Here is a 55985-nt window from a genome sequence, read left to right as displayed (position 1 = left end):
GATTTCGGTTCATGAGCCCGCCGCGTCGGGGCGAGGTGCGAGTCGGGGTCATCTATCGCGGCGGCGAGCGTTCAAGAATCACCTGTAGCTGCAGCCTTGCGCCGGGTCAGGCCCGCCGGTTCATCATGCGCCTGAAGCGGCGATCCTCCGCCGCCTGGATGCCTGCACCGAAGTCGATCAAGGTGCGCTCAACGACCCCTTGACCTCAAAGCGCAGGTAATCGGCAAGCCGTTTGGACTCGCTGACTTCGTCATGCGGCACCAGCAGGTACTTCCAGCGCTTGGTGCCGACGTTTGCCGCGTGATCGGAAGCGTGCCTGCACCAACGCATGGCGGCAGCTGCCTTGGCCTGAACCTCCTGAGTGTCGACGTCCACCCGTGCCTTGGTCTCCACCATGAAGATGGTCGTGTCCGTCTCGGCCACGAAGTCGGGGATGTACTCCGGCTGCTCGGCGCCGAGCTTGTAGTAAATCTGGAACTGCCCCTTCGCAGGCTTGAGCCACCTCAAAGCGTCACGCTCCAGGATGATGGCGAAGCGCCGCTCGGTATCCGAGTCGAACTTCTGCAGCGGATACAGGCAACGCGCGAAGCCGCCGAAGAGCATCTGCTTGATGCGGCTGGGATCAAGCACGGTCTCCCGGAAGTGGTGGGCCGTCTGACCTGCCATGGCGGTGTAGTTGCAGGGCTTGAGTGCGGTGAAACCGCGGCTGACCTGCACCTCGTACTCGGTTGCCTCCTCCCAGAAGTGGGCCATCATCTGCGCGTGGATTTCCCGCGCGATCAGGCGGCGATCGCGATCCAGCACGCCGAGGGCCGCATCCTCGGACAGATAGCTGCGCAGGTGCCGAACCATCTGGCCCGCGAGCTCATAGAGCAGGTCGGCATGGGTGAAATAGTCGATGTCGTCGAAATCCACCAGCGCGTGGACGATGTAGTCCTCCGGGCGCTGCTCCTTCAGGCCGAGTTCGGCGGCCAGCGTGAATTGCTCGTGGGTGCGCAGCATCTGGCCGACGATTTCGCGTTCGCCCGGCTGAAGGTGAAGCTGGCTCACGTCCAGAGTAAATGGGCGAAAGCCCGTCGTGACCTCGCCGGTCGGCACCACGGCGATACGCGGAATGTCGATGGCTTGCTGCACCACGATTTCCGTGGTCTTGGCCACCACGGCCAGCAGATCGAGCGCAGGCGCCGATTCGTCCACGCCGGCCAGCAGCGAGCCCTGCAAAGGTCTCATGCGCTCCGCCACCTCCGCCAGGATCTCCTGCTGCACCTCCGGCTTCAGCAACGCGCTACGTGTGGGCGCAACATCGCGCCTGACCTCGTACTTTCCGATGACCTCCATGACCATGCGGGCGGCCTGCTTCTCCGCTGCGGTGGAGAAACTCGGTGCGGGCAATTCGGCGGTCGTGGGCGGCCCACTATCGGCACCTGATGCGCTCGTCTGCACAACGGGCGCATCCGTCAGCCCGAGACGCGCCGCAGCGACCGATTCGACCTGCACGCTGACCTTCCTGTCGGCTGCGCTGGGTGTATCAAGCACGACCTGCTGCAGGCGGATCGGCGAATCGCTACGGTTGGCCTCGTCGATGATCTCCTGAAAGCGGTCGTGGGCCACGATGTTCAGCCGATCCACGGCCGCCACGCCGGTGCGCTTGCCATAGGGCAGACGCAGACCGCGCCCGATGGACTGCTCGATCAGCGTGCGCGCATTCGCCGCGCGCAGCGGCACGATCGTGTAGAGGTTGGTCACGTCCCAGCCTTCCTTGAGCATGTTGACGTGAATCACGATCTCGGTCGGCTCGTCCACACTCTCCACGGCCAGCAGGCGCGAGATCATCTCCTCTTCCTCCGCGCCGGTGCGGCTGGAATCGACTTGGATCACCTTGTTCGCATAGCGGCCTTCGTAGAATTTTTCCGACTCGATCAATGCCTTCAACTGGGCCGCATGGGTGGTATCGCGCGCGATGACGAGCATGAAGGGCTTGACCGGCTTGACGCCGTTCTCGCGGGCGTAGGTGAGCAGTTCGACCTTGGTGGTCTCGTGCAGGCGCACGCCGTCTTCCAGCTTGGTCTTCTCCACTTCCTCCGGCGTGTGATCGCCGGCCTTGAAGTTGCGCTGGGTGACCACGGCCGGCTCCTTGACGAAGCCGTCCTCCATCGCCCGTGCCAGCGGGTAGTCCATCACCACGTTTTTGAACGGCACAGGACCACGGGGGGATTCCACGAAGGGCGTCGCCGTCAGTTCCAGGCCGAACAGCGGCTTGAGTTCGTTGATGGCGCGCACGCCGGCGCTGGCCCGGTAGCGGTGCGACTCGTCCATCAGCAGCACCAGGTCGGTCAGATTGGCCAGATGGTTGAAGTAGCTGTCGCCCAGCACCTCGCGCATGCGCTTGATGCGGGGCTCCTTGCCGCCGCGCACCTCCGAGTTGATCTTGGAGATGTTGAAGATGTTGATGCGCACGTCGTGGGCAAAGCCCATCGACTGCTCGTCCACCGCCGCGCCGGTCTGGTCGTAGTTGTCGCCGGTGATGATCAGCGGTGGCTGCTGCGCGAACTCGGCGATGCCCTTGAACACGTACTTGGCCGTGTTGCGCGTGAAGTCCGTGATGAGCTTGTTGTAGATCGTGAGATTCGGCGCCAGGACGAAGAAGTTGTGGATGCCGTGCGCCAGATGCAGGTAGGCGATGAACGCCCCCATCAACCGCGTCTTGCCCACGCCGGTGGCCAGCGCGAAGCACAGGGACGGAAACTCGCGCTCGAAGTCCTCCAGGGTGGGGAATTCCGCCTTGAGCGTGGACAGAATGGCCGCAACGTCCTGCTCGTGGCCAAGCAGATCGGGCGCGGCATCCAGCGCCTGCTTGAGCTTTGCCAGCGACTCAGCCTGTGGTGGCCGCAGCGAAAGCCGTCCCGCCACATGGTTCTGAACACGGGCGCTCATTCTGCATCTCCCTTTTTCCTGCGCAACCGTTTCGGTTTGTCGCCGTTTTTGCTATCAACCGTTCCCAATTCGCTTTCCAGTTGCTCCACCGTCGGCAAGCTGGTGGTGAGTGATTGCGGCAAATCGCGCAGCAAGCGGTATTCGGCAACGCCGATGGGCTTGTCAATACCCGATAGCGCGTACTCGGCCACTGTGCGTTTGCGGGTCTTGCACAAGAGCAGCCCGATCGTGGGCTTGTCGTCCGGCGACTTGACCTGCCTGTCCACGGCTGTGAGATAGAAGTTCAGCTGACCCGCGTGTTCGGGCTTGAACTCGGCGGCCTTGAGCTCCACCACCACATAGCACTTCAGCCGCGTGTGATAGAACAGCAAATCAATGAAGAACTCGTCGCCTTCCACCTCCAGCCGGTACTGACGGCCAACGAAGGCAAAGCCACTGCCCAGCTCCAGCAGAAAGCGGGTGACATGCCTGACCAAGCCAGTCTCGATGGCACGTTCGCGCGCTTTATTGCCAAGGCCAAGAAAGTCGAACAAATAGGGGTCTTTGAGAGTATCGTGCGCCAGTTGCGACTGTGGCGCCGGTAACCGCGCCTTGAAATTGGTGACGGCCTTGCCGTGTCGCTCCAGCAGTCGATCGCGGATATTGGCTTCCAGGGTGCTGCGCGACCAGCCGCCGGCGAGGGCCTGTTCGGCGTATTGCAGGCGCTGCGCCGGGTCCTTCAGCTTGGTCAGCAGAATCACGTTGTGGCCCCAGGGTAATTGGCTAACAGCTTGTTGCCCAATTGCGGCATCCGGCCAGGCCTGGGCTAAAGCGCGCATGAATTTCAGGTTGGCGAGGGAAAACCCCTTCATCTCCGGAAAGGCATCGCGCAGGTCGCTGGCCAGCCGGTCGAGCACCTTGTCACCCCAATTTGCGGTTCTCTGCCGTTGCAGGATCTCATTGCCGATCTGCCAATACAGCATCACCAGTTCGGCATTGGCCGCCAGCGCCGCGCGCTGGCGAGCGCTCACCACCCGCGCCTTGATGTCAGCCAACCAGTCCGCGTACTCGGGTGGGGTTGCAGTGAACTTCTTGTTCATGGCGTGCACTCCCCATCGCCAAACAGGTCGGGCACGGGTGCTGCCTTTCTCCCTCTCCCGCTCGCGGAAGAGGGTTGGGGTGAGGGGGCTTCTTCTTCAGGCGCCGCCATCGGCAGATTGGCCACGTTCAGGCTGTAGTCGTCGTGGCCCCATTCGCAGCGGGCCAGCACCATCTTCGGAATCTTCTTCAGCGTCAGGTTCGGCCAGCGCTCGGCCGCCCGGGCCGCCGTGACGCCACGGAAGGCCGCGCAGCACACCAACAGGCTCTGCTCGAAACCGACCTCGTCGGACAGGGCCTGCAACTGCTCGGCGGCCAGGTTCTGCGTGGTGACGTAGATGAAGTCGCGCTCGCTGGAATGGCCGTGCTGCCACCAGCGGGTTTCCGAAGGCGCGTAGCTGAAGCCTTCCAGCTTGGCCAGCGCCTCGGCCAGTTGCGCGGCGTTGTACTCCGGGTTGATCACCGGATTGCCCCAGCGGTCGTGGACGATCAGCGTGGGCGCGAGGCGGCAGTAGCGGAAACCGCCGCCGCCCTGCCAACCCACGGCCTTCGTGATGCCGCCCGTGTCCTCACCGTCGATGACCTTCTTCAGGCGCGGAATAATGTGCGTGTGGCAATGCTCGCCCAGCTCCACCATGATCCAGCGGCGCCCCATCTTGTGGGCGACCGCGCCGGTGGTGCCGGAACCGGCGAAGGAGTCGAGGACGAGGTCGCCAGGGTTGGATGCGATGGTAATTACGTGACTGAGCAAGCGCTCCGGCTTCGGCGTGTCAAATGGAATCTCGTTGGGGAACAGCGCCTGGATCTCTCTCTTGGCCTCTTGTGAGTGACCAACTTCCGTATGCGACCACCAGGTCCTGGGTACTAAGCCTTCTTGTACTTCTCGCAAGAAGAGCTTCACTGCCGGGTTGTTATCGCCTTTTTCACCAAATACGATCCGCCCCTCTTTGACCATCTTCCAGAATTGATCCTCCAACACCCGCCAGTGGCTGCCTTTCGGGGGACTTACTTGGCGGCCGGACGGCGTTGTTATGGTGTACATGAGCCCTTCATGCCGCTCCCCTGCAGCGAAGATTGGACCCAGTCGCCACGGCCCGCGTGGATCATTGTCAGGATTTTTGTACTTGCTGGCACTCTCTTCTCCCCGTGGCAGAAGATTTCGAACACGCTTCCAGTCTTGCCCCATCGGGGAGTACAGCAAGACGTAGTTATGTGCAGGAGAAATTGCCGCTGCGTTACTCCGGCCGTAGAAGTTCTCCCACACCAGCGACGTGACGAAGGCTGAACGCCCAAAGACCTCGTCGCATAGGACTTTCAAGTAGTGTCCTTCGTTGTCGTCAATCGTGATCCAAAGCGATCCATCCTCCGACAGCAAACGCTTGATGATCTCCAGCCGGTCTCGCATCAGCCCCAGCCAGATCGAATGCTCCAGCCCGTCGTCGTAATGCATGAAGGCGCTGCCGGTGTTGTAGGGCGGATCGATGAACATGCACTTCACCTTGCCGGTGAACTCCTGCTCCAGCGCCTTCAGCGCCAGCAGGTTGTCCCCAAAGATCAGCCGATTGTCGAAGATGTCGTTGTCCGTCACCCGATGCTTGGCGTGATATGACTTCTCCCGGTCTTCGAGCAGAATGCGCGGCTCCAGCTTGGGCCGCTTCTCCTTCCCGATCCAGGTGAGTTCGAGTTTCTGTTTGTTACTCATCTTTCAACTCGGCTTCTTCAGCGGGTGCAACCGGCGCGTTTCGCCAGCCGTGGCCCAATAGCTACCGGACTTGCCGTTCCTGGGCCAGCCGGTTTCGTGATCAATTAGCGCATCCGCCAGAGCCAGCACCTCCGCGCCGAAAGCCATGGCATCGCTATCTAGCAGGTCAAAGGACAAGGCGTTGAAGTGGCAACCCGTAACGTTCCGGACCTGGGCGATCCGCGCAAGCTCAACCAGATGAGACTCCAGCGCGCGCGGGTGATAGGTGACTGCGCCTGAAGCATCCTCATGCCGATGCTCAACCCGCAGGCTCTTGCGCAGCTTGTCGTCGATGGCGGGTAAGAGGTCACCCAGTGCGTAGGTTCCGGAAGCCTTCCTGGGAACTTTGCATTCGTAGAGCAGGGTTAGGAATTCCAGAACAGCTTCCAGAATGACGCCTGCCTTCGCGCAAATGGCCTGATGGTCAGGCGCAGCTTCGCCCAGCATGGCGCGCAGTCGCTCTACTTCGGGGATGTTTCGACTGTGGGACATGCCTTGTTGGAGGGACCAGCGTGACAACTCAACGAACTGGCACTGCCCGTTTTTCAGCCACCCCCAGCGGTACTTTTGCCGCCAAGGTCCGTAGTGCGTCGTCACGATGCAGTGGCGGAATTTGGCGACTGTGTCGTAGATCATTTCGATAATGCGTTCGACATGCGGCTCATCCACGCTGCCAAGCACGTCGTCCAGCACCAGCAGCTTGTATTCTGGCGTATCGCGCTCGGCAAGTGCTAGGAAGACGCACAGACCCAGCGTGTCGAGGTGCGAGTCACTGAAGTACGCCTGCGGCGGAGAGTCCGGGTTGCCACCGAAGTCTGCTGCGATCTCCAGTGACGCTCGCTTTCCCTCCTCCAGCGCCAAGACGATCTTATTCAGCCCTTCCCCTGGATGAATGGCCTCGTAGAGCTCGCCTACCCGGATGGAGATAGCGCTGAGGATAGCGTCAGTGAAACTCTTGCGCTCGCGTTCGATTAGTTCGAGTACCTGCTTCAGGCGAGGAACGAGTAGCTCTAGCTCTTGGGCGCGCTGCTCGTTTTCCTCTAGGATTCTAAGAGAGGTACGTAAGGCGCCGACAAACTTCTTGTCGGCGACACAGGCTTCAGCGGTGAGCGCCCACTGGCCTCGCTTGTCCTGGTGTGCAACGATCCAGCTGTCCCATTGTGCAATATCCGCGACCATCGGAAGCGCCGGCACCGGGATGTCCGTCGGCACTTCCCCGTCGGAGCAGTACGCCTCGAAAGCAGCAACGTCAGCGGCTGCTGCCATCTTCGCGTCTTCGAGTCGCTGTTGGGCAAGCTCTACAGCCCTCGTTTTTGCCAAGACGGCTTGCTTTGCTGACTCCAGCTTATTGTGCTGGTCTTGGGATTCGATACGCCTGGTAACCTCAGCTACCAAGTTTTCGGTGTTTTCGCTGCTCTCACACAGAGGGCAGACAGACGGATCTGGGTGGTTCCTGAAGTGCACCTGTGCCGCCTTCAAGATGTCCAGCACTTCCAGATAGTCGCTGGCCATTGTGCCTTCGAGCGCTGCGAGTTCCTGCTGTGCCGCGTTACGCGCAACTTCGGCATTCTTGAGCTGGCTATCCAGGTCAATCACCTTCTGTGGGTGTGAAACGACTTTATCCCACAGCGCCATCAACCGATCGACGACGGCCTTGCGCAGATCGATCTGCGTCTGGTCCCTCTGCACTTCCTGCTCAGCCCAAGCAATGGCGCTGGCGCCCGGACTCGACGCTTCCCTCCAGAACCCATCGATCGCTGCCCTATTCTCCGACACGCGGGTGCTCGCGGTGTTGTACTCGTTCTGCTTGTCGAGGATTAGCTTGCGTAGTGTGCCTTCGGACGCCTCTACTCCACCGACATCGATGAAGCGGCCAATCTCCTTGTAGCGATCAGCTGGCTTGGCCTCAATAAGCCGGAGAATCTGGGTTCGCCGCAATACGGCGACCTGAGGTCGCAGTGCCTCATTGCTCACCACCACGTCGCTCTTGCCTAGGGAAACGCTGCAGCTTCCGGAACCCGTTTCCAAAGTTACTTCGACATCGATCGCCTTCTTTCCGATCGACGGCCAGTACCTGCGCGTGGCGCCTAAGCCGCGAGTATCCAGAGAGCCTACTTCACCGTTTCCAAGCAGGTCGAAAGCATCCGCCACGGTGGACTTCCCCGTGCCATTCTCGCCATAGATGATGACGAGCTTTTTGCCCTTCTCGAACGACAAGGTGAAGGGCGTGACTGATCCTCGGAGATTCTCGATAGACAAACTAATGAGCGATGGAACAGTCATTGCGCTTCCTCCTTCGCCAATGCATTTTCCACCGCCATGAGCCAGTCTTCCGCCTTCATCGCGCCGGTCGCAAGCTTCGCTTTGTACGTCTCGACATCTCTGGTAAGAAACAATCCGTCCTCTATCAACAAAGGAGCAACTACTTCAACCAATTCTTCGGAAAGCGACGTCATCGGAACCTCACCACTTGCGTGCGTATCGATCTTTTACAACTGAAACAATGTAGGAATTCAAACCGCGGCCCTGCGCTGCCAGGGCTTTCATTCTCTCCACAACGACTTGGCCGGGGCGAACGGAGTTATAAAGGTAGTTGCGATGCCTTCCACTTTTGAAAACCACATGGATTGAATCCTCGGTTACTTCATAAGTAACGACGTTGGAATTCCCACTGAGATTGCGATACCGCGTCATTTCAGCTCCCATTCGACCGTGAACAGCGTGCGCTCTTCCACCTGCTGCTGGAGCTGCGCCTCAAGCTGGGTGATCAGATCGTTGCGCTGCGCTTCGACTTCATCCTGCCGGGCAAACAGCTCGCGGCGCAGCCTGCTGCGCTTGCCTTCCAGCTCGCGCTGCTTCTTCTGCCATGACAGCTTCTCTTCCAGTGTCGGCGAAATGGCGGCGCTGCGCCGCACTTCCTTGATCTCGCGGTCGCTTTCCTTGATCTCCTGCTCCAGGCCCAGCTTCAGGTCGTCCGCCCAAGCGTCCAGCTTTTGCACCTCCTGCTCGAAGTAGCCGAGGCTGCGCTGGTGGATGTCGCGCAGCAGGGCGGCCTTGCGGGCTTCGAGGTCTCGCTCCAGCGTCGATTTCCCCTCACCCCGGCCCTCTCCCCCAAGGGGCGAGGGGGCCATGGCCGCCGGCAGGCGCAGGAGCTTTTCGGGATCGTCTTCCGCCAACGCGACACCATTCCGGGTGCTGGCTGCAACCAACAGGTGCTGCTCCTGATTTCCCAGGGCGGTGACTTCCAGCAGTGCCAGGGTGAGCCAGCCGGTCTGGCCGCGATAGGCTTTGAGTGTGCTGATCTGGGTGCCGTGGGCGTCGTAGTCGAATAGCAGCCGGGCGTTCGGCAGGTCATGGGCTTTGGCCCGATGCACGACCCATTCCGCCAGCGGGTGGCCGAGCCGGTACAGGTGCGCCTCGCCGCTGCGCCGGGGTAGTTCGTAGCGGCCGAGCGAAACCCTGGTCAAGGCTTCGCCCTCTCCCCCGACCCCTCTCCCGCAAGCGGGAGAGGGGAGCAAATCGCCGGGCAGGTGATGGAGCACGAATCCATGCGCGTCAAAGCTTGCGCAGTCGGCCAGCTCCGCACGGGTCAAATCCATCAACATGCGCTCGTACTTGCTGCGTGCCGCGCGGCTGTCTTCGGCGCGCACGCGCAGCTTTTCTTGCACCTGTTCGTCGAAGTTCTCCAGCAGGAGTTGGCGCGTCTTGACCATCGCTTCGCTGATCTCGCCAGACAGATCGAGCTGCAATTGCTCGAAGCTGGCGCGAATTTGCGCCGGCTCGCGGCAGTTCTGGTAGATGTCGGCGATGCGCCGCTCGAAGTCCACACCCGAACCGATGGCGCCCAGCACCTCGTCGCTGGCCCCGAACACGCCCTCGAAAAGTTGGAATTTCTGATCGAGCAGTTCGTAAACGCGCTTGTCCGCTTCATTGCTGCGGTCGACGAAGTTGACCACCACCACGTCGAACTTCTGGCCGTAGCGGTGGCAGCGCCCGATGCGCTGTTCGATGCGCTGCGGATTCCACGGCAGGTCGTAGTTGATGACCAGCGAGCAGAACTGGAGGTTGATGCCCTCGGCGCCGGCCTCGGTGGCAATCATGAGCTTGCCGCGTTCCTTGAAGTGCTCGACCAGCGCCGCGCGGGTGTCGGCGGTCTTGGAGCCGGTGATGCGGTCGGTGCCCGCGTGGCGTTTCAGCCAGTCCTTGTAGGTGGCCTGCGCGCGTGCGTCGCTGTTGGTGCCGTTGAACAGCACGATGCCGTCGCCGTAGGGCGTGTCGGCCAGCAAGCCGAGGAGGTATTCCTGCGTGCGCCTGGATTCAGTGAAGATGATGGCCTTTCGGGGCGCGCCCAGTCGATCCAGCTCTGCAAACGCGCGATCCAGCGCGGTGAGCAGCGCCTTGCCCTTGGCGTTGTCCCGGATGTTGGTTGCCAGCGTTTTGAAGTGGCGCAGCTCCTCGATCTCCTGCGCGATGGCGTCACGCTCGGCGCGGCTCGCTGCCTTGGCGCCCGGCTCCTGGCCTTCCCGTTCGTCGGCGCCGCTTTCATCAAGATCGGCGTCGAGCGACTCGTAGTCCTCGTCCAGTTCTTCGGCCAGATCGGGAACCACGGCAGCCTCATCCAGCACGCCCTGGAGACGCTTGGCCATGGTCTCCAAGGCGCCGGCGATTGCGTGCGTGCTGGAGGCCAGCAGCTTCCACAGCACCAGTGAAATCAGTTGCCGCTGCCCGTCGGGCAGGGCCTTGAGGTTGGGGCGGCGCAGGTAATCGGCGACGAGCCTGGAAAGTTCCTGCTCTTCGCTCGATGGCGTGAACTCCTCGACGATGGCCCTGCGCGCCGTGTACGAAACGTAGGGCTGCACCTGTTTGCGCAGGGTGCGCTTGCAGATGGGCGACAGCCTGTCACGCAGACTGCTGACGGATTGCTCCCTGCCAGTGAACTGCGAGCGGAAGCTGTCGAGGTCGCCGAACACGCGGTCATCGATGAAGCTGACCAGTCCATAGAGTTCCAGCAATGAGTTCTGCAACGGCGTCGCGGTCAGGAGCACCTTGGAGTGAACGCGCGACAGCGCCTCCTTGAGGGTCTTGGCGATGACGTTGCTGGTTTTGTAGACGTTGCGCAGGCGATGCGCCTCGTCGAGCACGACCAAGTCCCAGTCGATGCCCTTGACGTCGTCGGCCTTGGCCTTCGCGAACTGGTAGGAACAGATGATTGGGCCGGACTCCAGCAGGAACGGGCTGCGCCGCTCTTGCTTGCGGATCGCGTTGTAGCTTTTGGCTTCGAGGATCAGCCCTTGCAGGCCGAACTTGTCCTGCAACTCCTGGTGCCACTGCTTGCGCAGGTTCGCCGGCACGATGATGAGGATCTTGCGTCGCCGTTCGGCCCAGCGTTGCGCGATGACCAAACCGGCCTCGATGGTCTTGCCCAGACCGACCTCGTCGGCCAGGATCACGCCGCGCGAAAGGGGATTGCGGCAGGCGAACAGCGCCGCCTCGACCTGATGCGGGTTCAGGTCCACCTGCGCATCGACCAGGGTAGAAGCCAGCGACTCCACCGTGTCGCCCGCCGCGCGTCGGGTCAGCAGCCAGGCGTAATACAGGCTCTGGTGCGGCGTCAGAAGCGGCTGGGTCAACGGCAATCCTCCCCTTAAGCTCTTAGCGGAGCGTGATTCGGCAGCTGGCTCGGTTCGCGCTCACTCGGCCTCCGGCTTCGTCTTGTTGATGCTTTCGGCGATCCAGCGATCCAGCTCCGAGCGGCGAAAGCGCCAGGTACCTCCAAGCTTGAACGCCGGGATCTCGCCTTTCTGGGCAAGGCGATAGACCGTCCGTTTCCCGGCTTTGAGGTAGGCCGCGACCTCCTCCAGCGTGAGGATCTCGCTCTCGACTTCAGTCATCCGGAAACCATCCGATCTGGCCTTTCGTGGCTTTCAATTACCAAGTTTAGCCATTTACACCAGGCTGCCGACGGATGTCGGCCAGCCCCGCGATCCGGGCAGCATTGCACCGTTGACTGCCTCCGCGGCCCTGCTGCACGAAATGGCAGTCGATCCGCACTCCGAGCAGCCGACGGGTGGCCTCTGGCGTCGGGCACGGCCCGCTGCGAAGGCCCTGCCGCTTCCGCTACCGAAAGGAGCGTGAGTACCGCCTGCACAGCGCCGCTATCGGACTGCTCCATGCGCGCCTTCTCGATCCGGACGACTTCGATTGGCTGGCCGGCCAATACGGGCACGCCGGCACGCTTGGCGGGCGGATCGCGCGAGCCGACCAGGCATCGGTTACACAGAAACACGGCGGCGATGCCTGCAGGGCGCCGGCGGGCCAGGCATGCGATGACACGGGCAGGGACAGGCCATCCAGGTCAGCCTGCCTAACGGCCAGGTCTGACAGTGCCATGCTCTTGCTCCTGAACATGAGTCAGGAACCAGATGCTGGTCACGTCGACCTCGCCCCTCCATCCACAATCCGTAAATCAGCCGCGCCCGCAAAAATGGACTTGTTTGTGGACTTAGAAGTCCCGGCTGTAGATGGATCGCAGTGGACCACGGCAGAACGTTCAGGAGAGGAAAAGTCCTTGTGTGGCAATGACTTGCAGACTCTCTTGGACTTCTGCACAAGTCCGCAGAATGATGCGGTGGAGCGGGTGAAGGGAATCGAACCCTCGTCAGTAGCTTGGGAAGCTACAGCTCTACCATTGAGCTACACCCGCGTCGGACAGGCGGCAGTCTATGCGCTGGCCTGCCCCGCACGCAACGCCAGGGCCGGGCGGAAATGGCCGGAGCCGGTGAGGCTGTCGCCGAAGAACGCGGTCTGCGAATAAACCAGCTCGGCGTGCACCTGCGCGGTAACGCCCGCCAGGGCGAGGACGACCGCCGCAGCCAGGCTGGACAGGCAAGGGGATGCGTGCATGTGCAGCTCCATCGTGTCGCGGAGGGTGTCAGGCACGGCGCCGTCCGTGCGGCAGCGCATTGGGACGCCGTGGGTTCATTGCGCCCCTGGACAACTCACCTGCAACGCGGCACGCGGCAAGCGGCACAGGCTTGCGCGAACGCTTCCGCTGGCCGCGAACGGGCCACCGCCGGGACGCCGGCCGGATGGTCCCCGCAGTGACCGGCGTTGAGACCAGGCGCACGGCGTGCAACCAGGCCCGATCCCTCGCCCGCCTGCTGCCTTCATGAGATCGCCAGGGCGCGCGCCGACGACGCGCCGGTGCCGCCAAGTTGGGCGATAATCCGTGCCATGCCACAACACCCCCACTCCGCCGCGTTGCTGGCAGGCCCTGCTGGAATCAACGGCCGATGACCGATCCGTTTTCCAGCCCCGGCGCCAAGGCCCCGCCCAAGCCGTTCACCGCCACCGAAGGCCGTCGCCAGATCCGCAGCTTCGTGCTGCGCCAGGGACGTTTCACCGAAGCCCAGCAGCGTGCGTTCGAGACCCAGTGGCCGCGCTTCGGCCTGGACTATCAGGGCCGGCAGCGCGATTTCGACGCGGTCTTTGGCCGCAAGGCCAGACGGGTGCTTGAAATCGGCTTCGGCAATGGGCAGGCGCTGCGCTTTGCCGCCCGCCAAGACCGGTCGCGCGACTACATCGGGATCGAGGTCCATGCGCCCGGGGTGGGCCGCCTGCTCAACGCGCTGGACCAGGACGACGCCGACCACGTGCGCCTCTACCACCACGATGCGGTGGAAGTGCTGCACAACGAAGTGGCCGAAGGGGCGCTGGACGAAGTGCGCATCTACTTCCCCGACCCCTGGCACAAGAAGCGCCACAACAAGCGTCGCCTGATCCAGCCGGCGTTTGCCCAGCTGCTGGTCTCGCGCCTGGCGCCGGACGGCCGCCTGCACGCGGCCACCGACTGGCAGGACTACGCCGAGCAGATGTGGGACGTGCTGGACGCCACGCCGGGCCTGCGCAACCGGGCCGGCGCGCGCGGCACGGTGCCGCGCCCGGACTGGCGCCCGCAGACCCACTTCGAAACCCGCGGCCAGAAACTCGGCCATGGCGTGTGGGACCTGCTGTATGACCGTTGCTGAGCAACCACGCCGAGTGCATCGCAGGTAATGGATACCGCCCTGACCCTGACCAACGACATGCGCCTGGTGCTTGGGCTGGTCGGTTTCGTGATGGTGATGTTCCTGTTCGAACGCATCCGCGCCGACGTGGTCGCGGTGGTGGTGCTGGTGGTGCTGGGCCTGACCGGGCTGGTGGCGCCGGAGGAGATCTTCGGCGGCTTTTCCGGCAACGCGGTGATCAGCATCATCGCCACCACCATCCTGGGCGCGGGCCTGGAACGCACCGGCGCGCTCAACCGGCTGGCCTCGTGGCTGCTGCGGCGCGGCCACGGGGTCGAGCAACGCCTGCTGCTGCTGACCACCGCGATCGCCGGGCTCAACTCCTCGTTCATGCAGAACCCCTCGGTGATGGCCCTGTACCTGCCGGTGACCGCGCGCCTGGCCTCGCGCACCACGCTCAACCTGCAGCGTCTGCTGCTGCCGGTCTGCGCGGCGATCGTGATGGGCGGGGCGCTGACCATGGTCGGCAACTCACCGCTGATCCTGCTCAACGACCTGCTGGTGTCGGCCAACAACAACCTGCCCTCGGGCATGGCCACGCTGGAACCGCTGCGCATGTTCGCGCCGCTGCCGATCGGCGTGGCGCTGCTGCTGGCCTCGCTGGCGTATTTCCGCTTCTACGGCGATCGCAAGCTGAAGGAAGAAGCCGTCGGCACTGCCGGCACCAGCAGCGCCATCCCGGCGCGCACCGAAAGCTATTTCGCCAATACCTACGGGATCGAGGGCGAGGTGTTCGAACTGACCGTCAGCGCCGACAGCCCATTGGTCGGCATGACCCTGGGCGAAGCCGAGGCCCTGCACGGCGCGCCGCTGATGCTGGCGCTGCAGACCGGCAACGACACCCGCCTGGCGCCGCCGGCGGACATGCGCATCTGGGTGGGCAGCGTGATCGGGGTGATGGGCAAGCGCCAGGACATCGCCGACTTCGCCCAGAACCAGTTCCTGCGCCTGTCCTCGCGCCTGCGCCACTTCGGCGACCTGTTCAATCCCAGCCGTGCCGGCATTTCCGAAGCGGTGATCCCGCCGACCTCCAGCTTCATCGGCAAGAGCGCAGCGGCGCTTTCATTGCGCAAGAAGTCCGGCATCAGCCTGCTGGCGATCAACCGCGACAAGAAAGTGATGCGTGAGGACGTGCGCAAGGTGCCGCTGCGCGCCGGTGACATGCTGGTGCTGCACAGCACCTGGCAGGATCTTGCCGCCACGGCCAAGAATGGCGATTTCGTGGTGGTCACCGACTACCCCAAGGGCGAGCAGCGCCCGCACAAGTTCAAGATCGCCATGGCAATCTTCGCCCTGACCATCATCATCGCGCTGACCTCGCGCCTGCCGGTGGCGTTGACCCTGATGACCGGGGTGGCCGGCATGCTGCTGACCGGCGTGCTGCGCATGGACGAGGCCTACGCCTCGATCAACTGGAAAACCGTGTTCCTGATGGCCGGGCTGATCCCGCTGGGCTGGGCGATGGACAGCAGCGGCGCGGCGGCGTGGGTCGCCGGCCACACCGTCGAACGCCTGCCCGAAGGCCTGCCGGTGTGGGTGCTGGAACTTGCCGTTGCCCTGCTGACCACGGCCTTCTCGCTGGTGATCAGCCACGTCGGCGCGACCATCGTGATGGTGCCCATGGCGATCAGCCTGGCGCTGGCCGCAGGCGGCAACCCGACCGCGTTCGCACTGGTCACCGCGCTGTCGGCGTCCAATAACCTGATGACCGCCTCCAACCCGGTGGTGTCGATGATCACCGGCCCGGCCAACTACAGCGCACGGCAGATGTGGCGCATCGGCGGCCCGTTGTCGCTGATCTACACCTTCGTGGTGGTGGCCATGGTCAACCTGATGTTCTGGTGGAGCAGCCGGGTCTGATCGAGCTCGGCAAGGAGCGCCCATGGCACTGACACTCAAATTGCTCGAAGGCCAGTTCGCGATCTGCCGCCTGCCTGCCGGATCGGCGTTGCCGCACTGGTTCGTGCATGGCGCGCTCTCGCATGTCAGCTGGACCGATGAGGAACTGTCCATCGTCTGCGACGAAGGCCGCGTGCCGGAGGAGGTGCAGTGCGAACGTGGCTGGCGCAGCCTGATGCTGCGTGGACCGTTCGCCTTCGAGCTGACCGGCATCCTGGCACAGGTGCTGCAGCCGCTGGCCGAGGCAAAGGTGGGCATCTTCGCGGTATCGACCTTCGACACCGACTACGTGATGGTCAAGCAGACACAGCTGGGCGCAGGCCTGGATGCGTTGCGCGCGGCCGGCCACACCATCGAGGAATAAGCGCGGCGCCAGGAACCGTAGAGCGGGTCTCGACCCGCCGCTATCCGGCAAGAGCGTGACGGCGGGTCGAGACCCGCCCTACCGGGAACGCCCGGTCGCTGCCGGTGCGCTTCTACCCCAATACCACCTGGCCATCGCGCACCTGCAGCGCCACCGCCTGCAGGCACTGCCCGCGGCATGGCCCGGACAGGCACTGTCCATCCTGTAATTCGAAGGTGGCGCCATGCGCGGCGCAGACCAGCGCACCGGTCCTGGTCAGCAGGAACTTGCCCGGCGCCCAGTCCAGTCGCCGCCCCGCATGCGGGCAGACGTTGAGCCAGCCGCGCACCTGCTGGCCCTGGCGCACCAGCAGCAGCGATTGCGCGCTGCCCTCGATCATCGCCTCGGCCTCGGCCGGGACGCCATCGGGCAGCGCCTCCAGGGCAATCACATCCATGGGATTAACAAAGGTTTCACACACTGCCGAAAGAGGCGACCATACTGCGTCACGGTTCCTACACATTCTGTCACCAGCCCGATGATCCGCACCTTCTCCTTCGACAGCCATCGCTTGCGCGCCGTGTTCGCCCCGCGCAAACCCCGCCATCGGCTGCTGCGCATTGCCGTGGGCCTGCTGGGTCTGGCCGTGCTGTGCGTGCTGGTGTTCTTCGGCGTGTTTGTCGGTGCCACGATGCTTGCCGCCGGCCTGGCCTATCGCCTGCTGTGGCCGCGCCAGCGCCCCGCCGCGCAACAGCACGTGGTGGAAGGTGAGTACCGGGTCGTGCGCAAGCAGGCGCTGCCGCTCTCGCACTGAATTGGGTGGGTGACCATTACACTCTGACATTCCCTTGTCAGCCAGGAATGTCCCCGATGTCCGATGTGATTCCAGCGCCACAGCAGGCGCGCGTGCCCGTCCGTGGTGGCGGCACCTTTCCGGTACACCGCATCTATTGCGTGGGCCGCAATTACGCCGACCACGCACGTGAGATGGGCTCGGAGGTGGCGACCTCGAAGGCCGAGCGCGGCGAGCCGACCCTGTTTGCCAAGCCGGCCGATGCGATCGTCACCGGCAATGCCGATGTGCCCTACCCGCCGGGCACCAATGACCTGCATCACGAACTGGAACTGGTGGTTGCGCTGGGCGCCGACGCACCCCCCGGCGTGCTGGCCGCGGAGGACGCCGCCGCGCTGATCTACGGCTACGCCATCGGCCTGGACCTGACCCGTCGCGACCTGCAGAACGCGGCCAGAAAGGCCGGCCAGCCCTGGGACACGGCCAAGGGTTTTGACCACTCGGCGCCGATCAGCGAACTGGTGCCCGCCGCGCAGGTGGCCGACCTGATGTCGTTGACCGTGACCCTGACCGTCAACGGCAGCGTGCGCCAGCACGCGCCGCTGACCGACATGATCTGGGACGTGCCGGACATCCTGCACGAACTGTCCAGGCTCTACGCGCTCAAGGCCGGCGACCTGGTCTTCATGGGCACCCCGGCCGGCGTGGCCGCGTTGCAGCCAGGCGATACCTTCGTCGGCAGCCTCGATGGCGTGGCCCAGGTGCGCGGCACCATCGTCGCTTGACCTGCCTCCACATGCCGCTGCGCTAGGCTGGCAGCGACTTCCCCATCCAAGAGGAAAGCCCATGGGCATGTTGAGCGAGTTCAAGACCTTCGCCATGCGCGGCAACGTGATCGACCTGGCCGTCGGTGTGGTGATCGGCACCGCGTTCGGCAAGATCGTCACCTCACTGGTCAACGACCTGATCATGCCGCCGATCGGCATGCTGGTCGGCAACGTGGATTTCTCCAGGCTGGCGATCACGTTGAAGGAGGCCTCGGTGGATGCGGCGGGCAAGGAAGTGCCCGCGGTCGTGGTGGCCTATGGCAGCTTCATCAACACGGTCATCCAGTTCATCATCGTGGCCTTCGCCATCTTCATGGTGGTGCGCACCCTCAACCGCTTCAAGAAGACGCAGGAAGCCAAGCCGGCCGCCACGCCCGAAGACGTGCTGCTGCTGCGCGAGATCCGCGATTCGCTGAAAAAACAGTCGTAACCGCCACGGCTTCACCGGTGCCATCGCCTTTGGCTAGGCGCGATGGCCCGCCCACTGCGCCAGCAGCACCGCGGTGGCCGCGGCGACGTTGAGGCTCTCGACCCGGCCGCTGCCGGGGATGGACAGGGCCAGATCGCATTGGCCAGCCAGGTCGCGGTCCATGCCCTGGCCCTCGGCGCCCAGCACGTAGACCAGGCGCTGCGGGAGCCTGGTCGCAAACAGATCTTCGCCGCCCTGCACCAGCGTGGCGGCCAGGCTGAAGCCGGCCGCGCGCAGCTGTGCGAAGGCCGTGGCACTGTCGCCGGCCTGGACCAGGGTCACCGCTTCGGCACCGCCTTCGGCCACGCGTGCGGCGGCGCCGGACAATGCCAGCGGCCAATCCTGCGGCAGCAGCAGGCCGGCCACGCCGAAGTGCGCGGCCGAGCGCAGGATCGCGCCGAAATTGTGCGGATTGCCCACCCCATCCAGCCACAGCGCCAGTGCCGGGCCAGCCGGAAGCGCACCGATCCAGTCGGCCAGCGACACCGGCGCACGCCGCAGCACCTCGGCGACCACCCCTTCGTGGTGCGCGCTGGCGGCCAGCTTGTGCAGGTCGGCTTCTTCCACCACCCGATAACCGACACGGTTGGCCACGCACCAGGCCAGGATCGGCTTGAGCGCGGGCACGCGGGCCTGGCTCAGGTACAGCTTGCGCAGCGCCTCGGGGCGCGATTCGAACAGCGCCCGCACGGCATTGAGGCCGTACAGCCGGACTTCTTCGCCACGACGCGAAGGACGCGGCGGCGCCTGCGTGTACGGACTTTCAGCGCCATCCACTGCGGCATCGCGCGGGGCGTGCTCGCCGGAAGCATGTTCACGCGGCGCACGCACGCCGGCTTGGCGACGCGGGGGAAGTTTCTGCCAGGGTCCAGCCATTGCTCAGGGCGCCTTGTTCTCGTTCCACAGCTGCGCATGTTGGATGCCCAGCTTTGCGGGGTCGAACACCGGGTCCAGCCCGGCCTTCTTCTGTTGCTCGTAATCGCGCAGCGCGATCAGGGCCGGCCGCTGCAGGATCAGGATCGCGATGATGTTCAGCCAGGCCAGCAGACCCACGCCAATGTCGCCCAAGCCCCAGGCCAGCTGCGCACTGCGCACCGAGCCGTAGGCCACTGCCGCCATCTGCGCCAGACGCAGCGCATGGATCAGCCACGGACGGTGCACCGTGCGGTTCATGTAGGCGATGTTGGTTTCGGCCATGTAGTAGTAGGCGACGATGGTGGTGAAGGCGAAGAACAGCAGCGCGATCGCCACGAAACCGGCGCCCCAGCCGGGCAGCACCGATTCCACCGCGGCCTGGGTGTAGGACGGCCCGACTTCCGTACCGGGCAGCCCGTGGTAGAGGAAGCCACCAGCCGGGTTCTCCACGTTGTACATGCCGGTGGAGAGGATCAGGAACGCGGTGGCCGAGCACACCAGCAGGGTGTCCACGTAGACCGAGAACGCCTGCACGTAACCCTGCTTGGCCGGGTGCGAGGCCTCGGCCGCGGCCGCCGCATGCGGGCCGGTGCCCTGCCCGGCCTCGTTGGAATAGATGCCGCGCTTGACCCCCCACTGCACCGCCAGGCCAAGCACCGCGCCGAAGCCGGCCTGCATGCCGAAGGCGCTCTTGACGATCAGGCTGAACACCACCGGCACCTGGCCCACGTCGGTGGCCATCACGTACAGCGCCATCAGGATGTAGCCCACCGCCATGAACGGCACCACGAACTCGGCAAAGCGCGCGATGCGCCTGACTCCGCCGAAGATGATGAAGCCCAGCGCCACCGCCACGACCAGCGCGCTCACCCAGGTCGGCACACCCCAGGCGGTGTTCATGCCCTGGGCGATGCTGTTGGCCTGCACGCCCGGCAGCAGCAGCCCCGAGGCGATCACCATGACGATGGCGAAGATCCAGGCGTACCACTTCTGGCCCATCGCCTTTTCGATGTAGTAGGCCGGGCCGCCGCGGTACTGGCCGGAAGGGTCGCGCTCCTTGTAGATCTGGCCCAGGGTGGATTCCACATACGCCGTCGAGGCCCCCAGGAAGGCCACCACCCACATCCAGAACACCGCGCCGGGGCCGCCGAAGGCGATCGCCGTGGCCACCCCGGCGATATTACCGGTGCCCACGCGCCCAGACAGCGACATGGCCAGCGCCTGGAACGAGGACACGCCCGAGGCCGAGGACTGGCCCCTGAACATCAACCGGATCATCTCGGCAAAACCGCGCACCTGCATGAAGCGGGTGCGCACCGAGAAATACAGGCCGGCACCCAGGCACAGATAAACCAGCGCCGGGCTCCAGATGACGCTGTTGAGGGTCGAGACAAGTTTTTCCACCGGCGGTGGCTCCGTAGCATTGAAAGGGGGGGACACAGGCCACACGCGCCTGTCCCCTACACCTTACCCGAACCCACCGCCGCGCCTGCGCCGCGGTGCACTCACCCCGGCGGCGCCACCCGGGCGAAGCTGCGCAGATCATGCACGCGGCCATGCTTGACCACCGCGCAGCGCAGCCTGCCTTCTTCGACGAAGCCGTTCTTGAGCAGGACCTGTGCCGAGGCCGGATTGCTGTCCAGCACCTGCGCGCTCACTCGATAGAGGCCCAGTTCAGCCATCACCCACGGCACGTACAAGGCAACCACCCGGCTCATCACGCCCTGGCCCCAGTGCGCGCGCCCGAGCCAGTAGCCCAGCTCGGCGCTGTGCCGGCGTTCACCGCGACCCACGCGCGCGGCGATGCCGCCGCAGGCCTGCGCGTCCAGTTCGATCGCCAGCACCGGATCGGCCAGATCGACCACGTGGCCGGACAGGAATCGCTCCGCGTCCTGGCGCGTGTAGGGCGAGGGAAAACGGTCGCTCAATCCGGCCGCGACCCGTTCATCGTCGGCATGGCGCAGCAGAGCCTCCAGATCATCGGGGCGCCAGCGGCGCAGGACCAGACCCTGGCCCTGCAGGCGCAGGCCGTGCCCGCGCGCCGCGCCGTGGTTGGGGTCAAGATGGGGGATGCTGTGCATGCGAAGTTGGCCTGGTGCGGGACCAGAGCGCAGTGTGCCGCAACGTGCGCGGGGCGAGATCCGGGTCAGGCTTTTGTGGCCGCCTTGGCAGGGGGGCTCTCCCGATAAAGCGCCATCGCCGCTGAAGCGGCTCCCACATCCACACCGCGCGCCGAATCAGTCCAGTCCCAGCGCTGCCAGCACCCGCGCGACCAGTTGCTCGGTCGACTCCTGGGCCGCCAGCAGGTGCAGCTCCGGTGCCTGCGGCGCTTCATAGGGCGAGTCGATGCCGGTGAAGTTGGGGATCTGGCCGGCGCGCGCCTTGGCGTACAGCCCCTTGACGTCGCGCGCCTCGGCCACGGCCAGCGGCACGTCGACGAAGACCTCGATGAACTCGCCCGGCGCGAAGCGCTCGCGCGCCATCTGCCGCTCGGCACGGAACGGGGAAATGAAGCTCACCAGCACGATCAAGCCGGCGTCGGTCATCAGCCTGGCCACTTCCACCACCCGGCGGATGTTCTCCACCCGGTCGGCGTCGGTGAACCCCAGGTCGCGGTTCAGGCCATGGCGCACGTTGTCGCCGTCGAGGATGAAGGTGTGGTAGCCCAGCGCGTGCAGGCGCTTTTCGACCAGGTTGGCGATGGTGGACTTGCCGGCGCCGGACAGGCCGGTGAACCACAGCACGCGCGGGGCCTGGCCCTTGATCCGTGCGCGCGCGGCCCTGTCCACGTCCAGGTGCTGCCAGTGCACGTTGCCGGCGCGGCGCAGGGCGAAGTCCAGCGTGCCGGCGCCGACGGTGGCATTGGTCTGGCGGTCGATCAGGATGAAGCCGCCCAGGGTGCGGTTGCGGGCGTAGGGCTCGAAGGCGATCGGCTCGTCCAGCGACAGGTTGCACACGCCCACTTCGTTGAGCGCCAGGCGCTTGGCGGCCATGGCCTGCTGGGTGTTGACGTCGATGCGGTGCTTGATCTCGCTGATGCTGGCCGACACGGTGCGCGTGCCGATCTGCAACCAGTACGGACGGCCCGGCAGCAGCGGGGCATCGTCCATCCACAGCACGTGCGCGGCGAACTGGTCGGACACTTCCGGCGGGTCGCCGGCAGCGGCAATCACATCGCCGCGGCTGATGTCGATCTCATCGTCCAGGGTGAGGGTGACGGCCTGGCCGGCGCGGGCCACTGGCACCTGGCCGTTGGCATCGCGCACGCTGGCCACAGTCGAGCGCCGCGCCGAAGGCAGCACCACCACCACATCGCCCGGGCGCACCTGGCCGGCTGCGATCGTGCCGGCGAAGCCGCGGAAATGCTGGTGCGGCCGATTGACGTACTGCACCGGCAGGCGCAGGCCGCCGGCGACATCGGCGCTGTCCAGCGGCAAGGTATCCAGGTGTTCGAGCAGGCTGGGGCCGGCATACCAGGGGGTGTTGGGCGAGCGGCTGGAGAGGTTGTCGCCTTCCAGTGCCGACAGCGGGATGCACTGCACCCGAGCGATGCCCAGCTGCGCGGCCAGCGCGCGATAGTCGCCTGCGATGCGCTCGAACACGCCCTGGTCAAAGCCGACCAGGTCCATCTTGTTCACCGCCAGCACCACCTGGCCGATGCCCAGCAGCGAGACGATGTAGCTGTGCCGGCGGGTCTGGGTCAGCAGGCCCTTGCGCGCGTCCACCAGCACCACCGCCACCTGCGCGGTGGAGGCACCGGTGGCCATGTTGCGGGTGTACTGCTCGTGGCCGGGGCAGTCGGCGACGATGTACTTGCGCCGGTCGGTATCGAAGTAGCGGTAGGCCACGTCGATGGTGATGCCCTGCTCACGCTCGGCGGCCAGGCCATCGAGCAGCAGCGCGTAATCGATGCCCGCCCCTTGCGTGCCATGACGGCGGCTGTCGCTTTCCAACGCCGCCAGCTGGTCGTCGAACAGGCGCTTGCTGTCATACAGCAACCGGCCGATCAGGGTGCTCTTGCCATCGTCCACGCTGCCGCAGGTGATCAAGCGCAGCAGCGGCTTGGCTTCGTGCTGTTTCAGGTACGCGGCGATGTCGGTGTTTACCTGCCTCTGCCCATCCATCAGAAATACCCTTCCAGCTTCTTCTGCTCCATCGACGCGCCCGGATCCTGGTCGATCACCCGGCCCTGGCGCTCGGAGGTGGTGGCCACCAGCATCTCGGCAATGATCTTCTCCAGCGTATCGGCGCTGGATTCCACCGCGCCGGTCAGCGGATAGCAGCCCAGCGTGCGAAAGCGCACTGACTTCATCATCGGCACCTCGCCGTCCTTCAGCGGCAGGCGCTCGTCGTCGACCATGATCAGCGCACCGTCGCGCTCGACCACCGGCCGCTCGGCGGCCAAATACAGCGGCACCACCGGAATCCGTTCGCGGTAGATGTAGAGCCAGATGTCCAGCTCGGTCCAGTTGCTCAAGGGGAAGGCACGCACGCTCTGGCCGCTGTGGATGCGCGCGTTGTACAGGTTCCACAGTTCCGGGCGCTGGTTCTTGGGGTCCCAGCGGTGGCGCTCGTTGCGGAACGAGAACACCCGTTCCTTGGCGCGCGATTTTTCCTCGTCGCGGCGCGCACCACCGATGGCCGCGTCGAACCTGTACTGCTCCAGCGCCTGCTTCAGGCCCTGGGTCTTCATGATGTCGGTGTGGACCGTGGCGCCGTGGGTGAACGGGCCGATGTCCTGGGCGATGCCATCCGGGTTGATGTGCACGCGCAGGTCCACGCCGGTCTCGGCGGCGCGCCGGTCGCGGAAGGCGATCATCTCGCGGAACTTCCAGCGCGTATCCACGTGCAGCAGCGGGATCGGCGGTGGCGCCGGGGCAAAGGCCTTGAGCAGCAGGTGCAGCAGCACCGAGCTGTCCTTGCCCACCGAATACAGCAGCACCGGGTTGCGGAATGCCGCGGCGACCTCGCGCAGGATGTGGATGCTTTCGGCTTCGAGCCGGTCAAGATGGGACAGGGAAACAGCAACGGTCATTGGATGGCGCACGGACGAAGGGAACCTCCGGCGGCAGGCGGGCGGCGCTTCAGCCGCGCCCTGCTGGCGGAAACGGCAGTGTGGCATCGCTTATGCATCAGCGAAATAAGCGCGCGGCATAAGCCCATAACCCCCCATCCTTTCAAGCCGCTTGGAAACAGGCCTAGCATCGCTCGCCTGCCAAACCGCCTGGAATTGCGATGTCTGCTGTACCTCCCGCGTTGTCCGTCAGCCCCTTGCCCGAGGAGCGCAAGGCGTTGCTGGCCCGGGTGGTCGACGGCCTGGACAGCGCCTCGCTGTGGTGGCTGTCCGGATTCACCGCCGGCCTGGCCCAGGCGGCCCACCCGGCCCCGCAGCTGGCCCTGCTCCAGGGTGCAGCCGCGACCGGTGCCCCGCTGGCCACGCCCGGCGAACGCGCCACGGTGCTCTACGGCAGCCAGACCGGCAATGCCAGGCGGGTCGCCGAGGGCCTGGCCTCCGAACTGGAAGCAGCCGGCCTGGCAGTGCGCCTGGTCCGCACCGACGCCTACCCCACCCGCGAACTGGCCAGCGAGCGCCTGCTGTACCTGGTGATCAGCACCCAGGGTGAGGGCGACCCGCCGGATGACGCGATCGGCTTTACCGAGTTCCTCAAGGGTCGCCGCGCACCCCGGCTCCCGGAGCTGAAATTTGCCGTACTGGGCCTGGGTGATTCGAGCTATGCCGATTTCTGCGGCATCTCCAGGCGCCTGGACGCGCGCCTGGCCGAGCTGGGTGCGACCCGCCTGTTCGCTGCCGGCGAGGCCGACCTGGACATCGACACTGTCGCCGGGCCATGGCGGACGCAGGCGCTGGAACAGGCGCGCAGGACGCTCAAGCCGGCCGCCAGCGCCGCGCCCACCGCCACGGTCACGCCGCTGCGCCCGGCCGCGGCCGCGCCGGCGTATTCCCACGCCGCGCCGTTCCAGGCCGAGGTGCTGGCCAACCAGTCGATCAGCGGGCGCGACTTCAAGGGGCCCGCGTTTGGCCAGCACGGCGCGGCCGACAAGCAGGTGCGCCACCTGGAGCTGTCGCTGCAAGGCAGCGGCCTGAGCTACCAGCCCGGTGACGCGCTGGGCTTTGTCCATCGCAATCCGGCCGCCATCGTCGAGCCGGTGCTTGAGGCGCTGGCGCTGGACGGCGATGCCCAGGTCAGCCTCCAGGGCCATTCACGCAGCCTGCGCGACTGGCTGGCCGGCCATCGCGAACTGACCAGGCTCTCGCGCCCGTTCCTGGCCGCGCACGCCGCCCAGGCCAGGGCCAGCGAACTCAACGCGCTGCTGGCCCCGGGCCGGACCAGCGACTTGTCCGCGCTGCTGGGCAGCCATCAGCTGGTGGACGTGCTGCGCCGCTGGCCGGCCGAGTGGGAGCCCGAAGGCCTGCTCGCTGCGCTGCGGCCGCTGGCTCCGCGGCTGTATTCGATCGCCTCCAGCCGCGCCCGGGTCGGCGAGGAGGTGCACCTGACCGTGGATGTCCTGCGCTACCAGGCCCACGGCGTGGACCGCCTGGGCTCGGCCAGTGGCTATCTGGCCGCACTGGCAGAAGGCGACCACGCCCCGGTGTACATCGAGGCCAACGACCGCTTCCGGCTGCCGGCCGATCCGGCGCGCGACATCATCATGGTCGGGCCGGGGACCGGCGTGGCCCCGTTCCGCGCGTTTGTCCAGGAACGCGCCGAGACCGGTGCGGCCGGCCGCAACTGGCTGTTCTTCGGCAGCCAGCACTTCAACAGCGGCTTCCTCTACCAGAGCGAATGGCAGGACGCGCTCAGGCGCGGCGAGCTCGACCGCCTGGACCTGGCGTTCTCGCGCGACCAGGCGCACAAGCTGTACGTGCAGCACCGCCTGCGCGAGCGCGGCCGCCAGGTCTATGACTGGCTGCAGTCGGGCGCGCACTTGTACGTGTGCGGCTCGATCGCGATGGGCAAGGACGTGCACGCAGCATTGCAGGACATCGTCGCCGAGCACGGCGCGCTGGATGCGCAGGACGCGCACGACTTCCTGACCGCCCTGCAGAGCGAGGGACGCTATGCGCGCGATGTTTATTGAGGTGCCGGGACCCGGGACCCGGGACCGGGGACCCGGAAAAGCCGTGTACGCCGTTGCCTTTGCTTCTCCCGGGTCCCGGGTCCCCGGTCCCCGGTCCCGCCCCCACCTTTGCGCTGGTCGTCCCCGCCCATGAGCCACTCCGTCGAAGACATCAAGGCTCACAGCCACCGCCTGCGCGGCAGCCTGCTGGAGAGCCTGGCCGATCCGCTCACCGGCGCGCTGCGCGAGGACGACCAGACCCTGATCAAGTACCACGGCAGCTACCAGCAGGACGACCGCGACCTGCGCGATGAGCGCCGTCGGCAGAAGCTGGAGCCGGCCTACCAGTTCATGATCCGCACCCGCACCCCGGGCGGGGTGATCACCCCCGAACAGTGGCTCAAGCTGGACGCCATCGCGACCGAATACGGCAACCATTCGCTGCGCATCACCACCCGCCAGGCGTTCCAGTTCCACGGGATCATCAAGCGCGAGCTGAAGGCGACGATGCAGGCGATCAACGCCGCGCTGATCGACACGCTGGCCGCCTGCGGCGACGTCAACCGCAACGTCCAGGTCGCGGCCAACCCGCTGCTGTCCGATGCCCACGCCACGCTGTACGCCGATGCGGCCGCCACCTCCGAGCACCTGCTGCCCAACACCCGCGCCTACTACGAGATCTGGCTGGACGAGGAGAAAGTCGCCGGCGCCGGGGAGGAACCCGAACCGATCTACGGCGACACCTACCTGCCGCGCAAGTTCAAGATCGGCTTTGCGCTGCCGCCGATCAACGATGTCGATGTGTTCGCCAACGACCTGGGTTTCATCGGCGTGATCGAGCACGGCCAGGTGGTCGGCTACAACGTCAGCCTGGGCGGCGGCATGGGCGCCAGCCATGGCGATGCGCAAACCTATCCGCGCGTGGCCGACGTGGTCGGCTTCATCACCCGCGAGCAGCTGCTGGAGGTGGCCACCGCGGTGGTCACCACCCAGCGCGACTTCGGCAACCGCGCGGTGCGCAAGCGTGCGCGCTTCAAGTACACCATCGACGACAAGGGCCTGGACTTCATCAAGGCGCAGATCGAACAGCGCGCCGGCGTGCAGTTCCAGCCGGCGCGGCCGTTCGCCTTCGAACACAACGGCGACCGCTACGGCTGGACCCAAGGCAGCGACGGCCGCTGGCACCTGACCCTGTCGATCTGCGCCGGGCGCATCGCCGATGTCGGCGAAGCGACCCACCCCGGATCAGGTCCGGGGCAGGCTCTGACCGGCCTGCGCGAAATCGCGCGCGTGCTGGACGGGGGCGAATTCCGCATGACCTGCAACCAGAACCTGGTGATCTCCAACGTCGGCGCCGCACAGAAATCCGTGATCGATGCGCTGGTCGCCCAGCACGGCCTGGACGCCGGCAATGCGCTGCCGTCCGCGCTGGCGCGCAAGGCCATGGCCTGCGTGGCGCTGCCGACCTGCGGCCTGGCCATGGCCGAAGCCGAGCGCTACCTGCCCGACTTCAGCAACAAACTGCAGCCGCTGCTGGAAAGGCACGCGCTGGTCGAGGCCCCGATCGTGCTGCGCATCTCCGGCTGCCCCAACGGCTGCTCGCGTCCCTACCTGGCCGAGATCGCCCTGGTCGGCAAGGCCCCGGGCCGCTACAACCTGATGCTCGGCGGCGACCATCGCGGCCAGCGCCTGAACACGCTGTACCGCGAAAACATCACCGAGGACCAGATCCTGGGCGCGCTCGATCCACTGTTCGGCCGCTACGCCGCCGAGCGTGCCGCCGACGAAGGTTTCGGCGACTTCCTGCATCGCGTCGGCGAGATCGAGCTGCCGCCCTACCCGACCCACCGCTCCATTGACGTGGAACTGCACCCATGACCGCCCTGCCCGCCAACGACGACCTCCACGAGGCCCCACCGGCCGCCATCGACCTGGAGGCAGCCAACGCCGCACTCGAAGCCATGAGCGCGCAAGCGCGGGTCGCCTGGGCGCTGGAACATGGCCCGGCCCAGGCCGCGCTGTCGTCCAGCTTCGGCGCGCAGTCGGCGGTCGCGCTGCACCTGCTGACCCAGCAGAAACCGGACATCCCGGTGGTGCTGATCGACACCGGCTACCTGTTCCCGGAGACCTACCGCTTTGCCGATGCGCTGATCGAGCGGCTCAAGCTCAACATCAGGATCTACCGCCCGCTGGTCAGCCGCGCCTGGATGGAAGCGCGCCACGGCCGGCTGTGGGAGCAGGGCGTGGTCGGCATCGAGCACTACAACAGCCTGCGCAAGGTCGAACCGATGCGCCGGGCGCTGGAAGAGCTGGAAGTGGGCACCTGGTTCACCGGGCTGCGCCGCCAGCAGGCCACCAGCCGCGCCGGCACGCCGATCGTGCAACTGCGTGAGGGGCGCTGGAAGGTCAGCCCGATCGCCGACTGGACCGACCGCGACATCTGGCAGTACATGAAGGCCCACGACCTGCCGTATCACCCGCTGTGGGAAGAAGGCTATGTCTCGATCGGCGACTTCCACACCACCCGCCGCCTGGAACCGGGCATGCGCGAGGAAGACACGCGCTTCTTCGGGCTCAAGCGCGAATGCGGGATCCACGAACAGTTGTAGCGGGCTGTCGCCCAGCATGTGGTAATCGAACTTCAGCATCGGCACGCCCGGTCGCACCTTGCCCTTTATCCTGCAGGCCAGTCCATCGGGCCAGACGCCGCTGCCACGGCCACCGCTCCTAGGCCCGGGACAGCCAGCGTGTGGCGGCGCGCTGGCTTGCTCATGCCTGCGGGCGGCCCTGGGCTGGTCTTTTGGTCTAGTGCGCTCCGGCGCGTGCTGCCGGCAGGCCATGGCGCGCGGCACAATCGGCCTGCCTGCCGAACGCGGTAGTGTTTGGCCATGCAACCCGGGACCCTGTGCATGAACACCGAACGCCGCGACTATTTCGAACACGTCCGCCAGCTGCCGCCCGCGCCGGCGGCCGGTCCGGTCAACGCCTGGATCACCTGCTGTGGCGCCCACCTGGGCCAGCAGCGCGAAGCATTGTGCTGGGTGGACCTGCAGCGCCAGGTGCGCCGCTACACCTTTGAACAGCTCGATGCCTGGTCGGCCCAGTTCGCGCACCTGCTGGTCGCGCGCGGGCTCAAGCCCGGCGATGTGGTCGCCGGCCTGCTGCCGCGCCGGCTGGAACTGCTGATCGTGATCCTGGGCACCTGGCGGGCCGGCTGTGTGTACCAGCCGCTGTTCACCGCCTTCGGGCCCAAGGCGCTCGAGCACCGCCTGTCTTCCAGCGGCGCCAGGCTGGTGGTGTGCTCGCCGGACCAGCGCCCGAAGCTGGACCAGGTCACCGCTGCGCCGCCGGTGCTCACCCTGGAGGGCGAAGGCGACCAGGACTTCTGGCAGGCGCTGGACGGCCTGCCCACCACCTTCGCGCCGGTGCCGCTGACCGGCGAAGACCCGTTCATGATCATGTTCACCTCCGGTACCGTCGGCGCCGCCAAGGGCCTGATGGTGCCGCTGCGCGGCCTGGAGGTGATGGCCACCTACATGCGCGAGGCGGTGGACCTGCGCGCGGACGACGTGTTCTGGAACATCGCCGATCCCGGCTGGGCCTACGGCCTGTACTACGGCGTGGTCGGGCCGCTGGCGCTGGGCCATTCAATCACCTTCCACGAAGGCCCGTTCACCGTGGACAGCTGCTATCGCACGATCGCCGAGCTGGGCGTGACCAACCTGGCCGGCGCACCCACCGCCTACCGCATGCTGATGGCTGCCGGCGAGGCCGCGGCCGCGCCGATAAAGGGCCAGCTGCGCGTGGTCAGCAGCGCCGGCGAGCCGCTCAATCCGGAAGTGATCCGCTGGTTCGACAAGGCTCTGGGCGTGGTGATCCATGACCACTACGGCCAGACCGAAACCGGCATGATCCTGTGCAACCACCATGGGCTGGCCCATCCGGTGCGGCTGGGCAGCGCCGGCTATCCGCTGCGCGGTTATCGGCTCGAGGTGCTGGACGAAGCCGGCCAGCCGCAGCCGGTGGGCAAGCCCGGGATGCTGGCCGTGCACATCGCCGATTCGCCGGCGCTGTTCTTCACCGGCTACCTGAAGACCGAACGCCAGCCGTTCAAGGATGGCTGGTACCTCACCGGCGACACGGTCGAGCGCAACGAGGACGGCAGCATCGCCTTCGTCGGCCGCAGCGACGATGTGATCACCTCGGCTGGCTACCGGATCGGTCCGTTCGACGTGGAAAGCTGCCTGCTGGAGCATCCCGAGGTCATCGAGGCCGCCGTGGTCGGCAAGCCCGACCCGGAACGCACGGAGGTGGTGAAGGCCTACGTGGTGCTGCGCGAAGGCGCCACCGGCAGCGACGCGCTGGCCGAGGAACTGGCGCAGTACGTGAAGAAGCGCCTGTCCGCCCACGCCTACCCGCGCGAGATCGCCTTCGTCGACGAACTGCCCAAGACCCCCAGCGGCAAGATCCAGCGGTTCCTGTTGCGCAACCAGGCCCGGGCCGAAGCCGCACGGGCGGTCCCGCCGGCGGCGTGAGGCCGCGGCGGCGTCAGGCGCCGGTTTCGGAGTCGGCCAGCGACGCTGCGACCAGCGGCAGCTTCTGCCCGCAGGACAGGCATTTGCGGTAGGGCTGGCCGTGGCGCTTGCGGCGCGGCTGCGACAGCAGGCCGCCGCAGGGGCAGCGGCCCTGTTCCACCCCACGCAGCCACAGGTACAGCCGCCAGCTGGCCAGCAGCGCCCAGACCATGCCCAGCGTGGTGCCCAGCAGGGCCAGCAGCGAGCCGGCCAGGTGTGCACCCTGCGCACCCAGCAGCCCGCGCGCATGTTCGGCCGCAAACGACAGCCCCCAGCCGGCCGCCACCAGCACCGGCGCCGGTGCGTACAGCCGCGCGATCATCACCGAAATCCGCTTCATGCCCCCGCACTCCCCGTGTGCCCGTGAAAGCCGGCCCGCCGGCCCGCTGCGGCTACATCTTCGTGCCCGGCATGTGGTGGTGATGGGAAGGCGCGGCAGTGGCATCCAGCGGCAGCACCTGGAAGTCCACCGCCTGCGGGGCGGCATGTTCGAAGTGCAGGGTCGCGCGCACCGTCTGCCCGGCCACCAGCGGCTGGCGCGGGGCGATGAACATCAGGTGCGTGCCCGAGGGCGCCAGCGCCACCCGGGCGCCGGCCGGCAGCGCCAGGCCGTCGCCGAGCATGCGCATGCGCGTCACCCCGCCCTGCACCTGGCTGCCGTGCAGTTCGACCCGGTCGGCCGCCTCGCTGCTGACCGACAGCAGCCGGTCGGCCTGGGTGCCGGTGTTGACCAGGGTCAGGTAACCGGCCGCGGTGGGCGCGTGCGGCGGGCTGGCGCGCATCCATGCCTGCTGCACCTGCACGGTGGGCGCCGGCGTGGCCGCAGGTGCGGGCAGTGTCAGTGACAGCAGCGCGGCGATGCACAAGGTCTTCAGCATGGCGTGATCCTCTTTTTCAGCGTGCAGTAGCGGATGGCGCCGGGGGTACAGCGACACGGTACACACGCCGCGGCCGTGGCGGGCTCGCGGCGCGCGGCCTCAAAAATGCACATCGGCCTTGAGCCAGAGCGTGCGGCCGGGTTCGTTGATCCGCACCGGATCGGCCGGGAAGCCGAAGTCGGCGCTGCCGGCCAGGTTGAGATGTTCGCTGTAGGCACGATCGAACAGGTTGTCCACGCCCGCGGTGACCTGCAGCGCATCGCTGGCGCGATAGCCGGCATTGAGCGCCAGCGTGGCAAAACCCGCGCTGGGTCCCAGGTCGCGGCCGACCACGTTGCCCTGGTCGATCGCCACCCGGCCCTGGCCTGCGACCGCGCGCAGCAGCAGGCCGGCCGACCAGCGCTGTCCCTGCCAGCTGGCCGTCAGGCGCGCGTCCAGCGGCGGCATCTGCGCCAGCGCGGTGCGGTCGGTGCGGTTCTGACCCCAGGCATGGGCCAGGGTGCCGCCGAGCTTCCAGCCGTCGGCGGGCCGCCAGTCCAGGCCGGCTTCGCCCCCGGCGATGCGGGCATCGACATTGCGCACGGTGGTGGTCGTGCCCACCATCCCGCCGGCGTGGTAGTCGAACAGGATGTAATCGGCGACATGGCCGGCGTAGGCCGACAGCCACGCATCGAGGCGGTCGCCGTGATGCTGCAGGCCCAGGTCCAGCTGCGTGGTCCGCTCCGGACGCACGCCTTCGAAGGCGTTGACCGCTCCGCGCGGGCCTTTGTCGGCGGAGAGCAGCTCCCAGTAGTCCGGCATGCGGCTGGCATGGCCGAGCCCTGCATACCAGGTCAGGCCGCCGGCCAGCGTGCGCTCGTGGCGCAGAAAACCGCTGCCCAGGTCCTGGCGGCGCGTGCGGAAGGCGGTCGGATTGGGTCTGGCGATCATGCCGGCGCTGGCGCGTTCGTCCTTGGCCTGCGCACGGTCGATGCGCAGCCCGCCGATCCAGCGACTGGCCGTCTGCGCGCCCAGGGTGAGCTCGGTGAAGGCGCCCAGGTTGCGCGTGCGCGCATCGACCCTCCATGGCAGGGTCGCGTACGTCCCGCGGCCGGCGGCGTTGCGCTCGCGGTGGCGGCTGTGCTGCGCGTCCAGGCCGGCGACAATGGCGATGTCGGCCCAGCGCCACTGCGCCGCGACCCGGCCGCCGGTGGTGTGCCGGTCGACATTGGACGCCATCGCCATCGGCATGGACGAACCGGGATTTGGCGTGCGCAGCGAGTAGTTGTCCATCACGTGGTCGGCATCGTTGTCGTAGGCACTGGCGCTGATCGAGTCCCATGCCCCTGGCAGGTTGTTTTTCTCCAGGCGCGCGCCGAAGCTGGTGCGGCGGAACTGCGCCCCATCCATGCTGCGCCCGGCGTAACGCGCCAGCGCATCGCCGGTGCCGGCCGAGACTTCCAGCACGGTGTCGGCATCGGGCGTCCAGCCCAGCGCGGCATCGCCGTTCCACTTGCGCCAGCGCGAGGGCACCACCATGCCGTTGCCATCGGTGTAGTCGTCCGACTCGGAGCGGTTGCCGGTGGCGCGCAGGTAGCCGATGCGCTTGCCGGCGGTGGCTTCGATGGTCTGGTCATTGCGATCGTTCGAACCGGCCAACGCGCTGGCATGGCCCTCCAGGGTCGGCACGTCGAAGTGCGGGGTGTCACGCTCGAAGCGCACCGTGCCGGCCGAGGCGCCCGGCCCCCACTGCACCGATTGCGGGCCCTTGATGATGGTCAACCGGTCGAAGGTCTCCGGCGCGATGTAGGACAGCGGGTTGTCCATCCGCGCCGGGCACGCGCCGATCAGTGTGCCCTCGTTGCTGAGCACGTTCAGGCGCGAGCCGAACATGCCGCGCAGCACCGGATCGCCGTTGCTGCCGCCATTGCGGATGGCCGCGAACCCCGGCACGGTCTTCAGGTAGTCGGCGCCATCGCTGGCCGGCACCGGCTGGCGGGGCAGGCGCGGATCGGTGACCCAGGTCAGCGGCGTGGACGGCGCGGTGGCGGTGACCACCAGCGTGTCCAGGGTCTTGGCCTGGTCGTCAGCAACGACCTCGGCCCACGCCTGGATGGAAATGACGAACACACAACAGCACAGCACCGCCCGAATGGACGGCCAGCAAGGGGATTTCATGGAGAACGCTCCGGCAAACACGCAGGGCGCACCGGCAGGCGTCAGGCGCGCGCCGGGCGGATCAGGTCGGTGGTGTCGTCAGGCGCGAAGCGGCGGGCCGCGGGCAGCGTGGGCCGGCCAGGCGATCGCCAGGCGCGGCAGGGCGCGATGGACGGGCCGCAATGCAGGCGCGGCCTGCAACAGCGGCAGCAACAGCAGTGCCAGCCCCAACGGCAGCAACCGCGCGGCCAGCAGGCAGTAATCGCAGGCCATGCCGTCGTGGTGATCGGCGGGCATGCCACCGGCATCGCCGTGTTCCATGCCGGCCATGCCCATCGCCATGCCCACCACCATGTCCGTGGCGTGGCCGGCGTGCGACATCGTAGGTCCGGCCGGACCCAGCTCGACCAGCTGCATGCCGCCGCTGGTGCACAGCGCGGCCACCTGGTGCAGCGGGCCGGCATCCTGGTGCGACTGCACCCAGCGGCTCAGCACCGGCGCCACGGCCATCAGCAGCGCACCCATCAGGGCGAGCCGGTGCATGGTCTGCAGGAAGCGATGGTGGCGCAGCACGGCGCGCAGTCTAGAGCATGGTCCAACCTGCCGCATCCGCAGCGCGCGATGTCAGTTGGTGATGGTCTGGGTCAGCGCTTCCCAGGTCGGCGGCGGCGGCCAGTCCGGCTCGCGGTTGCCATCCATCACCTGGCGCAGATCGCGCTTGTCGATCTGCGGGGCCAGCACGTTGACCAGGTCCAGCGCATAGTCGCGCAGCACCCGCTCGCGCGGCAGCACCGCCCAGGCGATGCACTCGGAGATCTCCTTCGGCGCCGGCCAGGCGCGCAGGTCCTCGTCGCCGGCGCCGAGCGCCATTTCGGCCAGCAGGCCCACGCCCATGCCGGTGCGCACGTAAGTCTTGATCAGGTCCGCGTCCAGCGCGGTCAGGGCGATGTTGAGCTCCAGCCCGGCCTGACTGAAGGCGCGCTGCAGCGATGACCCCGGGCGGGTGGAGGATTCATAGCTGATCAGCGGCGCGCCGGCCAGGGCCGCCAGAGCGGGCGCTGCGCCCTTGCGGTCCAGGGCGTGGCCGCGCGGCACCACCACCATCCGCCGCCAGCGGTACAGCGGCACCGCCAGGCCGGCGGCGGGGGTGTCGCCGGAGGTGCTGATCACGGCCATGTCGGCCTCACCCTGGCCCAACAGGTCCAGCGCGTCGCTCTCGGCGGCCTGCTGCAGGTGCACGCTGACCGCCGGATAGGCGCGCTTGATCTGCGCCACCGCGTGCGGCAGCACGAAGCGCGCCTGGGTGTGGGTGGTGGCCAGCACCAGCTGGCCCTGGCTTTCGCGGCGCTGGTTGGCGGCGTAGGTGCGGATGTTGTTGGCCTCGGCCAGCAACGCGCGGGCACGTTTGATGACTTCCACGCCGGCCGGGGTCACCGCATCCAGGCTGCGGCCCTTGCGCACGAACAGCAGGAAGCCCAGCTCGTCCTCCAGCTGCTTGAGCTGCTTGGACAGCCCCGGCTGGGTGGCGTGCACGCGCCCGGCGGCCAGGGTGATGTTGAAGTCGGCATCGGCGATGGCGACCAGATAGCGCAGCTGGGTCAGGGTCATTGGCAGAGTCGCTGGCAGGCCCGGGGCAGACTTATGGAGAAAAGGAATGTACGTCCTCCCGCACCCCGCGCTTATAACTTAGGGTTATTTGAACGCAGCGGCAAGTCATTTCCGATGGTCATAAGCGGCGCGTAGGGTCGTGACCCTCTCCTGCCGGACCGCCCCGTGAGCGCTGCCCTGTTCCCCTTGTTCGCCGACCTGCGTGGCCGTGCCGTGCGCGTGGTCGGCGGCGGCGCGGTGGCCGAACGCAAGGTCGAGGCCCTGCTGCATGCCGGCGCCCTGCCGCGCGTGGGCGCGCCGGCGCTGAGCGCGCGCCTGGCCCGGTGGGCTGACGAAGGCCGGATCAGCTGGGATGCCGGATTTTTCGTCCCGCAATGGCTGGACGGGGTCTGGCTGGTGATTGCCGCCACCGACGATGACGCAGTCAACCGCGCCGTCGCCGCCGAGGCCGACAGCCGCCGGCTGCTGGCCAACGTGGTCGATGATGCCGCGCTGTCCAGCTTCCAGGTGCCGGCCATCGTCGAACGCGGCCAGCTGCAGATCGCCATTTCCAGCGGCGGCCATGCGCCGATGGTCGCGCGCCACCTGCGGCGCCAGCTGGAAACCCTGCTGGACGATTCCTGGGGCGCGCTGGTCGGCCTGCTCGGTCGCCAGCGCGCGCGCATCCGCGCGCGGTTCCCCGAGATGGGCCAGCGCCGCCGCTTCTTCGAACAGCTGCTGGCCGGGGCGGTGCCGCGCCTGCTGCGCCAGCGCCAGGACCAGGCTGCCGAAGCCGAACTGCAGCGCGCGCTTTCGCTCGGCCCCCAGGCCGCGGCCGCCGGCACCGTCACCCTGGTCGGCGCAGGTCCCGGCGATGCCGGCCTGCTCACGCTCAACGCGCTGCGGGCGATGAACCAGGCCGACGTGATCCTGCACGACCGTCTGGTCAGCGCCGAGGTGCTGGCGATGGCCCGCCGCGACGCCACCCGCATCGAGGTCGGCAAGTCCGCCCAGGGCCACAGCACCCGCCAGCAGGACATCCACGCGCTGATGCTCGAACACGCCCGCGCCGGCAAGCGGGTGGTGCGGCTCAAGGGCGGCGACCCGTTCGTATTTGGCCGTGGCGGCGAGGAGCTGGAAATGCTCAAGGCCCACGGCATCGCCTTCGAGGTCGTGCCCGGCATCACCGCGGCGCTGGCGTGCGCGGCCTACTCGGGCATTCCGCTCACCCACCGCGACCATGCGCAGGGCCTGCGCCTGGTCACCGCGCACTGCAAGGACTCGATGGACACCCTGGACTGGCAGGCCCTGGCCCAGGAGCGCCAGACCCTGGCCGTGTACATGGGCGTGGCCTCGCTGGAAACCTTCCGCGACCAGCTCATCGCCCACGGCCGCGCCGCGCACACGCCCTTCGCGCTGGTGGAAAACGGCGCCCGACGCGAGCAGCGCGTCATCACCGGCACCCTGGCCGACCTGGCCGAAACCGCGCATTGCTTTGAAGTGCGCTCGCCGGCCCTGCTGATCGTGGGCGAAGTGGCCGCGCTGGCCCATGCGCTGCACTGGTATGGCGCCGCACCGCTGGCCGCACCCACACGCCCATCCAACGTCACCGCGCCTAACCTGTCGCGCGCCGCCTGATCCAACGCTTCGCAACGGAGACCTTGTTCGCATGGCTATCTACGACAACATCCTGGACACCATCGGCCACACCCCGGTGGTCAGGCTCAACCGCATCGCCCCTGCGCACACCACCGTGTATGCCAAGGTCGAGTCGTTCAATCCCGGCGGCTCGGTCAAGGACCGCCTGGCGCTGGCCATCATCCTGGATGCCGAGGCGCGCGGGCTGCTCAAGCCCGGCGACACCGTGGTCGAAGCGACCTCGGGCAACACCGGCGTGGCGCTGGCGATGGTCTGCGCCGCGCGCGGCTACAGGTTCGTGGCGACCATGGTGGAAACCTTCTCCATCGAACGCCGCAAGCTGATGCGCGCCTATGGCGCCAAGGTGATCCTGACCCCGGCCGCCGAGCGCGGCAGCGGGATGGTGCGCAAGGCCAGGGAACTGGCCGAGCAGCATGGCTGGTTCCTGGCCAACCAGTTCGGCAACCCGGCCAACCCGGCCTATCACCGCAACACCACCGCACCGGAGATCCTGCGCGACTTCGCCGGCAAGCGGCTGGATTTCTTCGTCACCGGCTGGGGCACCGGCGGCACTCTGACCGGTGTGGGCGAGGTGCTGAAAGTGGCGCGCCCGGAAACCAGGATCATCGCCACCGAGCCGGCGGGCGCGGCGCTGCTCAAGGGCGATGAGTGGAAGCCGCACAAGATCCAGGGCTGGACCCCGGATTTCATCCCGGAGGTCTTGAACCGCCAGGTCTACGACGAGCTGTTCACCATCGACGACACCCGCGCCATCGAGACCTCGCGCAGGCTGGCCGCCGAGGAAGGCATCTTCGTCGGCATCTCCGCCGGCGCCACCGTGGCCACCGCCCTGGACGTGGCCGAAAAGGCCGTGCCCGGCTCGGTCATCCTGGCGATGCTGCCCGACACCGGCGAGCGCTACTTCTCCACCCCGCTGTTTGCCGACATCAACGAAGGCAGCGACGACGACTGGCTGGCCGGCCTGCCGTAGGAGCCTGTCGGACTTTGGCCGGCCGGGCTGCAAATCCGGCTGTGCGGTCCATCTTTCCGTCGCTTCTTGCCCCATAGAACCACTATGGGGCGGCGAATCGCCGAAAATCTGTCCTCGCGCAGCCGAATTTTCGCCTCGACCGCCAAAGCCCGACAGCCTCCTAGGCGCGCGCTGCAACGCCCGCCGTCCAGCACACCCGGGCCGCGCACTGCGGCCCGGGTTCCGTTTTGGGGGCAAGGCCACACCGATCCAGAGCGAGCGCCCGCGCCCGGGGCAGTGCGCTGTCAGGCGTGCGCGCCTGCCGAATCGCCGGCGCCCGGCACCGGGCCCACCGACGTGTCCCAGCTGCGCAGCGCGCGCAGCTTGGGCGTCTTCTTGGACTGGTTCTCGGCCATGCGCGTGAGCAGGCGGTCCAGGGCCGCCACGGCCTCGGCGACGTAGGGGCCCTTGTTGAGCATCACGCATTCGGCACGGGCGGACATCGCCGCGTCGGTCATGTCGCCGCGGGTCGGCAGGCCCTTCTTGACCAGGCTTTCCAGCACCTGGGTCGCCCAGATCACCGGCACGTGCGCGGCCTCGCACAGCCACAGCAGTTCTTCCTGCATCTCGGCCAGGCGCTCGAAGCCGATTTCCACCGCCAGGTCGCCGCGCGCGATCATCACCCCGAAGGGCTGGTTGGAGGCGGCCTGGACGATGATCTCGGGCAGGTTGTGGACCGCCCGCTGGGTCTCGATCTTGGCGATCAGGCCGATCCGCTGCCAGTCCTGCGGCCGCCGCGCCGCCAGCTCCTGCTGCAGCAGGCGCACGTCGGCGGCGCTGTGGACGAAGGAATAGCCGATCATGTCGACCTCGCGCGCGATGAAATCCAGGCTGCGGTGATCCTGGTCGGTCAGCGCCAGCAGACCCAGGTCGGTCGAGGGAAAATTCAGGCCCTTCTGCGGTTTGAGCTTGAAGCCCTTGGGACCTGTGTGGGTGGCCTGGATGATGACGCCTTCATGCGCGCACCGCTCGACCCGGGCGGCGAGCTTGCCGTCGTCGATGAACACCGGATCGCCCACGGCCAGGCGCTGGACGATGCTGGCCGGTTCGCATTCGGCCTGCCAGGGATGGTCTGTTGGATCGGCGAATCCGCCGGCGGTGAGCAGGATCTGATCGCCCTCATGGATCCGGCCCTGGTGCCCGGCGCCCTGGACCTGCCCGGTGCGCACCTTCGGACCACCCAGGTCGGCCAGGATCCGGGCGCGGCAGCCGGTGGCCTTTTCCGCCGCGCGCAGGTTGGCGATCATCGCCGCCCAGACCGAGGGCCCGTCGTGGGCGCAATTGATCCGCACCACGTTGGTCCCGTTGCGCAGCAGGGTGGCCAGCAGGGCCGGATCGTCGGCCGCTTCGGTCGGCAGGGTCACCATGATCCGCGCCGTCCGCGTGCCTTGCGCCACCGGGCCGAACAGTTCCTCCATGTTGGCGCGCAGCAGGCGCTCGCCGCGGAAGAAGGCGTGCGGCCTCGGGTAATGCTTGTGCGGGCCCCCGGCCAGGGCCGACAGGGCGCCGATCACCGCGTCGAGGTTGGCCAGCACCCGCCCTTCCGAGCGGCCCAGCGAGGACAGTCCGTAGGGCATCAGGTCGGTCTGCAGGGCGCGCAGGTCGCGTCGCCGCAGCGCCAGGTACTGGGCGAAGTTCAAGGCGCTGACCCGGAACCTGCGCCGGCCGTGGCCGATGTCCCAGCGCTGCCACAGCGTGCGTCCCTCGGCGGCGACGGCGTGGCGCACCTGGTGCAGCTCGGCGAGGAGTTCGGCGGCGGGGCGGAGGGTTTCGACGGGCTGGGTCATGGCGCCATGGGTCTGCATGGTCTGGTCAACACAGGCTGACCTGAGTATCACAGTCCGGTGACGTCGCCGTGTCGTGGTTTCGTTACCCAGGGCGCTTCAGACCGAACCCTGCCCCGCGTGTCAGACCGCTTCCCCCAAGATCAGCGACCGCGCCTTTCGCGCAAAACCAGCACGATCTGGCCAATGACGGCGGTGAGCAGGATCAGCGCATTGGTGACGATGAAGACCCAGTTGCCGAGCAGCGCGCTGTAGACGAGGAAGCCCACCGAGGACAGGGATTGGCCGATGAACAGCCAGTGCGAGACGGCCTTGGCGTTCGGCGCCTTGAGCTGGGTATGAATCTGGTGGGCCAACGTGCAAATCAGCAGGGCCGACGCCAGCCAGCCGATGCTGTCTTCAAGGGTCATCTTCGATATCCGACAGGCTGGGCACTGACCAACGGATCAGCGCGCGGTTGCGGGGGGGAAAGCTGCAGGATTCACGATCCTGACACGCACTGGCGGGACTGCGCGCTTTCCCGAACGCCGCCACCGGGCCCGCGCCAGGGCCTGGTATCGAGCTTGAAGGAGTGGCGCAGCAGCAGCAGCGCGGCGGCCCGTTTCTCCTCGGACTCCGAGGCGACCACGTCCGCCGGAACCCGCACTGCAAAGCCGCGCATGGAAGCATCGACCGCCGAGGCCAGCACGCACAGGTCGGCGGCGACCCCCGCCACCCAGACCTCATCGGGAGCCAGCGCCCTGAGGCGCTGGCCAAGGGAGGTTTCGAAAAACGCCGAGTGCTGCGGCTTGTTCACCAGCTCGGCGCCCGCGGGGATCGGCAGGTGCCCGGCAATGGCCGCCGAGGCGCCGCCGCGTTCGAGCATGGCCTGCTTGAGCGAGGACAGGCTGGCCGAGACCGGGCCAAGGTCATCGTTGGCATAGAACACCGCGCCGCCTTCGCCGGCCACCTGGCTGACCAGCGCGGCCAGCGGTTCGGCGATGGCCGCCGCCCGCGGCGCAAGACACTCGGCGCCGGGAAAATCCAGGCGATTGAACATGTCGATGACCAACAGCGCCTTCATCGTCTTCTCCTTGAATACCATCTGGTGCCCCGGCTCCGGCAGCTCGATGCGCGCCGGGTCGCCGCTCGCGCGCGCCAGCAGCGCCGGCGCGGCCGCCTGTCGTGGGCGATGCCCTGGCTGGCGCCCTCAAAGAAAGCAATGGCCGAGGCCTTTTCCACACACCGCCCGATCTGCTTTGGGGAGCGGCTATTTGAGAGGGGCAGCCGTCGAGTTCCCGTGTAGGTCGACCGCATCCTTGCAAGCGGCCGGCGTCGGCCACGCGGCGGGTCGGCGATGTTCCGGATCCCGCCTTGCCAAACGCGGCTCAGGGCACCGGCGCGCCCAGCGCAGGGGGCTGCGGACGGGTCAGCAGCTGCGACATCAGCGCCTCAAAGCGCGGCACGTCGACCTGGCGCACCACGGTCTGAGGCTGCTCGCCCAGGCCCGGGGCATAGGGCCGGTCCCAGGAGAGGATGTCGCCGTAGCCGGGGCCGAATTCGGTATTGACATCGACCAGCAGCTGGTCCAATGCGCTGATCAGCGACGGCTCCAGCCACACCGCCACGGCCAGCTCGTCCCACAGCGGAAAGCCGGTCTGGCGCGAGGCCAACGCCCTGGCGATCGGTGTGTCGCTCGCGCGCATCTTCGCCAGCAGCGCGGGAGTGAGCTCGGTGGCGGTGGACGGATCGACCGGCACCATCACGATCTTCTTCCAGGGCGCGCGCATGACGATGCTGGCGGCCTCCGGGTCGAAGAAGATGTTGAATTCGCGCCGCGGCGTGTTGACGAACTCACGCGCGAACTGGCGCGCGGCATCGCTGTCGCGGGTCTGCCGCGGCGCCAGGCTGCCGCCCATGTAGACCAGTTCCCTGGCCAATGCGGCGAACTGCGGGTCCAGCCGCTGGGCCAGGGCCAGGTTGGTCAGCGGGCCGGTCGCGATGATGCTCACCTGGCCCGGATGGGCATGGACCATGCGGATCATGAAGGTCGCGGCCAGCTCGCCGGAGGCCTTGACCACGCTCGGGTCGCCCAGCTCGAGCTGGGGCACGACTTCGGGACCGTGGTACTGGGGTTCGGCCTGGAAGGTGTCCTGGACCCAGTGCTTCATCCACGCCCCCTTCCACACCAGCTTGCCGTACAGCGCTTCCCAGCGTTCGGTGGCCACCTCGGTGTTGACCAGGGGATGGATGGCGCCGGGCACGGCGGGGACTTGCCGATGGCCGGTGATTTCCAGCATCCGCCGCGCATGGGCGGTGGCCTCGGTGGCCCAGGCATTGCCACTGACCGTGGTCAGCCCCAGGACCTGCACGTCCGGCGCCTGCAGCGCCATCACCTGGGCCGGCGCAAAGCCGTCCAGGTCGTCGTCCAGGATCACCAGCCTTTTTTCCGCCGCCGCTGCCGGCAGCGTGCCGATGACCACCAGCAGCCAGGCGGCGGCCTTGCGCAGGTGGATCGAAGTGCGGGCACACATCGAGCCTGCGCCCCTACAGCGCATGGCGCAGGACGAACAGCGCGGTCACCACCCAGGTGGCCGCGTGCACGCCGCGCCAGCGGCCGGTGCCCAGCTTGAGCAGCGCATGGCTGACAAAGCCCAGGGCCAGGCCGTTGGCGATCGAATAGGTGAAGGGCATGCCCAGCGCGGCCAGGCAGGCCGGCATCGCCTCGGTGACATCGCCCCACTCCAGCTGGACCAGTTCGCGCAGCATCAGCCCGGCCACGTAGATCAGCGCCGGCGCGGTCGCATACGCGGGCACCATCGCGGCCAGCGGCGAGAACAACAGCGCCAGCAGGAACAGCGCCGCCACGGTCAGCGCGGTCAGTCCGGTGCGGCCGCCGGCCTGCACGCCCGCGGCGCTTTCCACATACGCGGTGGTGCTGGAAGTGCCCAGCAGCGAACCGGCCAGCACCGCGCTGCTGTCGGCCAGCAGCGCACGGTCGAACTGCACGCGCTGCTCGGGCCTGGCCAGCAGCCCGGCGCGCTGGGCCACGCCGGCCAGGGTGCCCGTGGCATCGAACATCTCCACCAGCAGGAACACCAGCAGCACGTGCAGCAGTGCCATTGCTCCGCCGTGCTGGGTCAGGGCGCCGACGATGTCGAGCTTGAGCAAGGTCGGCGCCAGGCTGGGCGGCCACGCCATCAGGCCGGCGTAGTGCACCTTGCCCAGCAGCAGGCCGGCCGCGGTCACGGCCAGGATCCCGATCAGGATCGCGCCGCGCACGCGCCATGCATCCAGGACCCCGATCAGCGCCAGCCCGGCCAGCGCCAGCAGCGGTTCGGCCGCATGCAGATCGCCCAGCGTGACCAGCGTGGCCGGACTGGCCACCACCAGCCCGGCGGCCTGCAGGCCGATGAACGCCAGGAACAGCCCGATCCCCGCGGCGATGCCGCTGCGCAGCGACTGCGGGATGCCATCGACCAGCCAGCGCCGCGCGCCGGTCAGGGTCAGCAGCACGAACGCGCAGCCGGACAGGAACACCAGCCCCAGTGCCTGCGGCCACGGGTAGCCCATCACCCCGACCACGGAGAAGGCGAAGAACGCATTCAGGCCCATGCCCGGCGCCAGCCCGATCGGCCAGTTGGCCAGCACCCCCATCAGCGCCGAGCCCAGTGCCGCGGCCAGACAGGTCGCCACGAACACCGCGCCCCTGTCCATGCCCGCGGCGGCCAGGATGTCCGGGTTGACCAGCACGATGTAGGCCATCGTCAGGAAGGTGGTGACCCCGGCCAGCAGCTCGGTGCGGACCGAGGTGCCGTGTTCGGCCAGTCGAAACCCCGGCCAGCCGGTCATCGCGCCAGGACCCGTCCTTGCGAGGGGATCGGCTCGGCAAATCCAGCGACGTGGTGGCAGGCGGGCGGTGGCAGGGGCATGGGCGATCCGAAAGCGGGCCAAACGACAGGGGCAAGCCGGCGCCAGCCGGTCCGGCCATGGCCTTGAGGACAGGTTCGCCCCGCCCGCGCGCGTCCTCGGACCGGCTGCCAATGCTGCGCAGCGACAGCTGGTTTTCACACGGAAGTCGCGGTTTTGCAAGACCGCCCTGGTTTCACCATGTCGCGATGCCGGCTGGCGAAAAACGCCCGCGCCAGGCTGGTCCCGGCCCACCGCCTGAAAAACGCATGCACAGGCGGCTGCCCGCCGGCTGTCGCGGCAGGTGCGCCAGGTCGATAATGCCAGCATGAGCCAGACCCTGATCGGCATGACCGGCGGCATCGCCTCGGGCAAGAGCGCCCTGGAAAGCGCCTTCACCGCGCTGGGCATCTTCGTGGCCGATGCCGACCGCATCGCCCGGGCGGTGGTCGAACCCGGCCAACCGGCGCTGGCGGCGATCGTGCAGACCTTTGGCGCGCAGGTGCTCGACGGCGAGGGCCGGCTGGATCGCGCGGCCATGCGCCGGCGCGTGTTCGACGATGCCGATGCGCGCCGTGCACTGGAAGCCATCGTCCATCCGGCCGTGCACGCCACCCTGGAACAGCAGTGCCGCGATGCCTGCGGCCCGTATGCGGTGGCGATGATCCCGCTGCTGGCCGAAGGCGGCGGGCGCGAGCGCTATCCCTGGATGCAGCGCATCATCGTGGTCACCGCACCGCTGGAGCTGCGCATGGCACGGCTGCTGCGCCGCGACGGCATCGATGCAGCCCTGGCCCAGCGGATGATCGATGCCCAGGCCAGCGACGCGGCGCGACTGGCCATTGCCGACGACATCGTGCGCAACGATGGCAGCCTGGAAGACATCGCCCAGGCGGTGGCCGAACTGGACGCGCGCTACCGGCTGCTGGCCGCCGCGTAGGGCCACAGGCCGCGGATCGCGGCGATGCCCTGGGCGCCGTGCTGGCGTGCCTCGGCAAGATCGGCGATGCCCAATCCGCCGGTGGCGTAGATCGGCAGGCTCACCTGTTCGCGCAGGCCGGCGAAGGTCTCCCAGCCCATCGGCGGCTGCTCGGGATGGGCCACAGTGGCGCGCACATCGCCGAGGGTGACGAAATCGCAGCCCAGCTCTTCTGCCCGGCGCAGCTGTTCCAGCGAATGGCAGGACGCGGCGAACGCCGTGCCCGGCAGCAGCGGCCTGGCCGACAGGCGCTCGAGCTGATCGCCGCGCACGTGCAGGCCGGCGCCGAGTTCGCGCGCCAGCTTGGCGGTGCTGTTGACCAGCACCTGGGCGCCGGCCTTGTGGCACAGGGCCACGGCCTGGGCCGCCAGTGCCGGCCAGGCCGGATCGCCGTCCAGGTTGCGCGCGCGCAGCTGCACCCGGCGCACGCCATCGGCCAGGGCCGCGGCGACGCCAACCAGCCAGGCGGCATGGTCGGCGCCGGGTTCGGGCGTGACCAGGTAGCGGTCCGGCTGCTGCAGCACGGCCACCACCGGCTTGTCGGCATCGGGCATCGGGTAGCGGCCGAGCTTGTCCTGTTCCACCCAGGCCAGCGCCTGGCCTTCCATGCCGCGCGGCACGCCCTTCCAGGCGGTCACCCGGCGGATGTCCAGCAGCAACCGCTTGTCCGGATACAGGTGCGGCACGCGCATGATCGGCGCGCCGACCTGCACGGTGATGCCCAGTTCTTCCTGCAGCTCGCGCACCAGCGTCTGTTCCGGTGCTTCGCCCGGCTCGCGCTTGCCGCCGGGAAATTCCCACAGCCCGGCCAGATCGCGCCCGTCGCCGCGCCGGGCCAGCAGGACGCGTCCACGCGCATCGGTGATGACGGCGGCGACGACGTGGATGAAGCGGAGCGATGCGGAATCCATGGCGGGCTTTGCGGACGGTGGGGGGAGCGATCGGCCAGCCCGGCACGCGCCATCACCGCAAAACAGGCACGGGACGACATCGGGGGAGGCGAAAATCACGGACATGGTAGCCGACGCCGGCATCGGGCCGGCGTGCAGCTCAGCGCTTGCCGGGGTCGTTTTCGTAGTTGGTCAGGGCCAGTTCCAGCAGTGACTTGGCCTGTTCGCGCAGCATCGGCGGGCCGACGATCTCGGCATCGGCGCCGTAATGCAGCACGTCCATCAGCAACTCGCGCGAGGCACTGTAGGGCACCTTCAGCTCGTAACGGCCGTCGGCCAGGAAGCGGCCTTCCTGGCGTGCATGCCACTGCTCGTCGGCCACCCAGCGCGCGGCCTTGGGGCTGAACAGGATCGTCGCCCAGCCCTTGGGTTCGCCGGAAAAGATGCCGTAGCTGGAAGCCAGGTGCTGGCTCAGTTCGTCCTTGCCCATCTCGATGGCCGGCTCATCCAGCGCCCGCGCGCTGCTGATGCGGTCCACCGCAAAGCTGCGCAGCGCCTGGCGGCCGTGGTCCCACGCATCCAGGTACCAGTTGTCGCGGTAGTGGGTGATGCGCTGGGGCGAGACGATGCGGCGGGTGCGCTCGTCGGTGGAGCGGGCGCGGTACTCGAAACTCAGCTGGCGCCGCTCCAGCACGGCGCTGGCCACGCAGCGGAAGGCGGCCTGGTCCAGCGTGCGGCCGCGATGGGCGATCACCCGCACCCGTTCGACCGGCCAGCGCTCGGTGCCGGCATGGTCGGCCAGCAGGCCTTCCAGGCGTTTCTGCAGCGGCGCCAGCGCGCCGGCCAGGACCCCGCCGCCGGTGCGCAGCAGCAGCTGCTGCGAGGCGACCAGCGCGTACAGTTCGTCGGAGCTGAGCCACAGCCCGGGCAGTTCGAAGCGATCGGTCTGGCCGGCGGCATAGCGGAAGCCGGCTTCGCCGTCGCCCTCCACCGGCGCCATCAGCGCATCGCGCAGGTAGGCCAGGTCGCGGTAGACGGTGGCCCGCGAGCAGCCCAGCTCGTCCTGCAGGCGCTTGACCGTGACCGGGTAGCGCGCACCCTTGAGGATCCGGTGCAGGGCCGTGATGCGTTCGATCTTGTCCATGCCGGCGATTATGGCCGAGCCGGCGATCGATGCAGGCCGTGGCGTTCACCGCGCACCGGTGACGTTTGGCGGACCCTATGGTCCTGTGCCGATTCCAAAAAAGCCCACCCAATGCATCGCACCTGCCTGCCGCTGCTGACCTGCCTGCTGCTGTCCGCCTGCCAGGGCGCTTCCGATCCGCCGAGCCGCCCGGCTGGCGCGGCGGCCGCGGCGGCGCCTACGCCGACGCAGCGGGTCACCGCCTCGATGCAGGCCTTCCAGGACGCGCGCAGTTTCCATGCGCAAATGACCCTGGAGGGCGCACACCAGAGCACCACCGTGCTGGATTTCGTCGCTCCGGACCGTTACCGGGTGCAGATGCCGATCGGCACCCAGGTGATCATCGGCAACGTCCTGTACCTGCAGTCGCAGGGCCGCACCCGCAAGATGCCGCTGCCCGAAGGCGCGGTGGCGCAATGGCGCGACCCGATGCGACTCCAGGCCGGCCAGGCCAACCTGCAGGTGAGCGCGCAAGGCCGGACCGTGGTCGAGGGCATCCAGGCCGAGCAGTTTCTGGTGCGCAACGGAGCGGGCCAGCAGCCGGTGCAGTTCCTCTACTGGATCGGTCCGGACGGCCTGCCGCTGCAACTGCGCCACCAGGGCGTGTCGCAGGGCCAGCCCTACACCATGACCGTGCGCTACAGCCGCTTCAACGACCCGGCCATCGTCATCGATACGCCCATCGCTTCCGAATGATCTGGCCTGGGCGTGCACTGCAGCCGGCTCGGGAAACCGGCCACCGTGGCGGCTGCGATGTCCCCGCCGCGCCGGCTTCCGCGCCGCACCGCCCCACCCCCTTCTCCCCCGCCCGCGGGGGAGAAGATGCCCGCAGGGCAGATGAGGGGGGCTTCTACCAGGCCCCGACCAAGCGGGCATCTCCCCGCCTTCCGCCCGGCAACGCCGCTACAGATCCAGATCAGCCAGCAGCGCGTCGGCGCCGTTGGCCAGCAGCGCCTGGGCGACCTGGTGGCCCAGGTTTTCCGGGGTGAGGTCGGCCGAGGCCGCTTCGGCGCGGACCAGCGTGCCAAGTTCGGCCGAACCGACCAATCCACTCAGGGACATGCCCTGGGCGTCTTCCCGGGCGAACGCGCCGACCGGCACATGGCAGCTGCCGTGCAGGGCGCGGTTCATGGCGCGCTCGGCCTCCACGCAGCGCCGGGTCGGCAGGTGGTCCAGCACGGCGAACAGGGCCAGCACCTGCGGCGCATCGCTGCGGCACTCCACCGCGATGGCGCCCTGCGCCGGCGCCGGCAGCCAGTCGGGCGCGGCCAGGCGGGCGGTGATGCGCTCCTGCAGGCCCAACCGCTGCAGCCCGGCGCAGGCCAGGATGATGGCGTCATAGCTGCCGGCGTCCAGCCTGGCCAGGCGGGTGTTGACGTTGCCGCGCAGGTCCGCCAGCTGCAGGTCCGGGCGCAGCGCGCGCAGCTGCGACTGCCGACGCAGCGAGGAGGTGCCCACGCGCGCGCCATGCGGCAGCGCCTGCAGCCGCGGATAGGCGTTGCAGACGAAGGCATCGGCCGGATCGGCACGCGCCAGGATCGCCGGCAGCACGAACGGTCCATCCAGCTCCATGGGCACGTCCTTGAGCGAATGCACCGCGCAATCGGCGCGATCGTCCAGCATCGCCAGTTCCAGCTCCTTCAGGAACAGGCCCTTGCCGCCGATCGCGGCCAGCGAGCGGTCCAGCACCTCGTCGCCGCGGGTGCTCAGCGGCACCAGCTCCACCACAAGGCCCGGATGCGCCTGGCGCAACAGGTCGGCGACGTGTTCGCTCTGCCACAGGGCAAGCGCGCTCTTTCGGGTGGCGATGCGCAGCGATCTCATCGGCGCATTATCGTCGCAACCCGCGGCAGCGCGCCGCTGCACACCCGTGGAAGCCGCCATGGCGGCCAAGGGCTTGGCCCGGAAAGCCTCTTCGCCGCCGTGGCGGCTCCCACGCGAGGTGCCCGGCGGCCTGCGACGCCACGGCGCTGTGCTGCACGTCGCGCGTTACAGCGCCTTGACCGTCTCGCGCAAGGCCGGCACGCAGCGCCGGCTGACCTCCAGCGGCGCGGCAGCATGGCGCAGCACGGCCTGCACCCGACCGTCCTCGACCCGGCGCAGTTCCATCAGCTCGTGGCGGGCAACCAGGCAGTTGCGATGGATGCGCACGAAGCGGCTGGCGAACTCCTCCTCCAGCGACCTGAGCGATTCCTCGATCAGATCCTGGCCACGGGCATGGTGGACCACCACGTACTTTTCCTCGGCCTGCAGGTAATGCACATCGTCCAGCGGGATCAGCCGCAGGCTGCCGCGCAGGCGCGCGCACAGGTGGGTGCGCGGCTGGCTGCTGGAGGGCGGCGCCGGTGCGGTGGCACGCCCGGCGACGAAGGTGCGCGCGCGCTCCAGTGCCGCAGCCAGGCGTTCGGCGCGCACCGGCTTCATCAGATAGTCGATCGCCGCCGCCTCGAACGCCGACAGCGCATGGGTATCGTAGGCGGTGCAGAACACCACCGCCGGGCGCGGCTCGAATGCGGCCAGGTGGCGGGCGGCCTCCAGCCCATCCACCCCGGGCATGGAGATGTCCAGCAGGACCAGGTCCGGGCGATGCTCGGCGCAGGCCTGCAGCGCAGCCAGGCCATCGCCCGCTTCGGCAACGACCTGCACGCCGGGCTGGTCGGCCAGCAGGCTGCGCAGGCGTTCGCGGGCGAGCGGTTCGTCGTCTACAACCACCACGGTCAGGGGCATGCGCACCTCAGGCCAGGGGAATGGCGAGTCCGCAGGCATAGTAGCCCTGCTCCCAGAAGCCCGTCACCCGCGCGCCGGCGCCAAAGCGATAGGCCAGCCGATGGGCGATGCTGCGCTGGGCGTGCCCGGCGCCGCGCTCCAGCAACGGCGCCGGCGCGCTGCCCGGCTCCGGCGCCGGGTTGCGTACCACGATATGCAGCAGCCGGCCCTCGACCCGCAGGCCGATGTCGATGGTGCCGCCTTCGGCCAGGCGCGAGATGCCGTGCAGCACGGCATTTTCCACCATCGGTTGCAGCACCAGGCGCGGCAGCACCAGGTCCCAGGGCAACGGTTCGTCGCGCTGCCAGCGGACCTGCAGGCGCGCACCCAGGCGCAGCGATTCGATGGCCAGATAACGCTCGGCCAGCTCCACTTCCTGGGCCAGGGTCGAGTTGTCCTCGCCGGCACCCAGCGCGGCACGGAACAGGTCCGACAGATCCAGCACCGCGCGTTCGGCCACCTGCGGGGCGCTGTGCAACAGGCTGGCGATGAGGTTCATGCTGTTGAACAGGAAGTGCGGCCGGATGCGTGCCTGCAGCGCATCGGCCTCGGCGCGCGCACTGGCCGAGACCTGCGAGGCCCAGCGATCGCTGACGTAGAAGTAGCGCAGCGCCAGCGCGCTGATCAGCATCACCACCGCGGCGCTGCCCAGGGTAAAGCGCCAGAAGCCGAGGCGGCCGGCGCCGATCTGCAGCCCGGTGGCGGTGTACAGCGTATACAGCGCGCTGGCCGAGAACATCGCCACCGCACCGGCGACGGCGACCGCGCACAGCGCGCCCAGGCGCTGCGGCAGGCGCGACAGAAACGGGCGCAGCAGGCATAGCAGCGCGGTCACCGCGATCGCCTGCCACAGCGCAAACGCACTGGCCGACAGGAAATGCTCCGCGCTCCAACGCGGCGCCCCATCAGGCGCCAGCGCCAACACCAGGATCACCAGTTCGGCCAGCCCCAGCATCACCAGCAGTCGCGGCAGCGTGCACAGCTGCGGCAGCCAGGCCTGGGCGGCGGGCGACGCCTGGCGCATGGGTTCAGCCGAAACGCTGCGACATCCAGTCGCCCAGGTCACGGATTTCTTCGGCGCACACCGAATGGGCCATCGGGTAGGTATGCCACTCCACGCTGAACCCGTTGTCGGCCAGCGCCTGCGCGCTGCGCTGGCCGTAACTGGTCAGCACCACCGGATCGGACGTGCCATGGCCCATGAACACCGGCTGTGCCCTGGCCGCTGCACTGGCGAAGCTGGCCAGGCTGTCGGCGCCCGGCAGGTAGGTGGACAGCGCGACCAGCCCGGCCAGTGGCACCTGGCGGCGCACGCCGGCGGCCAGGGTGATCGCCCCGCCCTGCGAGAACCCGGCCAGCAGCATGTTGGACGGCGCGATGCCGCGCTCGCCCTCGCGCGCCAGCAGCGCCTCGACCTGGGCGATCGACTGGTCCACGCCGGCCGCATCGGCGCGGTTGGCGAAATCCGTCCCGGCGATGTCGTACCAGGCGCGCATGCGCATGCCGTTGTTGATGGTGACCGGGCGCACCGGCGCGTGCGGGAACACGAAACGCAGCGCCGGCCAGCCCGGGCGCACCAGCTCGGGCACGATCGGGGCAAAGTCATGGCCATCGGCGCCCAGGCCGTGCAGCCACAGCACGCTCCAGGTCGGGGCGTTGCCGGTTTCCAGTTCGACGGCATCGAGCAGATCGGTCATGGGGTCTTCCGCAAAAATAACGTGGGAACAAGCGCCTGGGTGGCAACGATGCGACGGAGGTTCAGTCCATTTCCACCATTTCGAAATCGTCCTTGGTCACACCGCAGTCCGGACAGGTCCAGGTCTGGGGAATATCCTCCCAGCGCGTGCCCGGCGCGATGCCTTCCTCGGGCAGGCCCTCGGCTTCGCGGTAGATGAAGCCGCAGACCACGCACATCCAGTTGCGGTAGGTGGTGGGATCGGTGTCGCGCATCGGATAATCGCAGGCCCTGGGTGCCGCATTGTCACACAGCCGCACCCGCGCACCGGAGTCGCCATGTCCACCATCACGCCGCCGCGCGGCCTGTACCTGATCACCCCCGACATCGCCGATGACGCGCAGTTGCTGGCCCGCACCCGGCCGCTGCTGGACAGCGGCGCAGTCACCTGGCTGCAGTACCGCAACAAGTCGGCCGACGATGCGCAGCGCCGCCGCCAGGCCGAACAGCTGCTGGCGCTGTGCCAGTCCGTGGGCGTGCCGCTGATCATCAACGATGACCTGGCCCTGGCCCTGGCGATCGGTGCGGCCGGCCTGCATCGCGAAGACGACATCAGCACGCTCGCTCAGCTGCGCACCGCCCTGGGTCCGCACGCGCTGCTGGGCGCCTCGTGCTACGACCAGCCGGCGCTGGCCGATGCCGCCGTGCGCGAAGGCGCCAGCTACGTCAGCTTCGGCGCGTTCTTCGCCAGTCGCAGCAAGCCGACCACCCATCGCGCCACGCCGGCGGTGTTCCAGGCCACCGCCTCGCTGGGCGTGCCGCGGGTGGCGATCGGCGGACTGACGCCGGACAACGCCGGCCCGGTGGTCGCCGCCGGCGCCGACCTGGTGGCGGTGATCGGCGGGGTGTTCGACGCGCCGGACCCGATCGCCGCGGCGCGCGCGTTGCAGGCGCTGTTTGCCTGAATCGCCCGGCGCGTGGTGCCTATTCCAGCGCGGCCTTGACTGCCGCAGGGTCGGCCAGCGCCTGCACCTGCTCGATCAGGCGCAGGGTGTTGCCGCCCAGCACCGCGGTGATCTGCTGCTCGTTGTAGCCGGCGTCCAGCAGCGCCTGCACCACCTTGGGCAAGGCGGTGATGTCTTCGTAGCCGACTACGCCGCCACCGCCATCCCAGTCCGCGCCCAGGCCGACGTGCTGCCAGCCGGCGACCTCGAGGATGTGCAGCAGGTGCCTGAGATAATCGTCGAAGGTGGCTTTCCTGATCTTGTACTTGGTGTTCAGCGCCTCGACCTGGGCCATGGCCTGCCTGCGTTCCTGCGCGCTCATTTCGCCGCGCCCGCCAAAGGACCGGTAGAGCTTGCCCAGTTCGGCCCGGTATTCCGGCGTGCCGCCGGTGTCCACCAGATAATTGCCCAGCGAATTGACCTGGATCACCCCGCCATGCGCGGCCAGTACCTTGAGCCGCTTGTCGTCCAGGTTGCGCGGATGCGCATAGACGTCATAGGCGCCGCTGTGCGAGAGGATGATCGGCGCCTTGGACAGGGCGATCATCTGGTCGAACACCTCGGGCGAGGCATGCGAGTGGTCGACGATGATGCCCAGCCTGTTGGCCTCGATGATCAGTTGCCGGCCCTTTTCGGTCAGCCCGCCGTGCTCGCCGACCGTGCCTTCGGCAATACCCGACGAATCGGCGAAATCGTTGTGGCTGCCATGCACCAGCGAGAGCATGCGCAGCCCGGCCTTGTAGTAGTAACTGAGCAGGCTGGGATCGTGCGAGAGCGGATAGGCGTTCTCCATGCTGATGTAGACCGACTTCCTGCCCTCGGCCTTGATCCGCGCGGCATCGCCGGCGACGGTGGCCAGCGCAAACTTGTCCGGGTTGGCCGCGACCATCTCGCGGATCTGGCCCAGGCGCTTGAGGCCGAAGTCGCGCGCCTTCAGCTTGCCCATCGCGTCCAGCGGCCCCTGGCCGGTGTAGACCACCCAGAACCCGCCATCAAGCCCGCCTTCGACCATGCGCGGGTAGTCGATCTGGCTGCCGTCGGCGGCGTAGCTGTGACGGTCGGTGATCTTCCAGCCCAGCTGGCCGAACAGGGCCGGCGTGTCCAGGTGGGTGTCCAGGTTGATCGCCCGCGCCTGCAGGGCCCGGGCCTTGTCGGTGACCACCACCTCCCTGGCGTGCGCATCGACGGCGACGGCGGCGATCAGCAGCAACGCGGCCATCAGTGTCTTGGTGTTCATTTCCTTCTCCTGATCGAACAAAAGGCGTCGCCGCGAGACGACGCCTGCAATGGACGCCAATGTTGCCATGCCACCTGCCCTGCCGCACCGCCAGGGCAGCACTGGTCCTTGACTTACCAGTCGTAGGAAACCGACAGGCGACCATAGCGCGGGGTCTGATAGACCACGGCCTGGCCGTAGAGCGGGTTCTGCGACCCGTCCGGCAGCTGCGAGAACGGATAGGCCGTGGTCGGCTTCTGGGCGTCCAGGACGTTGAACACGTTGAAGCTCACTGCCAGCTTTCCATCGGCGAACAGCGGCTTCCAGATTAGACCCAGATCGAGCTGGTTGATCCACGGCATGCGGCCGTGGGAGCCTGGAGGGGAGGGGTCGCCGGTACCGGTTTGCGGGTTGTAGCAGTAGTGGTACGGGCCGCCTGTCACCGCACTGCCGCCGTAACCAGCCGGATCGGTGCCGCTGTAGGCCGTTCCGTAATAGTTGCCCAGGCAGTTCTTGGGCGAGCCGGAAGTCATGCTGAGGTTGGCCGACACACCAAACTCATCGTCCACTTGGTAGTAGCCATAGAACTTGATCTGGTGGCGGTGATCATTGGACTGGTCGCCGTTGGTGTTTTCCATCAGCGCAGCATGGTCCCAACTCTGCGTGGTGGAGACTGCGGCCTGGCCCTGATAACTGCCCAGGGCACCGCCGCTGCGGAACAGGTCCGAACGCAACTGACCTTCGGTGGTGCCGTAGCTGTGTGACCAGACGTAGTTGAACTTGGCATACCACTTGCCGTCGAAGGGGCGCTCGAAGTTGAACTCCAGCGCGCCATAGTCACGCTTGAGTTCGGGGAAACCTGCCGCCTCGCGGGTCACGGCGACCTGACGCAGGTTGCCGGCGGTGTCGTAGACATTCCAGACGTTGGTCTTGCCTGGGTTGATCAACTCGGCGCCCGCAGTGCGGGTCCAGTCGATGTCCACGCCCTGGGCGGCGGCGGAATTGGCCAGGCCGACGTTGCTGGTGTCGAAGTTCTGGTCGTCGATGGCATCGTTGAGGCGGCGATAGGTCGCCCGCACGCCGTACACCCAGCCGCTGTCCAGTTGCTGGGTGAAGCCGAGAATCACTTCATCCTGGTTCTCGCCCTTGATGTCATCGACCACCGCGGCGCTGGGGTCCGAGGCACGGCCGAAGCGCGAGTTGGCCGACACCGCCGGACCCAGCGATTGCGAAATGACCGGCGTGCCGTCGGCATTGATGCCGCTGTAGGTGAAGTATTCGCTCTTGGACACCGAGGAGGTGAACAGGCCCACGGCCGACAGCGGCAGGCCGAGATAATAGCGGCCCACATTGCCGAAGACCTTCAGGGTCGAGTCTCCGTGCACGTCCCAGCTGAAGCCGACACGTGGCGACCAGGCATCGACGTCGATGTATGGCTCATGGCTGATCGGGACGTAGTTGGTGAACTCGTCCTTGCGCAGGCCCAGGCTCAGCAGCAGGTTGGGAGTGACCTGCCACTTGTCTTCCAGGTAGTAGGCCTTCTGGTCGGCGTCATAGGAGTTCAGGCCGATGCTGGTGTTCTTGGTCACGTAGTAGCCCGAGCTCCCGTAGATCGGATCGACCAGGGCCGGACTGGGCGCGCCGACGCCACCGGCCTCGTTGGCCGACTGGCTGATCAGGCCGCCGGTGTTCAGACCGTACGGATCGTCGGTCCTGTCGTAGCTCCACGCGTACCCCGGGCCCGAGGCCTGCGAGCCGATGTTGGTGGCCTCGAGCTTCTGGTTGTCGATACCGGCGGTGATCGCGTGGTCGCCGATACGCCACTCCAGGCTCAGGCGCAGGTTGCGTTTTTCGTACTCGCGGTCCGAGGCGGTGATCGACGCCTGCCTCTGCGCGCCGGCAATCGGCGTGCCGCCGTTGTAGGCCGGGTTCTGCAGCGCGATGTTGTTGATCATCGGCCCGTTGGCCGGATCGTAGTTGTAGTAGCTGATCTCGTCCGGCGTCTTCATTTCGCCGTACAACGCGTTGACGGTGACGTTGTCGCCGAAATAGCCGGTGTACTTGGCCGAGTACAGGGTCGGACCGGCCTCGTTGATGTTCTCGTTGGTGTAATAGGCCCCCTTCTCGCGATTGACGTAGTCGTAGCGGTAGATGATGCCGCCGGTCTCGTACTCGTCGCTGGCGCCGGTGAACTCGAGCAGGTGGTCGTCGGTGATATACCAGTCCAGCTTGCCGTACCAGCGGTTCTGCTCGTAGTCGTACTCGGTCAGGCCGCCGGAATTGCCATTGTCCGCGTCGCGGTTGCTGGCAATGCGGGTGCCGTGCGAGTTCACCCGCTCGCCGGCCAGGAAGAAGAACAGCCTGTCCTTGAGGATCGGGCCGCCCACATAGGCGCTGTAGGTCTCCGAGGTGGCCTTGGTCTCGCTCAGTGGCTGGTAGAGGCCATTTGCCGCGCGTGCGTAGTTGTAGGCGGTGTTGCTGGTCGTGGAGGTCTGGCTGTCCGGACGCCAGTAGATGTCCTTCTGGTCGGCCTTGAGCGCGTTGGGCTCGAACACCACCGCGGCACCGAACTTCCAGTCATTGGTGCCGCGCTTGCCCACCTGGTTGATCACC

49 protein-coding genes and 1 tRNA gene (2 of these 50 cut by a window edge) are annotated in these 55985 nt (G+C 67.5%); 16 read left to right on the top strand and 34 right to left on the bottom strand.

All coding sequences use genetic code 11. The features are described from left to right. Nucleotides 1–15, top strand: partial view of a type II toxin-antitoxin system RelE/ParE family toxin gene (locus D9R12_RS10440; RefSeq protein WP_122230311.1) — the end only. 300 nt of this gene lie to the left of the window's left edge; the window shows 15 of its 315 coding nt (coding positions 301–315); the start codon falls outside the window, past its left edge; its stop codon occupies nt 13–15. A 162-nt stretch (nt 16–177) separates the two neighbouring features. Here D9R12_RS10440 and D9R12_RS10435 read toward each other — a convergent pair whose 3' ends face one another. The 9 genes from D9R12_RS10435 to D9R12_RS10395 form a co-directional block, all read right to left on the bottom strand. Next, nucleotides 178–2934 carry a DEAD/DEAH box helicase gene (locus tag D9R12_RS10435; protein ID WP_122230309.1) on the bottom strand — a complete coding sequence of 919 codons (2757 nt, stop codon included), beginning with the start codon at nt 2932–2934 and terminating at the stop codon, nt 178–180. Next, a complete protein-coding gene (locus D9R12_RS10430; RefSeq protein ID WP_122230307.1) occupies nt 2931–4013 on the bottom strand; it encodes a PDDEXK nuclease domain-containing protein in 1083 nt (360 codons plus the stop codon). The genes D9R12_RS10435 and D9R12_RS10430 overlap by 4 nt, the downstream gene beginning before the upstream one ends. Beyond that, the gene (locus D9R12_RS10425; protein ID WP_122230305.1) at nt 4010–5713 is read right to left on the bottom strand and encodes a site-specific DNA-methyltransferase; all 1704 of its coding nucleotides are present in this window, start codon (nt 5711–5713) and stop codon (nt 4010–4012) included. The genes D9R12_RS10430 and D9R12_RS10425 overlap by 4 nt, the downstream gene beginning before the upstream one ends. A 3-nt stretch (nt 5714–5716) precedes the next feature. Further along, entirely contained in the window at nt 5717–8035 is a 2319-nt protein-coding gene (locus D9R12_RS10420) for an AAA family ATPase (RefSeq protein WP_122230303.1), read from the bottom strand. Continuing rightward, a complete protein-coding gene (locus D9R12_RS15800) occupies nt 8032–8208 on the bottom strand; it encodes a hypothetical protein (protein ID WP_170159225.1) in 177 nt (58 codons plus the stop codon). The genes D9R12_RS10420 and D9R12_RS15800 overlap by 4 nt, the downstream gene beginning before the upstream one ends. Before the next feature lie 234 nt (nt 8209–8442). Next, nucleotides 8443–11382, bottom strand: coding sequence for an SNF2-related protein (locus D9R12_RS10410; protein WP_122230298.1), 2940 nt, complete (start codon nt 11380–11382; stop codon nt 8443–8445). 60 nt (nt 11383–11442) lie between these two features. Then, entirely contained in the window at nt 11443–11643 is a 201-nt protein-coding gene (mads1, locus tag D9R12_RS10405) for a methylation-associated defense system helix-turn-helix domain-containing protein MAD1 (RefSeq protein WP_122230296.1), read from the bottom strand. Between the two features lie 738 nt (nt 11644–12381). Then, nucleotides 12382–12455 (bottom strand) — tRNA-Gly (locus D9R12_RS10400). Between the two features lie 17 nt (nt 12456–12472). Then, a complete protein-coding gene (locus D9R12_RS10395; RefSeq protein WP_147475075.1) occupies nt 12473–12655 on the bottom strand; it encodes a hypothetical protein in 183 nt (60 codons plus the stop codon). Nucleotides 12656–13044: 389 nt separating this feature from the next. Between D9R12_RS10395 and trmB the strand changes: the two genes are divergently transcribed. The 3 genes from trmB to D9R12_RS10380 are packed head-to-tail and all read left to right on the top strand — an operon-like array spanning nt 13045 to nt 16081. After that, a complete protein-coding gene (gene trmB, locus D9R12_RS10390) occupies nt 13045–13779 on the top strand; it encodes a tRNA (guanosine(46)-N7)-methyltransferase TrmB (protein WP_122230292.1) in 735 nt (244 codons plus the stop codon). A 27-nt stretch (nt 13780–13806) separates the two neighbouring features. Further along, nucleotides 13807–15678: an SLC13 family permease gene (locus tag D9R12_RS10385; protein WP_122230290.1), complete on the top strand. Its 1872-nt coding sequence runs from the start codon at nt 13807–13809 to the stop codon at nt 15676–15678. Between the two features lie 22 nt (nt 15679–15700). Further along, nucleotides 15701–16081, top strand: a complete 381-nt coding sequence (locus tag D9R12_RS10380) for an ACT domain-containing protein (protein WP_014159557.1) — start codon at nt 15701–15703, stop codon at nt 16079–16081. 112 nt (nt 16082–16193) lie between these two features. Here the strand turns inward: D9R12_RS10380 and D9R12_RS10375 are convergent, their stop codons facing one another. Next, complete coding sequence (locus D9R12_RS10375; RefSeq protein WP_014159556.1) at nt 16194–16517, bottom strand: Rieske (2Fe-2S) protein; 324 nt, start codon at nt 16515–16517, stop codon at nt 16194–16196. Between the two features lie 81 nt (nt 16518–16598). Here D9R12_RS10375 and D9R12_RS10370 point away from each other — a divergent pair, with 81 nt between their 5' ends. From D9R12_RS10370 to mscL, 3 genes are all read left to right on the top strand, one after another. Then, entirely contained in the window at nt 16599–16874 is a 276-nt protein-coding gene (locus D9R12_RS10370) for a hypothetical protein (protein ID WP_122230288.1), read from the top strand. Between the two features lie 56 nt (nt 16875–16930). Continuing rightward, the gene (locus tag D9R12_RS10365) at nt 16931–17638 is read left to right on the top strand and encodes a fumarylacetoacetate hydrolase family protein (protein ID WP_122230286.1); all 708 of its coding nucleotides are present in this window, start codon (nt 16931–16933) and stop codon (nt 17636–17638) included. Between the two features lie 61 nt (nt 17639–17699). Continuing rightward, nucleotides 17700–18110, top strand: a complete 411-nt coding sequence (gene mscL, locus D9R12_RS10360) for a large-conductance mechanosensitive channel protein MscL (RefSeq protein WP_122230284.1) — start codon at nt 17700–17702, stop codon at nt 18108–18110. A 33-nt stretch (nt 18111–18143) separates the two neighbouring features. Here the strand turns inward: mscL and D9R12_RS10355 are convergent, their stop codons facing one another. The 5 genes from D9R12_RS10355 to cysD all read right to left on the bottom strand — a co-directional run bounded on the left by D9R12_RS10355 (nt 18144) and on the right by cysD (nt 24099). After that, nucleotides 18144–19025: a TrmH family RNA methyltransferase gene (locus D9R12_RS10355; RefSeq protein WP_244672006.1), complete on the bottom strand. Its 882-nt coding sequence runs from the start codon at nt 19023–19025 to the stop codon at nt 18144–18146. A gap of 3 nt (nt 19026–19028) precedes the next feature. Then, nucleotides 19029–20468 (bottom strand): alanine/glycine:cation symporter family protein, encoded by a 1440-nt coding sequence (locus tag D9R12_RS10350; protein ID WP_122230280.1) that lies wholly within the window; start codon nt 20466–20468, stop codon nt 19029–19031. A 101-nt stretch (nt 20469–20569) separates the two neighbouring features. After that, nucleotides 20570–21145 (bottom strand): GNAT family N-acetyltransferase, encoded by a 576-nt coding sequence (locus D9R12_RS10345; RefSeq protein ID WP_122230278.1) that lies wholly within the window; start codon nt 21143–21145, stop codon nt 20570–20572. 156 nt (nt 21146–21301) lie between these two features. Next, entirely contained in the window at nt 21302–23188 is a 1887-nt protein-coding gene (cysN, locus tag D9R12_RS10340) for a sulfate adenylyltransferase subunit CysN (protein ID WP_122230276.1), read from the bottom strand. Further along, nucleotides 23188–24099, bottom strand: coding sequence for a sulfate adenylyltransferase subunit CysD (gene cysD / locus D9R12_RS10335; protein ID WP_122230274.1), 912 nt, complete (start codon nt 24097–24099; stop codon nt 23188–23190). The genes cysN and cysD overlap by 1 nt, the downstream gene beginning before the upstream one ends. Before the next feature lie 200 nt (nt 24100–24299). On the opposite strand from cysD, the gene D9R12_RS10330 reads away from it, so the two are divergent. The 4 genes from D9R12_RS10330 to D9R12_RS10315 all read left to right on the top strand — a co-directional run bounded on the left by D9R12_RS10330 (nt 24300) and on the right by D9R12_RS10315 (nt 30679). Then, on the top strand, nt 24300–26165 hold the full coding sequence (locus D9R12_RS10330; RefSeq protein ID WP_122230272.1) for an assimilatory sulfite reductase (NADPH) flavoprotein subunit: 1866 nt from the start codon (nt 24300–24302) through the stop codon (nt 26163–26165). Nucleotides 26166–26294: 129 nt separating this feature from the next. Then, on the top strand, nt 26295–28022 hold the full coding sequence (gene cysI, locus D9R12_RS10325) for an assimilatory sulfite reductase (NADPH) hemoprotein subunit (protein WP_122230270.1): 1728 nt from the start codon (nt 26295–26297) through the stop codon (nt 28020–28022). After that, complete coding sequence (locus tag D9R12_RS10320; protein ID WP_014159546.1) at nt 28019–28753, top strand: phosphoadenylyl-sulfate reductase; 735 nt, start codon at nt 28019–28021, stop codon at nt 28751–28753. Before cysI ends, D9R12_RS10320 begins: the two co-directional genes overlap by 4 nt. A gap of 300 nt (nt 28754–29053) precedes the next feature. After that, entirely contained in the window at nt 29054–30679 is a 1626-nt protein-coding gene (locus D9R12_RS10315) for an AMP-binding protein (RefSeq protein ID WP_122230268.1), read from the top strand. A 13-nt stretch (nt 30680–30692) separates the two neighbouring features. On the opposite strand, the gene D9R12_RS10310 is transcribed toward D9R12_RS10315, so the two are convergent. The 5 genes from D9R12_RS10310 to D9R12_RS10290 all read right to left on the bottom strand — a co-directional run bounded on the left by D9R12_RS10310 (nt 30693) and on the right by D9R12_RS10290 (nt 35340). Next, nucleotides 30693–31058 (bottom strand): hypothetical protein, encoded by a 366-nt coding sequence (locus D9R12_RS10310; protein WP_122230266.1) that lies wholly within the window; start codon nt 31056–31058, stop codon nt 30693–30695. Between the two features lie 52 nt (nt 31059–31110). Beyond that, the gene (locus D9R12_RS10305) at nt 31111–31596 is read right to left on the bottom strand and encodes a copper chaperone PCu(A)C (protein WP_122230264.1); all 486 of its coding nucleotides are present in this window, start codon (nt 31594–31596) and stop codon (nt 31111–31113) included. Nucleotides 31597–31695: 99 nt separating this feature from the next. After that, nucleotides 31696–33753 carry a TonB-dependent copper receptor gene (locus tag D9R12_RS10300; protein WP_244672005.1) on the bottom strand — a complete coding sequence of 686 codons (2058 nt, stop codon included), beginning with the start codon at nt 33751–33753 and terminating at the stop codon, nt 31696–31698. Between the two features lie 78 nt (nt 33754–33831). Continuing rightward, complete coding sequence (locus D9R12_RS10295; RefSeq protein ID WP_122230260.1) at nt 33832–34305, bottom strand: DUF2946 family protein; 474 nt, start codon at nt 34303–34305, stop codon at nt 33832–33834. 51 nt (nt 34306–34356) lie between these two features. Then, a complete protein-coding gene (locus D9R12_RS10290; RefSeq protein ID WP_122230258.1) occupies nt 34357–35340 on the bottom strand; it encodes a LysR family transcriptional regulator in 984 nt (327 codons plus the stop codon). Between the two features lie 165 nt (nt 35341–35505). Here D9R12_RS10290 and cysG point away from each other — a divergent pair, with 165 nt between their 5' ends. Continuing rightward, complete coding sequence (cysG, locus tag D9R12_RS10285) at nt 35506–36957, top strand: siroheme synthase CysG (RefSeq protein WP_122230256.1); 1452 nt, start codon at nt 35506–35508, stop codon at nt 36955–36957. 31 nt (nt 36958–36988) lie between these two features. Further along, the gene (gene cysK / locus D9R12_RS10280; RefSeq protein ID WP_122230254.1) at nt 36989–37948 is read left to right on the top strand and encodes a cysteine synthase A; all 960 of its coding nucleotides are present in this window, start codon (nt 36989–36991) and stop codon (nt 37946–37948) included. 284 nt (nt 37949–38232) lie between these two features. On the opposite strand, the gene D9R12_RS10275 is transcribed toward cysK, so the two are convergent. The 5 genes from D9R12_RS10275 to D9R12_RS10255 all read right to left on the bottom strand — a co-directional run bounded on the left by D9R12_RS10275 (nt 38233) and on the right by D9R12_RS10255 (nt 43602). Further along, nucleotides 38233–39774, bottom strand: coding sequence for a pyruvate kinase (locus D9R12_RS10275; RefSeq protein WP_244672004.1), 1542 nt, complete (start codon nt 39772–39774; stop codon nt 38233–38235). Nucleotides 39775–39914: 140 nt separating this feature from the next. Continuing rightward, entirely contained in the window at nt 39915–40181 is a 267-nt protein-coding gene (locus D9R12_RS10270; protein ID WP_122230250.1) for a hypothetical protein, read from the bottom strand. 71 nt (nt 40182–40252) lie between these two features. Beyond that, nucleotides 40253–40834 carry a cysteine hydrolase family protein gene (locus D9R12_RS10265; protein WP_170159224.1) on the bottom strand — a complete coding sequence of 194 codons (582 nt, stop codon included), beginning with the start codon at nt 40832–40834 and terminating at the stop codon, nt 40253–40255. A 304-nt stretch (nt 40835–41138) separates the two neighbouring features. Further along, nucleotides 41139–42284: a nucleoside hydrolase gene (locus D9R12_RS10260; RefSeq protein WP_244672003.1), complete on the bottom strand. Its 1146-nt coding sequence runs from the start codon at nt 42282–42284 to the stop codon at nt 41139–41141. A 13-nt stretch (nt 42285–42297) separates the two neighbouring features. Then, nucleotides 42298–43602, bottom strand: a complete 1305-nt coding sequence (locus D9R12_RS10255) for an NCS2 family permease (RefSeq protein WP_122230246.1) — start codon at nt 43600–43602, stop codon at nt 42298–42300. 385 nt (nt 43603–43987) lie between these two features. On the opposite strand from D9R12_RS10255, the gene coaE reads away from it, so the two are divergent. Beyond that, a complete protein-coding gene (coaE, locus tag D9R12_RS10250) occupies nt 43988–44599 on the top strand; it encodes a dephospho-CoA kinase (protein ID WP_122230372.1) in 612 nt (203 codons plus the stop codon). Here the strand turns inward: coaE and D9R12_RS10245 are convergent. Further along, nucleotides 44575–45549, bottom strand: a complete 975-nt coding sequence (locus D9R12_RS10245) for a Nudix family hydrolase (protein WP_122230244.1) — start codon at nt 45547–45549, stop codon at nt 44575–44577. The genes coaE and D9R12_RS10245 overlap by 25 nt on opposite strands. A 139-nt stretch (nt 45550–45688) precedes the next feature. Beyond that, entirely contained in the window at nt 45689–46672 is a 984-nt protein-coding gene (locus D9R12_RS10240; protein ID WP_122230242.1) for a helix-turn-helix transcriptional regulator, read from the bottom strand. A gap of 111 nt (nt 46673–46783) precedes the next feature. Between D9R12_RS10240 and D9R12_RS10235 the strand changes: the two genes are divergently transcribed. Then, entirely contained in the window at nt 46784–47407 is a 624-nt protein-coding gene (locus tag D9R12_RS10235) for a LolA-like protein (protein WP_122230240.1), read from the top strand. Nucleotides 47408–47614: 207 nt separating this feature from the next. On the opposite strand, the gene hemC is transcribed toward D9R12_RS10235, so the two are convergent. The 5 genes from hemC to D9R12_RS10210 all read right to left on the bottom strand — a co-directional run bounded on the left by hemC (nt 47615) and on the right by D9R12_RS10210 (nt 51427). After that, complete coding sequence (gene hemC, locus D9R12_RS10230) at nt 47615–48535, bottom strand: hydroxymethylbilane synthase (RefSeq protein WP_122230238.1); 921 nt, start codon at nt 48533–48535, stop codon at nt 47615–47617. 165 nt (nt 48536–48700) lie between these two features. Further along, nucleotides 48701–49438, bottom strand: coding sequence for a LytR/AlgR family response regulator transcription factor (locus tag D9R12_RS10225; protein ID WP_210538980.1), 738 nt, complete (start codon nt 49436–49438; stop codon nt 48701–48703). 7 nt (nt 49439–49445) lie between these two features. Then, nucleotides 49446–50501, bottom strand: a complete 1056-nt coding sequence (locus D9R12_RS10220; RefSeq protein WP_122230236.1) for a sensor histidine kinase — start codon at nt 50499–50501, stop codon at nt 49446–49448. Between the two features lie 4 nt (nt 50502–50505). Next, nucleotides 50506–51174, bottom strand: a complete 669-nt coding sequence (locus D9R12_RS10215; protein WP_122230234.1) for an alpha/beta hydrolase — start codon at nt 51172–51174, stop codon at nt 50506–50508. A 61-nt stretch (nt 51175–51235) separates the two neighbouring features. After that, on the bottom strand, nt 51236–51427 hold the full coding sequence (locus D9R12_RS10210) for a rubredoxin (RefSeq protein ID WP_122230232.1): 192 nt from the start codon (nt 51425–51427) through the stop codon (nt 51236–51238). A 63-nt stretch (nt 51428–51490) separates the two neighbouring features. Here D9R12_RS10210 and thiE point away from each other — a divergent pair, with 63 nt between their 5' ends. Then, a complete protein-coding gene (gene thiE / locus D9R12_RS10205; protein WP_122230230.1) occupies nt 51491–52117 on the top strand; it encodes a thiamine phosphate synthase in 627 nt (208 codons plus the stop codon). A 19-nt stretch (nt 52118–52136) separates the two neighbouring features. On the opposite strand, the gene D9R12_RS10200 is transcribed toward thiE, so the two are convergent. Beyond that, complete coding sequence (locus D9R12_RS10200; RefSeq protein WP_122230368.1) at nt 52137–53393, bottom strand: dipeptidase; 1257 nt, start codon at nt 53391–53393, stop codon at nt 52137–52139. Nucleotides 53394–53506: 113 nt separating this feature from the next. Next, a protein-coding gene (locus tag D9R12_RS10195) for a TonB-dependent receptor (protein ID WP_122230228.1) crosses the window boundary here: on the bottom strand, nt 53507–55985 show its 3' portion. It continues 692 nt past the right edge of the window; 2479 of the gene's 3171 nt are visible here — the last part of the coding sequence; its start codon lies off the right edge, out of view; the stop codon is at nt 53507–53509.

The organism is Pseudoxanthomonas spadix (assembly GCF_003703395.1).
Lineage (GTDB): Bacteria > Pseudomonadota > Gammaproteobacteria > Xanthomonadales > Xanthomonadaceae > Pseudoxanthomonas_A > Pseudoxanthomonas_A spadix.
Note: the sequence above shows the minus strand (reverse complement) of the source record. Positions and strands in the feature narration are given on the sequence as shown.

What these genes read in the sequence shown, in the direction of transcription:
- D9R12_RS10435 (WP_122230309.1), bottom strand. Translation starts at nt 2,934, where the DNA reads ATGAGCGCCCGTGTTCAGAACCATGTGGCGGGACGGCTTTCGCTGCGG.
- D9R12_RS10430 (WP_122230307.1), bottom strand. Translation starts at nt 4,013, where the DNA reads ATGAACAAGAAGTTCACTGCAACCCCACCCGAGTACGCGGACTGGTTG.
- D9R12_RS10425 (WP_122230305.1), bottom strand. Translation starts at nt 5,713, where the DNA reads ATGAGTAACAAACAGAAACTCGAACTCACCTGGATCGGGAAGGAGAAG.
- D9R12_RS10420 (WP_122230303.1), bottom strand. Translation starts at nt 8,035, where the DNA reads ATGACTGTTCCATCGCTCATTAGTTTGTCTATCGAGAATCTCCGAGGA.
- D9R12_RS15800 (WP_170159225.1), bottom strand. Translation starts at nt 8,208, where the DNA reads ATGACGTCGCTTTCCGAAGAATTGGTTGAAGTAGTTGCTCCTTTGTTG.
- mads1 (WP_122230296.1), bottom strand. Translation starts at nt 11,643, where the DNA reads ATGACTGAAGTCGAGAGCGAGATCCTCACGCTGGAGGAGGTCGCGGCC.
- D9R12_RS10395 (WP_147475075.1), bottom strand. Translation starts at nt 12,655, where the DNA reads ATGCACGCATCCCCTTGCCTGTCCAGCCTGGCTGCGGCGGTCGTCCTC.
- trmB (WP_122230292.1), top strand. Translation starts at nt 13,045, where the DNA reads ATGACCGATCCGTTTTCCAGCCCCGGCGCCAAGGCCCCGCCCAAGCCG.
- D9R12_RS10385 (WP_122230290.1), top strand. Translation starts at nt 13,807, where the DNA reads ATGGATACCGCCCTGACCCTGACCAACGACATGCGCCTGGTGCTTGGG.
- D9R12_RS10380 (WP_014159557.1), top strand. Translation starts at nt 15,701, where the DNA reads ATGGCACTGACACTCAAATTGCTCGAAGGCCAGTTCGCGATCTGCCGC.
- D9R12_RS10375 (WP_014159556.1), bottom strand. Translation starts at nt 16,517, where the DNA reads ATGGATGTGATTGCCCTGGAGGCGCTGCCCGATGGCGTCCCGGCCGAG.
- D9R12_RS10370 (WP_122230288.1), top strand. Translation starts at nt 16,599, where the DNA reads ATGATCCGCACCTTCTCCTTCGACAGCCATCGCTTGCGCGCCGTGTTC.
- D9R12_RS10365 (WP_122230286.1), top strand. Translation starts at nt 16,931, where the DNA reads ATGTCCGATGTGATTCCAGCGCCACAGCAGGCGCGCGTGCCCGTCCGT.
- mscL (WP_122230284.1), top strand. Translation starts at nt 17,700, where the DNA reads ATGGGCATGTTGAGCGAGTTCAAGACCTTCGCCATGCGCGGCAACGTG.
- D9R12_RS10355 (WP_244672006.1), bottom strand. Translation starts at nt 19,025, where the DNA reads ATGGCTGGACCCTGGCAGAAACTTCCCCCGCGTCGCCAAGCCGGCGTG.
- D9R12_RS10345 (WP_122230278.1), bottom strand. Translation starts at nt 21,145, where the DNA reads ATGCACAGCATCCCCCATCTTGACCCCAACCACGGCGCGGCGCGCGGG.
- cysN (WP_122230276.1), bottom strand. Translation starts at nt 23,188, where the DNA reads ATGGATGGGCAGAGGCAGGTAAACACCGACATCGCCGCGTACCTGAAA.
- cysD (WP_122230274.1), bottom strand. Translation starts at nt 24,099, where the DNA reads ATGACCGTTGCTGTTTCCCTGTCCCATCTTGACCGGCTCGAAGCCGAA.
- D9R12_RS10330 (WP_122230272.1), top strand. Translation starts at nt 24,300, where the DNA reads ATGTCTGCTGTACCTCCCGCGTTGTCCGTCAGCCCCTTGCCCGAGGAG.
- cysI (WP_122230270.1), top strand. Translation starts at nt 26,295, where the DNA reads ATGAGCCACTCCGTCGAAGACATCAAGGCTCACAGCCACCGCCTGCGC.
- D9R12_RS10320 (WP_014159546.1), top strand. Translation starts at nt 28,019, where the DNA reads ATGACCGCCCTGCCCGCCAACGACGACCTCCACGAGGCCCCACCGGCC.
- D9R12_RS10315 (WP_122230268.1), top strand. Translation starts at nt 29,054, where the DNA reads ATGAACACCGAACGCCGCGACTATTTCGAACACGTCCGCCAGCTGCCG.
- D9R12_RS10310 (WP_122230266.1), bottom strand. Translation starts at nt 31,058, where the DNA reads ATGAAGCGGATTTCGGTGATGATCGCGCGGCTGTACGCACCGGCGCCG.
- D9R12_RS10305 (WP_122230264.1), bottom strand. Translation starts at nt 31,596, where the DNA reads ATGCTGAAGACCTTGTGCATCGCCGCGCTGCTGTCACTGACACTGCCC.
- D9R12_RS10300 (WP_244672005.1), bottom strand. Translation starts at nt 33,753, where the DNA reads ATGAAATCCCCTTGCTGGCCGTCCATTCGGGCGGTGCTGTGCTGTTGT.
- D9R12_RS10290 (WP_122230258.1), bottom strand. Translation starts at nt 35,340, where the DNA reads ATGACCCTGACCCAGCTGCGCTATCTGGTCGCCATCGCCGATGCCGAC.
- cysK (WP_122230254.1), top strand. Translation starts at nt 36,989, where the DNA reads ATGGCTATCTACGACAACATCCTGGACACCATCGGCCACACCCCGGTG.
- D9R12_RS10275 (WP_244672004.1), bottom strand. Translation starts at nt 39,774, where the DNA reads ATGACCCAGCCCGTCGAAACCCTCCGCCCCGCCGCCGAACTCCTCGCC.
- D9R12_RS10270 (WP_122230250.1), bottom strand. Translation starts at nt 40,181, where the DNA reads ATGACCCTTGAAGACAGCATCGGCTGGCTGGCGTCGGCCCTGCTGATT.
- D9R12_RS10265 (WP_170159224.1), bottom strand. Translation starts at nt 40,834, where the DNA reads ATGAAGGCGCTGTTGGTCATCGACATGTTCAATCGCCTGGATTTTCCC.
- D9R12_RS10260 (WP_244672003.1), bottom strand. Translation starts at nt 42,284, where the DNA reads ATGTGTGCCCGCACTTCGATCCACCTGCGCAAGGCCGCCGCCTGGCTG.
- D9R12_RS10255 (WP_122230246.1), bottom strand. Translation starts at nt 43,602, where the DNA reads ATGACCGGCTGGCCGGGGTTTCGACTGGCCGAACACGGCACCTCGGTC.
- coaE (WP_122230372.1), top strand. Translation starts at nt 43,988, where the DNA reads ATGAGCCAGACCCTGATCGGCATGACCGGCGGCATCGCCTCGGGCAAG.
- D9R12_RS10245 (WP_122230244.1), bottom strand. Translation starts at nt 45,549, where the DNA reads ATGGATTCCGCATCGCTCCGCTTCATCCACGTCGTCGCCGCCGTCATC.
- D9R12_RS10240 (WP_122230242.1), bottom strand. Translation starts at nt 46,672, where the DNA reads ATGGACAAGATCGAACGCATCACGGCCCTGCACCGGATCCTCAAGGGT.
- D9R12_RS10235 (WP_122230240.1), top strand. Translation starts at nt 46,784, where the DNA reads ATGCATCGCACCTGCCTGCCGCTGCTGACCTGCCTGCTGCTGTCCGCC.
- hemC (WP_122230238.1), bottom strand. Translation starts at nt 48,535, where the DNA reads ATGAGATCGCTGCGCATCGCCACCCGAAAGAGCGCGCTTGCCCTGTGG.
- D9R12_RS10225 (WP_210538980.1), bottom strand. Translation starts at nt 49,438, where the DNA reads ATGCCCCTGACCGTGGTGGTTGTAGACGACGAACCGCTCGCCCGCGAA.
- D9R12_RS10220 (WP_122230236.1), bottom strand. Translation starts at nt 50,501, where the DNA reads ATGCGCCAGGCGTCGCCCGCCGCCCAGGCCTGGCTGCCGCAGCTGTGC.
- D9R12_RS10215 (WP_122230234.1), bottom strand. Translation starts at nt 51,174, where the DNA reads ATGACCGATCTGCTCGATGCCGTCGAACTGGAAACCGGCAACGCCCCG.
- D9R12_RS10210 (WP_122230232.1), bottom strand. Translation starts at nt 51,427, where the DNA reads ATGCGCGACACCGATCCCACCACCTACCGCAACTGGATGTGCGTGGTC.
- thiE (WP_122230230.1), top strand. Translation starts at nt 51,491, where the DNA reads ATGTCCACCATCACGCCGCCGCGCGGCCTGTACCTGATCACCCCCGAC.
- D9R12_RS10200 (WP_122230368.1), bottom strand. Translation starts at nt 53,393, where the DNA reads ATGAACACCAAGACACTGATGGCCGCGTTGCTGCTGATCGCCGCCGTC.